Below are 56825 nucleotides of genomic sequence, written 5' to 3'. Positions count from 1 at the left end.
TCGGCGTGTCGTCGAGATTGATCCGCGCGTCGAACAGTTCGCGCATCCGGGTCTCGATCGAGTCCGGAAGCTTGCGCGTCACCACGACGAGGGGCTTTTTCTTCACCGACATGTCCTGCCCTCATGAGGCGTTGCAAGCTGCCTCTGTCGCCAAAGGCCGGCCGTTGAGGCCCCATTAACCCGGTTGTTCGACACTGCCTTTGCCGCGTCGTCCCCGGCGTTTCCTTCAAGCTCTCCCCGATATTTCCGGCCGGAAAATCGGGACAAACTGGTTGTTCAAGTGTCCGTCCTCTCTAGCAGAAGGCCGGGCCAAGACAAGAACCACGGGCAAAGGGCTCGGGAACACCCGCGTGGGGCGGGTCAGGGGCGACCGCGGCACGGTTTTGGAATTTGGGGTGAGGGCCCGGCTCGGTCGGACCTTCGACAGGAGACGGGTTGATGGCGTTGGGGCGTTTTTGTTCGGTGATGGCGCTCGTTTGCACCTGGTTGAGCGCTTCGGTCAGCCCCGGGCATTCGGCAAAGGACAGCACACCCCAGACCGCCTCCGGCCTCCCGGTGCCGCGCTACGTCAGCCTCAAATCGGATCACGTCAACGTCCGCGCCGGCCCGACCAAGGACAACGACGTCGCCTGGGTCTATACCCGCTCCGGCCTGCCGGTCGAAATCACCGCGGAGTTCGAGAACTGGCGCCGGGTGCGCGATTCCGAGGGCGCCGAGGGCTGGGTCTATCACTCGCTGCTGTCGGGCCGCCGCACCGCTGTCGTCACCATGAAGCACAAGGACGACCTCGCGCCGATCTACGATCGCGCCGATCCCGACAGCGCGGTTGCAGCCAAGCTCCAGGCCGGCGTCGTCACGCAGGTGAAGAAGTGCACCGCAAACTGGTGCCACGTCCTCGGCAACGGCTTTGACGGCTGGATCCAGCAGGAGCGCCTCTGGGGCGTCTATTCGGACGAGCAGGTAAACTGACGCTTAGGGGCAATCCCGCGCCCCGTCGTCGGGCCCGGGCTCGTCCCGGGCATCCACGGACCTTGCACCCAGCCCAAAAACGCGGATGGCCGGGACAAGCCCGGCCATGACGACCAAATCAGCAGTTTAGGATGGATCTCAGCGCTTCTTGCGCAGCCGCACGACCATGTCGATGCGGGCGATCTCGTAACCCTCGGGCACCTCCGGCATCTTGGACAGCGCCAGATGCGGATCCTCGATATCGACCAGCTCATGGCTGTTCTCGAGGTAGTAGTGATGGTGGGTCGTGACGTTGGTGTCGAAATAGGTCTTGGTGCCGTCGACGCTGACCTGACGGAGCAGACCGGCATCGGTGAGCTGGTTCAGCGTGTTGTAGACGGTCGCCAGCGAGACCGGCACCTTGGCCAGCGTCGCTTCCTCGTAGAGCATTTCAGCCGTGAGGTGGCGTGCCCCCTTGCCGAACAGGAGCCAGCCGAGCGCCATGCGCTGGCGCGTCGGACGAAGCCCCGCGGACTGGAGCATTTCGTTGACGTCGTGCCACGGGCAGCCGGTCAAAGCCGGCTGGCGGCCGGACATGAGGGCCGCCGCATGGGCCTCTTCGTCGTGATGGGGCGCGTTATTTTCGCTCATTTCCAGCTTCGGGCACGCGTGAACACTATCCTCCTACATATATGGAGAGATAGATGCAGATGCAAGTTCCTCGCAACTAAGAGTGGTTCTAATCAGGCAAGGAACCGGGCCGGGCCCTCGTCATTTACCTTCATGAGAGCACTTTGCCACCCGAAATCGCCTGTGTTAGAGAGCGCGCGGTTCCGCTTAGCCGATTTTGGCGCAGCCAGGCATTGAGGCCGCCCGCGATCCATCCGGGTCTTTCGGTATTCTCGTCTGACTATTCTCGTCTGACGAGGGCAACAGGCGTTGCTTTCCGAACCAGACGGGGCCCATTTTTGCCAGAAACGCCGCTCAATCGGGGTTAGAACACAGAGGCTTCCGCATGCTGAACAGGCGCAACGGTTACGAATATGAAGATCTGCTGGCATGTGCCCGCGGCGAGATGTTCGGCCCCGGCAATGCCCAATTGCCGCTGCCGCCGATGCTCATGTTCGACCGTATTACGGACATCAGCGAGACCGGCGGGGAATTCGGCAAGGGGGTGGTGCGTGCCGAGCTCGACGTGAAGCCCGATCTCTGGTTTTTCGGCTGCCACTTCAAGAACGATCCGGTGATGCCCGGCTGCCTCGGCCTCGACGCGCTGTGGCAAATGGTCGGCTTTTATCTGGGCTGGAGTGGCGGTGAAGGTCGCGGCCGCGCGCTCGGCCTGAACGAGCTGAAGTTCAGCGGCCAGGTGCTGCCGGAGGCCCGCAAGGTTGTGTACAACATCGATATCAAGCGCGTGATGCGTTCAAAGCTGGTGCTGGGTATCGCCGACGGATGGCTTTCGGTCGATGACCAGATTATCTATCGCGCGAAGGATCTGAAGGTCGGCCTGTTCAAGCAGGGCACGAGCCTGGGCTGAGCGCATCACCACGAAGACAACGATTGAGGCGAGGCTGTCATGAGGCGGGTTGTGGTCACCGGGATGGGCATCGTCTCGTCCATCGGAAACAACACCCAGGAAGTGCTTGCGAGCCTTCACGAGGCGAAGTCGGGCATTTCGCGGGCTGAGAAATATGCCGAGCTCGGCTTCCGTTCGCAGGTGCAAGGTGCGCCGACGCTCGATCCTTCGACGGTGGTCGACCGCCGCGCCATGCGTTTCCTCGGTCAGGGCGCGGCGTGGAATCACGTCGCGATGGAGCAGGCGATCCAGGATTCCGGTCTGTCGCCTGACGAAGTGTCCAACATCCGCACCGGCATCATCATGGGCTCCGGCGGCCCGTCCGCTCGCACCATCGTCGAGGCCGCCGACATCACCCGCACCAAGGGGCCGAAGCGCGTCGGACCGTTTGCCGTGCCGAAGGCGATGTCCTCCACGGCCTCCGCGACGCTTGCGACCTGGTTCAAGATCAAGGGCGTGAACTATTCGATCTCGTCGGCCTGCGCCACGTCGAACCATTGTGTCGGCAACGCCTATGAGACGATCCAGATCGGCAAGCAGGACGTCGTCTTCGCCGGCGGCTGCGAGGAGCTGGACTGGTCGCTGTCGGTGCTGTTCGACGCCATGGGCGCGATGTCCTCGAAGTACAACGACACGCCCGCCACGGCCTCGCGTCCCTACGACCTCAACCGCGACGGCTTCGTGATTGCCGGCGGCGCCGGCGTGCTGGTGCTGGAAGAGCTCGAGCATGCCAAGGCGCGCGGCGCGCGCATCTACGGCGAGATCGTCGGCTACGGCGCGACGTCCGACGGCTACGACATGGTCGCGCCATCAGGTGAAGGCGCCGAGCGCTGCATGCGCATGGCGATGTCGACCGTGAAGACCAAGGTCGACTACATCAATCCGCACGCGACATCGACGCCGGCCGGCGATCCCCCGGAGATCGATGCGCTCCGCAGGGTGTTCGGAAATGGCGAGAAGTGCCCGCCGATCTCGGCGACCAAGGCGCTGACCGGCCACTCACTCGGTGCGACCGGCGTGCAGGAGGCGATCTATTCGCTGCTGATGATGAACAACGGCTTCATTTGCGAGAGCGCGCACATTCAGGAGCTCGATCCCGCATTCGCCGACATGCCGATCGTGCGCAAGCGCATCGACAACGTCAAGATCGGCACCGTGCTGTCGAACTCCTTCGGCTTCGGCGGCACCAACGCCACGCTGGTGTTCAGCCGGCTGGATGCGTAATTTTGGCGCGCTGTCTTGCCCCGCCAATGCGGGGCATCCAGTACGCCGCGGCTTCTCGACTTACAACAACTGTCTCGGATTACCGGATCGCCCGCATGCGCGGGCGATGACCTTGGAATAGTGGAGCTACCGGCCGATGGAAGGTTTGATGAAAGGCAAGCGCGGTCTGATCATGGGCATCGCCAATGATCATTCGATCGCCTGGGGCATGGCGAAGACGCTGCATGCCCACGGCGCCGAGCTTGCCTTCACCTTCCAGGGCGAGGCCCTGGGCAAGCGCGTCAAGCCGCTGGCGGAGCAGCTCGGCGTCGACGTGGTGCTGCCCTGCGACGTCGAGGACATCGCCAGCGTCGATGCCACCTTCGCAGCGCTGCGCGAGAAATGGGGCCGGCTGGATTTCGTGATCCACGCGATCGGCTTCGCCGACAAGAACGAGCTCAAGGGCCGCTACGCCGACACCAGCCGCGAGAATTTTTCGCGCACCATGGTGATCTCCTGCTTCTCATTCACGGAGATCGCAAAACGCGCCGCCGAGCTGATGACTGAGGGTGGCAGCATGATCACGCTGACCTTCGGCGCTTCGATGCGCGCGATGCCGAACTACAACGTGATGGGCGTGGCCAAGGCGGCGCTGGAAGCCTCGGTGCGCTATCTCGCCTCCGATTTCGGGCCGCGCGGCATCCGCGTCAACGCGATCTCCGCAGGTCCCATCCGCACGCTCGCCGGCTCCGGCATCGGCGAGGCGCGCGCGATGTTCGCCTTCATGCAAAAGCATTCGCCGCTCCGCCGCGGCGTCACGCTCGACGAGCTCGGCGGCTCGGCGCTGTATTTGTTGTCGGATCTCTCCGGCGGCGTGACCGGCGAGATCCACTATGTCGATTCCGGCTACAACATCGTCCTGATGCCGAAGCCGGACGATTTGAAGACGGAAGGCTAACCGGCCGCGATCTTCTCCGCGCGCTGGAACGCCGGCTGCGCCATGCAACGCGCGAGATAGGCGTCGAAGGCCGGGCGCGACGGCACCATCTTGAACAGGCGCACCGCAAAGTTCAGGCCCGATCCGATCGTGATATCGGCGGCCGAAAATTCCTCGCCGAGAATCCACGGTCCCTTCGCGAGCGCGGCTTCCAGCACGTCGAAGACCTGCGTCGCGCTGCCCCAGGCGGCCGTCGAGGTCGGGATCTCGATCTTGGTGAAGATCTGGATGATGGCGGGCTCGATGCAGCCCGGTGAGAAGAACAGCCATTGTAGATAGCGAGCGCGGCGGGAATCGGTCACGTCTGGCGCAAGCTTGGTCTCGGGTAGCGGTCGGCGATGTAGGCGCAGATCGCCGCGGCCTCGCCGAGCGCAGCATCGCCGTCGCTGAGTGCCGGCACTTTGCCCATCGGATTGACCTTGAGGAAATCCGGCGCCTTCTGCGCGCCGGTCGAGATGTCGGTCAGCACGCGCTCATAGGGCAGGCCGCTCTCTTCCATCAGCCAGAGCGTCGTGAACGAGCGCGAACGGGGCGACCAATAGAGCTTGATCATGGCAAGCGGACCTTTCATCGGTGGGAGCCGAACGGCGCGCAATTCATGGCGCGTTTGCCGCGCATTCGCAACGCACTACGCCTGGGTACAGAATGCTCCGGCTCAGTCTTCCTTGAGATAGCCGGGGAGGCCCCGGTCGAGCCTGTCTACGACGAGTGTTCGTGTCCTCTCGCGCAGCGCCGCGTTGGCCGAAGCTGCCGCGGGCGGGTCGGGGAACATCGAGTTGTCGAGCTTGGTGAGCGGGTCTTCGGTCAATCGCATACTTGCGGCGAAGTTCGCGCCGAAATTCACAAAGGGGCGCTTGATCTCCTCGTAGCTTCGGCCGTCGATCAGCGTGATCGCAATGTTGGCGAAAAGGTGCGAGTGCCGAAGGAGGCCGCCGAGACCCTGATTGTAGGTGCCGATGCCGTTCAGCGTCATGTGCGAGTTCGGCAACTCCGCCTTGAACGTAGTTGCGACGAGATAGCGATCGCAATTCGCATTCGCGGTAAAGCTCCGCACGATCACCGGCAGACGCTCTCCGGGATCCCGGATGAGGATCGTTTTCGGATTGTAGAAGGGCTCGAAGACGCCCTTGGGAGAGGCGATCCTGCGCACCGCGGGATCGTTGCTCGTTGCCGCGCGCACCCGCGCAAACACGAGATCATCGAGGCCCCAGTCGATTGGGACCTCGCTCACCTCATTCTCGAAGATCGTGAGGCCAAATTTCTGTATGGAGTAGTGGTCTCCGATCACCGAGATCACACCAAGCCGGCAGGGGCCGCTCTCCACCACGACTGGCTGCTTCGCAACAGGTTTGGCCTTCGCCGCCTTCTTAGCTGCTGGTTTTGCCGGCGTTGCGGCCTGAGCGGGAGATGCAGTGGTTGCGGGAGGAGTTTGCGCAGCTGCCGGAGCCAAAAGGGACAGCAGGGCAACGGCAAAGACAGCAATTCGAAACATGGCTTTCGGGAGATCAGAGGCAGGAGGACGGCGGATACGCCACACTAGGGTGGGATCGTGACAACCGCAAGCTGCAGCCGGAGACCGCTGTTTATTCGGTGGGCGGTTATCGCTTCCACCGATAATATTTCATCGCGAACCCGTTCGACGGCTCGATCTCTTGCTTCTCGAACACAAAGCCCTCGCGCTCGTACCAGCGCCAGGCTTTTTCGTTCTCGCGGATGCAGCGCAGGTACATCTCGTCAGGCAGTTGCGTGCGCGTGAAGACGAGCAATTGGCGGCCGAGCGATTGCCCCTGATAGGCCGGCGCAACGAACAGCATGTCGAGATAGAGTTTTGGCAGATGCAGCGCCAGCATCGCGGCGATCGTGCCGTTGTCGTCGGCGACGAACAGGCTCCAGCCGTCCTCGATCTCGCGCCGGATGCGTGCACGCAGGTTTGCCAGCAGGAAGTCGCTCGTCTCGCCGAGCCCGGTCGAGACCCAGCTCTCCATCCAGACACGGCCGATCTCGTCGTATTCGTCGGCGCGGGCCGGGCGGATGATGGGATGGGACATCGAGGCCTCAGGTCCGCTGGCTGCGCACGGATGGCCGTGCGCGCACCTTGCCTGCCGACAGGCACACCACCTCGGAAATCTGCAGGAGCTGCCGCGCCAGCGGGCTGGTCTTGCGCCAGACCATGCCGATGGTGCGCGAGGGCTCCGGGTCGCGGAAGCGCGCGAGCGAGACCGAGGCCGATCGCGTCTCCACCGGCACGGCCATCTCCGGGATCAAGGTGACGCCGATGCCGGCGCTGACCATCTGGACCAGCGTCGACAGCGAATTGGCATCCAGCATCTCGCGCGGCGGCGCCGATTGCATGTTGCAGAACGACAGCGCCTGATCGCGGAAGCAGTGCCCCTCTTCGAGCAGCAACAGCCGCATCTCGCGCATCATCTCCCGCGATGGTGCCGGTGTCCCCTCATCCGCGGCCGGCCGCACCAGCAGGAATTTTTCCTCGAACAGGGCGACTTCGGTGAGCGAAGGCTCGGACACCGGCAACGCAACGATGGCGGTATCAAGCCTGCCTTCCACCAGTTCCTGGATCAGCCGCGGCGTCATCGTCTCGCGCACGCGGATGTCGAGTTCCGGATGCATGCGCGTGAGATTCTTGGTGATCGTGGGCAGAAGATAAGGCGCGATCGTCGGGATCATGCCGATGCGCAGCCGTCCGGAGAACCGGTCCTGCGAGGCGCGGGCGAAATCGCCGAGCTCGTCGACCGAGCGTAAAATGTCGCGGACGCGCTGCGCGAGCTCCTCGCCAAATCGGGTCAGCGCCACCTGCCGGGCGCTGCGCTCCAGCAGCAGACCGCCGAGCGCCTCCTCCAACTCCTTGATCTGCATCGACAAGGCCGGTTGCGAGATGGAACAGGACTCAGCCGCGCGGCCGAAATGACTGTGGCGCGCCAGGGCGTCGAAATACCGGAGCTGGCGCAGCGTCAGGTTTATCATCAGAAAATCTTATCGCAGCGATCATTAAAGTCAACTTCCCCTGATCGAACGCGAAGCTTAGAGTACTTCTACCTGGTCAAAGGCGCGAGTTCGACGCCACCAGAGGAGGTATTCATGGACGACACTTCGAAGTGCCCGTTTTCGGGTGGAAAACGCGTGCCGGCGAACCGCGATTGGTGGCCAACTCAGCTCAGCATCGAGATGCTGCACAAGAATTCCGGCCTGTCCGACCCGATGGGCAAGGAGTTCGACTACGCCAAGGAATTCAAGACACTCGACCTGAACGCGGTCATCAAGGATCTGACCGCTTTGATGACGGAATCGCAGGAATGGTGGCCTGCCGACTTCGGTCACTATGGCGGCCTCATGATCCGCATGGCCTGGCACAGCGCGGGCACCTACCGCATCGCCGACGGCCGCGGTGGCGCCGGCGCCGGTCAACAACGTTTCGCGCCGCTCAACAGCTGGCCCGATAACGCCAATCTCGACAAGGCGCGCCGTCTGCTCTGGCCGATCAAGCAGAAATACGGCCGCAAGCTTTCCTGGGCCGATTTGATGGTGCTCGCCGGCAACGTCGCGCTGGAGTCGATGGGCTTCAAGACCTTCGGTTTCGCCGGTGGCCGCGCCGACGTGTGGGAGCCGGAAGAGCTGTATTGGGGTCCCGAAGGCACCTGGCTGGGCGATGAGCGCTACAGCGGCGAACGCCAGCTCGCCGAGCCGCTCGGCGCGGTGCAGATGGGCCTCATCTACGTCAATCCGGAAGGCCCGAACGGCAAGCCGGATCCGATCGCCGCGGCCAAGGACATCCGCGAGACCTTCTTCCGCATGGCGATGAACGACGAGGAAACCGTCGCGCTGATCGCCGGCGGCCACACCTTCGGCAAGACCCATGGTGCTGGCGATCCGTCGCTGGTCGGACCGGAGCCGGAAGCGGGTGCGCTCGAGGACCAGGGCCTCGGCTGGAAGAGCAAGCACGCTTCGGGCCTGGCGGGCGATTCCATCACCAGCGGTCTCGAGGTGACATGGACGACGACGCCGACCAAGTGGAGCAACAACTTCTTCGAGAACCTGTTCAAGTACGAATGGGAGCTGACGAAGAGCCCAGGCGGTGCGAACCAATGGACGGCCAAGGGCGCCGAGGCGATCATTCCTGATGCCTTCGACAAGTCGAAGAAGCATCGGCCGACCATGCTGACGACCGACCTCTCGCTGCGCCTCGATCCGGCCTACGAGAAGATCTCGCGTCGCTTCCTCGAGAACCCGGATCAGTTCGCGGACGCCTTCGCCCGCGCCTGGTTCAAGCTCACCCATCGCGACATGGGCCCGATCCAGCGCTATCTCGGCCCGCTGGTGCCGAAGGAGACGCTGATCTGGCAGGATCCGATTCCGGCCGTGAATCACGAATTGGCCAGCGATCAGGACATCGCTGCGCTGAAGACCAAGATCCTGGCCTCGGGTCTGTCGGTGTCGGAGCTGGTCTCGACCGCCTGGGCGTCGGCCTCGACGTTCCGCGGCTCGGACAAGCGCGGCGGCGCCAACGGCGCGCGCATCCGCCTCGCCCCGCAGAAGGACTGGGAGGTGAACGAGCCGGCTCAGCTCTCGAAGGTCCTGGGCAAGCTCGAAGCGATCCAGAAGGACTTCAACGCGTCATCCGGTGCGAAGAAGGTCTCGCTGGCGGACCTCATCGTGCTCGGCGGCACTGCCGCGGTCGAGAAGGCCGCGAAGGATGCCGGCGTCGACGTCAAGGTCGCCTTCACGCCGGGCCGGATGGACGCCTCGCAGGAGCAGACCGACGCTGCCTCCTTCGCTCCGCTGGAGCCGCGGGTCGACGGCTTCCGCAATTACACCGGCAAGCGGCAACAGTTCATGATGCCCGAAGAGGCGCTCGTCGATCGCGCGCAGCTGTTGAAGCTCTCCGGTCCCGAGCTGACCGTGCTCGTCGGCGGCCTGCGTGTGCTCGGTGCCAATGCGAACGGTTCGAAGAACGGTGTCCTCACCGCGAAGGTGGGAACGCTGAGCAATGACTTCTTCGTCAACCTGCTCGACATGAGCACGCAGTGGACGCCGGCCGGCACTGACGGCACCTATGAGGCCCGCGATCGCAAGACCAATGCGGTCAGGTGGACCGGCACGCGCGTCGACCTGATCTTCGGCGCGCACTCGCAGCTTCGCGCCTACGCCGAGGTCTATGCCACGTCGGATTCCAAGGAGCAGTTCGTAAAGGACTTCGCCAAGGCCTGGACCAAGGTGATGAACCTCGACCGGTTCGACCTCGCGGCTTGATCCCAAAGCTCAGCAAGCGACAAACAAAAAGGGCGGCCGCGAGGCCGCCCTTCGTGTTTCTGATGTAGAGCGTTTTCGAGCGAAGTGGATACCGGTTCGCGTGAAGAAAACGCGTCAAAACAAGAATCTAGAGCTTCGGTTCTGATTCAATCAGAACCGATAATGCTCTAGCGGAGCGATTTACTCGCCGGCTGCTTCGCGCGGGGCCTTCTCGCCCTCGCCGCCCTTGCCTTCGAGGTCTTCGCCGGTGGTCTGGTCGACCACCTTCATCGACAGGCGGGTCTTGCCGCGGTCGTCGAAGCCGAGCAGCTTGACCTTGACCTTGTCGCCTTCCTTGACGACGTCGGAGGTCTTCTGCACGCGCGCCGAGGCGAGCTGGCTGATGTGGACGAGGCCGTCCTTGGAGCCGAAGAAGTTCACGAAGGCGCCGAACTCCATCACCTTGACGACGGTGCCGTCATAGATCTGGCCGACTTCCGGATCGGAGGCGATCGACTTGATCCACTTGATGGCGGCCTTCATCGCCTCGCCGTCGCTGGAGGCGACCTTCACGGTGCCGTCGTCCTCGATGTTGACCTTGGCGCCGGTCTTCTCGACGATCTCGCGGATCACCTTGCCTCCGGTGCCGATCACTTCGCGGATCTTGTCGGTGGCAATCTTGAAGGTCTCGATGCGCGGCGCATATTCGCCGAGCTCGGCACGGGCGTTGGTGAGCGCCTTGGACATCTCGCCGAGGATGTGGATACGCCCATCCTTGGCCTGACCGAGTGCGACCTTCATGATCTCTTCGGTGATGCCTTCGATCTTGATGTCCATCTGGAGCGAGGTGATGCCCTGCTCGGTGCCGGCGACCTTGAAGTCCATGTCGCCGAGATGGTCCTCATCACCGAGGATGTCCGAGAGAACCGCGAAGCGCTTGTCTTCGAGGATCAGGCCCATCGCGATGCCCGCGGTCGGCCGCTTCAACGGCACGCCGGCGTCCATCAGCGCGAGCGAAGCGCCGCAGACCGATGCCATCGACGAGGAGCCGTTGGATTCGGTGATCTCCGACACCACGCGGGTGGTGTAGGGGAACTCATGGTGCGGCGGCAGCACCGGGTGGATCGCGCGCCAGGCAAGCTTGCCGTGGCCGATCTCGCGGCGCTTGGTGCCGCCGAGGCGACCGGTTTCACCGACCGAGTAGGGAGGGAAGTTGTAGTGCAGCAGGAACGTCTCTTTGTACGTTCCCGACAGCGCGTCGATGTACTGCTCGTCCTCGCCGGTGCCGAGCGTGGTCACGACCAGCGCCTGGGTCTCGCCGCGGGTGAACAGCGCCGAGCCGTGGGCACGGGGCAGCACGCCGACTTCGGCGATGATCTTGCGCACGGTCTTGCTGTCGCGACCGTCGATGCGCTTGCCGGTGTCGAGGATGTTCCAGCGAACGATCTTGGCTTCGAGCTCCTTGAACACGCCGCCGATGCGCAGCTTGTCGTATTTCGGCTCCTGCCCTTCAGGGAAATAGTGGGCGATCACCTTTTCCTTGACCTTGCCGACCGCGGCGTAGCGGTCCTGCTTGACCGGAATGGCGTAGGCGGCGCGCAGTTCCTGCTCGACCATGCCGAGCATTTCCTTTTCGAGCGCCGAATTGTCGATCGTGGTGACCTCGCGCGGCTCCTTCGCGGCCTTCTCGGCGAGCTCGATGATCGCGTTGATCACCGGCTGGAAGTGGCGGTGACCGAACATCACCGCACCGAGCATGATGTCTTCGTTCAGCTCCTTGGCTTCCGATTCCACCATCAGCACGGCGTCGGCAGTGCCGGCGACGACGAGGTCGAGCTGGGTGTCGACCATCTCGTCGAGCGTCGGGTTGAGGATGAACTCGTCGTTGGCGAAGCCGACGCGCGCGGCGCCGATCGGGCCCTTGAACGGAGCGCCCGACAGGGTCAGCGCCGCCGATGAGGCCACCAGCGCCACGATGTCGGGATCGTTCTCCATGTCGTGCGAGAGCACGGTGACGATCACCTGGGTCTCGTTGCGCCAGCCATCGACGAACAGCGGACGGATCGGGCGGTCGATCAGGCGGGAGACCAGCGTCTCCTTCTCGGTCGGACGGCCCTCGCGCTTGAAGTAGCCGCCGGGAATGCGGCCGGCTGCGTAGGTCTTCTCCTGGTAGTCGACGGTCAGCGGCAGGAAGTCGACGCCTTCGCGCGGCGTCTTTGCCGCGACGACGGTGGCGAGCACCACGGTCTCACCATAGGTCGCGACGACGGCGCCGTCGGCCTGGCGGGCGATCTTGCCGGTTTCAAGCTTGAGAGGGCGTCCGCCCCAGTCGATCTCGACCGAATGCTTATTGAACATAGATGTCTTCTTTCATGGGTTCTCGAAAGAAGGACGGGTCGAAAAACAAAAACCATGCGCAAGATTGCGGGACGTTGATCGAAGCGGGCGATCAGCGTCCTGCGATCCTGCCATGGTTTTTGGATTTCGGATGGCGTCCATCCTTTCGGGTCATACGGGCGCCTTGCCCGTTGTGCCCAGCCGCCGGATTGCTGCTGGACTGTCAGTCGGCACGAACGCGAACACCGAACCTTCGGTCTTCGCCCATCATGCCCCGGATGCTCGCCGTCAACGGCCCGCACCCGACGCGCACGCAGCCTCGATCAAAAACCTTTAAACAAACGCTTTCGTTCGAAACCACGCGCGAAAACGCGCGCCGTTGGGCGCGCGCAAGAACTCTTAACGACGAATGTTGTGCTTCTCGAGCAGCGCCTTGTAGCGCGCCTCGTCCTTCTTCTTCACATAGTCGAGGAGCGAGCGGCGGGTCGAGACCAGCTTCAAGAGGCCGCGACGCGAATGGTTGTCCTTCACGTGGGTCTTGAAATGGCTCGTGAGGTTGGCGATGCGTTCCGACAGGATCGCGACCTGAACCTCCGGCGAACCGGTGTCGCCGGCTTTGTTGGCATTCGTCTTGATGACTTCCGCTTTGCGTTCTGCGGCAATCGACATCGTCAATTTCTCTCGTTGCGAACGGCGCTGGCAGTCAGGCCGGTCAGGTTGAACACACGCTTGGGGATGATTTCGCCATTGCCGACTTCGGCAAGCGCGAGAAGCCGGCCTGCCACCGTGACATAGACTGTGCCGCTAGAAGTGGGCGCATCCCGTCCGCGCAACAAAACGGCCTGGCCCCGATGGAGCCTTGCCGCATCAGCCCGAGTGACGGCCAGTGCCGGGATGTCGTCCAGCGCGGTCTCAACGGGCATCAGCGCGTCGGCGAGGCTCCCCTCGCCGGACGCGGCTCTATCGCACAAAGCCTCCAACTGATCCAGCGGAATCATGTCGTTCTCGCCAAATGGGCCGACCAGGGTCCGCCGCAGCGCGCAGATGTGGCCGTAAGTGCCGAGAATCCGGCCCATATCGCGGGCCAGCGCGCGGACATAGGTGCCCTTGCCGCACTCGGCCTCGAACACGGCCCGGTCGCTATCTGGTTGATCTACAAGGTTTAAACGGTGAATCTCGACCGGCCGCGGAGCCAACTCCACGATCTCGCCGTCGCGGGCGAGGTCGTAGGCGCGCTCGCCCTGCACCTTGATCGCGGAATAGCGCGGCGGGATCTGCTCGATCACCCCCGTGAAACGGGGCAGCAGGGCCTCGATGGCCTCCCGGGTCGGGCGCTGGTCGGAGGTTGCGGTCGCCCGGCCCTCGATGTCGTCGGTGTCGCGCTCCTCGCCCCAGCACACCGTGAACTGGTAGCGTTTGCGGCCGTCCATGACGAAGGGGACGGTCTTGGTGGCCTCGCCGAGCGCGATCGGCAGGCCGCCGGAGGCGAGCGGATCGAGCGTGCCGGCATGACCGGCGCGTTTGGCGTTGAACAGGCGCTTGAGCACGGCAACGGCCTGCGTCGAGGTCATGCCGATCGGCTTGTCGAGCACGACCCAGCCATGGACGTCGCGGCGGTCGCGGCGCGGCTGGTTGCCCTTCTGCTTGCTGGCGCGCGGATCGTTGTTGACGCGGCGCGGCTCGTGATGCGGCTGAGAATTGCCGCTGATGTCCGCAAAATTATTTTTCTGCACGTCGCGCTGATCGGCCTCTTTGCCGCCGATCGTGCCGTGAGCCGGGTCCATCGTCATTGTTCTTCTTCCCGATCCGAGTCCGGATTCTGTTCCAGGTCCTTCTGCACCGCCGGTGTTCGCAAAAGCTTCTCGATCCGTTCCGCTTCGTCGAATCGTTCGTCGACGCGGAAGCGAAGGTCAGGTGCAAATTTCAGGTTAACGCGCCGCGCGACTTCGCCGCGCAGGAATTTCTTGTTGCGTTCGAGCGCAGCGATGATGATCGCGGTGTCGCGGCCACCGAGCGGCATCACATAAACTGTCGCGAGCTTCAGGTCGGGCGACATCCGTACCTCCGGCACGGTGATGATGTGACCTTCGAGGTCCGCATCATGCACATTGCCTTGCGCCAGAATCTCGGCCATCGCATGGCGAACCTGCTCGCCGACGCGCAACTGGCGTTGCGAGCCGCCGGGTGCGGAACTCTTTTTCTGATGATGGCTGGGCATGGTCTGAAAATCACCTCGTCATGCCCGTGTTTGGGGCACGAGCATTGTCATTTGTCCTGTTGAAACGAAGAGGGGTGGATGGCCGGAAAAAATCCGGCCATCGCACTCCCGCAATTCAGTTCAAAAAGATCCAGGCGCTTCGGTAAGATTTGGACTTACAGGGAGCGCTGGATCGTCTCCACGCGGTAACACTCGATCACGTCACCGGCGCGCATGTCGTGGTAGTTCTCGAAGGCCATGCCGCATTCCTGACCGGACTGGACTTCCTTCACTTCGTCCTTGAAGCGCTTCAGCGTCGACAGCTTGCCTTCGTGCACGACGACGTTGTCGCGGATCAGGCGCACGTTGGCGCCGCGTTCCACGGTGCCGTCGGTGACGCGGCAGCCGGCGACCTTGCCGACCTTGGAGATGTTGAAGATCTCCAGGATCGCGGCGTTGCCGAGCATGGTTTCGCGCAAGGTCGGCGCGAGCAGGCCGCTCATGGCCTTCTTCACGTCGTCCACGAGGTCGTAGATGATGTTGTAATAGCGGATCTCGATGCCGTTGCGCTTGGCGGCCGCGGCGGCCTCCTTGTTCGCACGAACCGAGAAGCCGATGATCGCGGCGCTGAAGCCTTCCGCGAGCGTCACGTCCGATTCCGAGATGCCGCCGACACCGGCATGCAGGATGCGCGCGGCGACTTCGTCGGTGCCGAGCTTCTCCAGCGAGCCGAGGATCGCTTCCAGCGAGCCCTGCACGTCGGCCTTGATGATCAGCGGGAATTCCTTGCGGCCCGCCGTCTTCAACTGCGACATCATCTGCTCGAGCGAGCCGCGCATGCCGGAGATCGAGGCTGCCGCGTTCTCGCGCTTCTGGTGCGCGCGGTAGCTGGTGACCTGGCGGGCGCGGGCTTCGTTCTCGACCACGGCGAGACGATCGCCTGCTTCCGGCGGACCGTTGAAGCCGAGCACCTCGACCGGCACCGAAGGACCTGCCTCCGGCACCGTCTCGCCCTGATCCGAGATCAGCGCGCGGACGCGGCCCATTTCGGCACCGGCGACGATGATGTCACCGACACGAAGCGTGCCGCGCTGGACCAGCACGGTCGCGACCGGACCACGGCCGCGATCGAGCTTGGCTTCGATCACGGTGCCTTCGGCCGGGCGATCCGAATTGGTCTTGAGGTCGAGGATGTCGGCCTGGAGCGCGATCATCTCGAGCAGCTTGTCGAGATTGGTCTTGTTCTTCGCGGACACTTCGACGTCGACGACTTCGCCGCCGAAGGATTCCACCTGCACCTCATGCTGGAGCAGCTCGGTGCGCACGCGTTCGGGCTTGGCGTCGGGCTTGTCGATCTTGTTGATGGCAACAATGATCGGCACGCGGGCCGCCTTGGCGTGGTTGATGGCTTCGATCGTCTGCGGCATCACGCCGTCATCGGCAGCAACCACCAGCACGACGATGTCGGTTACCTTGGCGCCGCGGGCGCGCATCGCGGTGAACGCGGCGTGGCCGGGCGTGTCGATGAAGGTGATCTTCTTGCCGCTTTCGGGCGACAGCACCTGATAGGCGCCGATATGCTGGGTGATGCCGCCGGCCTCGCCGGAGACAACGTTGGCATGACGGAGCGCGTCGAGCAGCGAGGTCTTGCCGTGGTCGACGTGACCCATCACGGTCACCACCGGCGAGCGCGGCTCGGTGTCGGTGGAATCGTCGATGGCGTCGAACAGGCCTTCTTCAACGTCGGACGCGGCAACGCGCTTGACGGTGTGACCCAGCTCTTCGGCGATCAGCTGCGCGGTGTCGGCGTCGATCACGTCGGTGATCTTGTGCATCGCGCCCTGCTTCATCAGCATGCGGATGACGTCGACCGCGCGCTCGGCCATGCGGTTGGCGAGTTCCTGGATCGTGATCGCTTCCGGAATGATCACCTCGCGGATGAGCTTTTCCTTCGGCTCGTTCGCGGCATGGCCCTTCAGGCGCTGGGTGCGGCGGCGGAACGAGGCGATCGAGCGCTCGCGCACGTCGTCGGCATTGAAGGCGGTGACGACGGTCAGGCGGCCGCGCTCCTTCTGCGGGCCGGGCTTGTGGGTGGGCTTGGGGGCTATCACGGGCCGCGCAGCGCCGCCGGGACCGCGACGGATCTGGCGCGGACCCTCGTCCTCGTCCGGTCCGGCTGCGACAGCGGGGCCGCGACCCACCGGGCCTCCCGGCCGCGTGGTCGTTCCGGGCCGCGCCGTCGTTGTTCCCGGGCGTGCCGTGGTGGTGGTCGTCCCGGGCCGCGCCGCGGGCGCTCCGGGCCGCGGTGCAGGAGCGGCCGAGGTCGCCGTTGCGGGGCGCGCCGCAGATTGCGGCTGCTCACCCTCGCCAAAACGCTTCTTGGCCTCGGTTTCGGCCTTCCGCTTGGCTTCCTCTTCGTGGCGGTGACGTTCATCCTCGGCCTTGCGGCGGGCTTCGGCGGCCTCGCGATCAGCGCGCTCGGCGTTTTCGCGGACAGCGCGGCGCTGGGCCTCTTCCTCGGCGTGGCGGCGCTCTTCGACTTCGCGCACCTTGGCATCGGCCAGCGCGCTGGCGCGGGCGGAACGCTCGTCCTCGGTCAGCGTGCGCAGCACCACGCCGGAGCCGGCGTTGCGCGGCGGCGCCGGGCGTGCCGGAGCAGGCTTGGGCGCGGCGGCCGGCGCGGGCTTCGCCACCTCGGCAGCCTGTGGCTCGGGGCTGCCGTCGGTGCGGCGCTTGCCACGCTTCTCGACCACGACCTGCTTGCTACGGCCATGGCTGAAGCTCTGGCGCACGGTGCCCGTTTCGACGCGCGGCTTGAGCGATAGCGTCTTGCTCGGAACGCTCAGCTTCTTGTCGCCAGGGGTCTTGGTATCAACCATTCAGCAGTCCTAATCCTGATCTGTTAGCATTGTGCGTTGCCGCACCGTCCTGTTGGGTCGTCGTTGTCTCTCAGAAATCCTGGCCGGGCTTTTCGGCAGTCTTGTCATCGTCCGCCATCCGGTATCGGACCAGCATCTGGCTACGTGACAGGAATGACTTGCTCGCCGGGCCCGCGAGCAGGGCAGCATGTATCACATTTGACCGGGTAAGTGCCAAATCCAATTCTATTGATTTCAGTGCGATAACGACGGGAATCTGCGGCTTGGCGCCGCGATTTCCGTCATTTTGACGCGCCAGCATGTCCAATTTGCGGATTCCGTCCGGGGCCCCGTCGCTGGCGTGGATCAGGACCTCGACCGTACCTCCCCGAAGCGCGCTTTCGACCTTGCCGAAGCCGGCCACGATCTGGCCCGCCTTGGCGGCAATCCCAAGGGCTTCCGTCACGCCCCGAACCAGGAGCGCCTCGATGTCGGCGGGAAGCGTCTGAGGGATGCGCAGCTCGCGCTTGAAGGCTTTGGTAAAATGGTGACGCCGCACGGCTTCCGCAACCGCCTCTCGCGAGGCTGATATCCACATTCCGCGTCCGGGCAGCTTGCGCTTGAGATCGGGAACTATGTGCCCTTGCGGCGAGACGACGAAGCGGATCAGTTCGTCGATCGGCCGGACCTCGCGGCTGACCGCGCACATCCGCATAGTCGCGGACCTTTCGGTCCGCGGTCCATGGTCGAGTTCGGGGTCAGTATCGGCGAGCATCCGGGTGACATCCTCCTTCGCCCTAAGCCGGCTGATCTTCGGTCGCCTCGGCCTCTTCCGCCGGCTTGGCGAGATCGGCCTCGGTGATCCAGCCGGCCTTGACGCGGGCCTGCATGATCATCGCTTCAGCATCGTCACGGGAGATATCGAGGCCGTCGAGCGCGCCCGGATATTTGGTCTGCTCGCCGCCTTCCTTGCGCTCGGTCCAGCCGACCAGATCGTCAGTGGCGCAGCCGGCGAGGTCGTCGACCGTCTTGATGTCGTTCTCGCCGAATTTCACCAGCATCTTCGATGTGACGCCGGGCACGTCCTTGACGGCGTCCTCGACCCCGAGTTCCTTGCGCTTGGCCTCAAGCTCGGCTTCCAGCTGTTCGAGATATTCACGAGCGCGGTTCTGGAGCTCCTGCGCGGTCTCTTCGTCGAAACCCTCGATGCCGGCGAGTTCCTTGACGTCCACCATCGCGAGTTCCTCGACCGAGGTGAAGCCTTCGGACGCCAGCAATTGGCCCACCACCTCGTCGACATTGAGCGATTCCATGAAGACGCGGGTGGAGTTCTCGAAGTCAGCCTGGCGGCGCTCCGATTCCTCCTGCTCGGTCAGGATGTCGATATCCCAGCCGGTGAGCTGCGAGGCCAGACGCACGTTCTGGCCGCGGCGGCCGATCGCCAGCGAGAGCTGGTTGTTGGTGTCGGGCACGACGACCTCGATGCGCTCGCGGTCTTCGTCGATGACGACCTTGGAGACTTCGGCCGGCGCCAGCGCGTTGACCACGAAGGTCGCGATGTCGGGCGACCAGGGGATGATGTCGATCTTCTCGCCCTGCAATTCGTTCACCACCGCCTGCACGCGCGAACCGCGCATACCGACGCAGGCGCCGACCGGATCGACCGAGGAATCGCGGGAAATCACGCCGATTTTCGCGCGCGAGCCGGGATCGCGGGCGACCGCCTTGATCTCGACGATGCCGTCATAGATCTCAGGCACTTCCTGCGCGAACAGTTTTGCCATGAACTGCGGATGGGTGCGGGAGAGGAAGATCTGCGGGCCGCGGGTCTCGCGGCGGACGTCGAAGATATAGGCGCGGACGCGGTCGCCGTTGCGGAACACTTCGCGCGGCAGCATCTCGTCGCGGCGGATGATGGCCTCGCCGCGGCCGAGATCGACGATCACGCTGCCATATTCGACGCGCTTGACAACGCCGTTGACGATGTCGCCGATGCGGTCCTTGAATTCCTGATATTGCCGGTCGCGCTCGGCTTCGCGCACTTTCTGCACGATCACCTGCTTGGCAGACTGCGCGGCGATGCGGCCATATTCCAGCGGCGGCAGGGTGTCGGCGATGGTGTCGCCGACCTGGGCACCGGGATTGGCGCGCTGTGCATCCACCAGCGAGATCTGGTTGGAATGGTTTTCGACCGTCTCGACGACCAGCATGTGGCGCGACAGCCGCAGCTCGCCCTTCTTCGGGTCGATCTCGGCGTGAACGTCAGTCTCGCTGCCGTAACGAGCCCGTGCCGCCTTGGCGATGGCGTCCTCCATCGCCGCGATGACGATGCCGCGGTCGATCGATTTCTCGCGCGCAACGGCGTCGGCGATCTGGAGCAATTCAAGTCGATTGGCGCTGACTGCCATGGCTAGTCTCCTTCGTCAGGCTCGATCTCGCCCCGTCGCGCGCGTTCGGCGGCCAGGCGATGTTTCTTGGTATTGGTCGGGGCCGGCTTCTTCGTAGTGGTCGGCGCCGGCTTCTTTGTCGGCTTGGTATTCTTGGTCGTTTTTTCGCTGATGCCGGCGTGCGGTGCGGCCGGCGGCTCAAGGCCGAGATTGCGCCGCATCTCGCGTGCCTGGGCCTTGCCGCGGCGCATGGATTCCGCGATCAGCTCGTCGGTCAGCACCAGCCGTGCCTCGGCGATATCCTCCATCGTCAGGAGAACGTCGGAAGCCTCGCCCGCCTTGACGTCGTCGCGATGCAGATGCACGCGATCGCCTTCGACAGGACCAATCGTGCCGCGGAACCGCTTCCGCCCCTCATGGGCGACCGCCATTTCGACCTTCACCAGATGCCCGGCATAACGCTCGAAATCGGAGCGGCGCACCAGCGGGCGGTCGATTCCCGGCGAGGAGACTTCCAGCCGATAGGCGCGATCGACGGGGTCGGCGACGTCGAGCACGGGCGACAGCGCCCGCGAGATTGCCTCGCAATCCTCGATCTGCATCGAGCCGTCCGGCCGCTCCGCCATGACCTGCACGGTACAGCCAGATTCTCCGGAAATTCGGATCCGCACCAGGCGGTAGCCCATGCCTTCGAGCACCGGTCCTGCGACCGCGGACACCCGTGCCGCCACGCCCGGCTCAACCACGAGCCTCGGCTCGGCCAGCAACTCGGCATCCGTGGAACCAGGGTTCGGTTCGGTCATATCAGGGGTCAAGGCGCTCGATATGGTTAAGGCTTGGTTACAATTTCAAAGCCCGCTTCGGAACTCTCCCGACAGATCGCCGGGCCGCTAATCTTCCACCAAGCCGCGTTCAGGTAATAAAAAAGAGCGGGTCCTTTCGGGCCCACTCTCACTACGCGGATCGTATGAGAAGATGAATTGGCGGTGATATAGCCCTTTCCGCACTCTCGGACAAGGCCCATCGCAAGGCAGACGAGGCTTTTTGCGCCCGGCTTGCGGCCCCGCGCAACGCTTCATTCACCTCCGAGGCCTAAATTCCCTGATTGGGGGGCGGCTTGGACCAAGGGCGCACCCGCGGCGTGCCCTGTACGAGTTTGCGTTTTCATGACCGTTGCCACGTCGCTCATTCCCGGACTGGACGATATCGTCAAACGCGGCGACCCGCGGCGTCGCGGCGAGATCGCGCGCGCCATCTCCCAATTGTTCTTCCAGGATGCCGAGAAGCTCAGTCCCGATCTCGTCGATCTCTTCGACAATCTGCTGATCGATCTCGTCCCGCATGCCGAACTCGCCTCGCGCGTTGATCTCGCCGAACGCTTCTCGCGGCTGAACAACGCGCCGCGGCATCTGGTGAGCCAGCTCGCGCGCGAAAACGAGATCATGGTGGCGGGCCCCGTGCTGCGCCATTCCCCCGTGCTCGACGACGCCGCTCTCGTCGAGATCGCGCGACTGAAGGGCCAGGGCCATCTGCTGGCGATGACCGAGCGCCCCACGCTGTCGGCTGTCATCACCGACGTGCTGGTCGAGCGCGGCGATCGCGACGTGGTGCGTCGCGCCGCGGGCAACGCCGGCGCGGTGTTCTCGCCTGGCAGCTATTCCGAGCTGATCAAGCGTGCCGCCCGGGACGGCGTGCTGACGCTCAAGATCGGCCAGCGCAACGATCTTTCGGGTGAGCACCTCAAACAGCTTCTCGACGGCACGCTCGACGTCATTCGCCGCCGCCTCTCGATCGTGGTCAATCCCGTGCGCCAGGTCGAGATCAAGCGCGCCATGGCAGCGATCGAGGAAGCCACGCTGCCGCCGGGTCCGCGTCGCGATTTCTCGGGGGCACAGCGCACAGTGCTCACCTTGCATCGCGAGGGCCATCTTGGCGAGAGCGCGCTGCTTGGCTTCGCCAAGGCGCACAAATACGAGGAGGCGATCGCTTCGCTCTCGGCGATGTCCGGCGTCCGCCTCTCGATCCTCGACCGCCTGATCGCGGCTGACCGCTACGATCCAATTCTGGTTCTGGGGCGCGTGCTGAATCTCGGCTGGCCGACTGTGCGCGCGCTCATCCTGCTCTGGTACGGGCCGCATCGCACGCCGGCCGATGCCGACCTCGAGGCGGCGCGCACGAATTTCACGCGCCTGATGCCGACGACTGCCGAGCGCGTCGTGAATTTCTGGCGCAACCGGCAGACGATCTAGAGCCGTCGAAACCGCAGATACGCCGCCTTGCGGCCCTCGCGCGTGGCCTTCCGGCCGTAGCGCGTCATGGTATAGCCGTCCCACGGCAGGCGAAAATCATCGGCGCGCTCCGCGAGCCAGACGAAATCCGCCGAGCGCGCCAGATGCGACAGCGTCCAGGCGCAGTAATCGTCGATGTCGCAGATGAAACGGAATTCACCGCCGGCTTTCAGCACGCGCGCCATCGCGGCGATGGTTCGGTCCTGGACGAAGCGCCGCTTCCAGTGCCGCCGTTTCGGCCAGGGATCGGGATGGATCAGGTCGATCCGCGACAGCGAAGCCTTCGGCAGCCAGGCCAGGAGCTCGGCGGCATCGCCCGCGAACAGACGGATGTTGCCGATGTTGGCGACCTCGATCTGCGCGAGGATCTTGGCCATGCCGTTGACGTAGGGCTCGCAGCCGATGAAGCCGGTCGTGGAGAAGTTCTGTGCCTCCGCCGCAAGATGCTCGCCGCCGCCAAAGCCGATCTCGAGTCGCGCATCGTCGGCTGCGGGGTCGAAGATCTCGCGGGCATCCGCCGGCGCTTCGCCCGCGATGTCGAGCGCAAGACGCGGCAGCAGATGATCGATCAGCTCGGCCTGGTGCTGCCGCAGCTTGTGGCCCTTGCGGCGTCCGAAGAAGGCGCGCTCGCTGTCATCGCGATCGGGGTCTGATTTGCGCTCGCTCATCGTAGCGTCTGGTACAGGCGATGGAGCAGCCGCGCGCGCGGTTCGAGCGAGGAGACATAGAGCTGCTCATAATGGGTATGCGCGCCCTTGCCGTCGACGCCGAGCCCATCGAGCGTCGCGGCGTGGGCGGCGGTGAAATTACCGTCCGAGCCGCCGCCGGTGTGAGTGTCGACCAGCTCGAAGCCGATCTCCGTGGCAAGCGTCTTCGCATGTTCGTACAGCGAGGCGCCTGCATCGCTCTTCTCGTAAGGCGGACGATTGAGCCCGCCCGTGACCTTGACGGTGACGCCATCCGTCTTCGATGTCAGGGCGAGGATCTTGCCGACCAACTCGTCCGCGTCCTTGAGGCTCAGCACGCGCAGATCGATTTCGCCATGGGCTTCTTCCGGCGTCACGTTGGGCCGCGTGCCGCCGCGCACCACGCCGACATTGACGGTGACGCCGCGCGCCAGATCGTTCATCGCTTCCAGCGCCAGGATGACGTTGGCAAGCTCGCGGATCGCGCTGCGGCCATCCTGGGGTCGCGTGCCGGCATGTGCGGGCACGCCCTTGATGAATACTTCGAATCGCCCGACGCCCTTGCGGCCGGTGACGATCTTGCCGCCGTCGCGCGCCGGCTCCGTCACCAGCACGTATTTGGCCTTGCGCCCTTCCATCTCGATGAGTGCGCGAGAGGTGGGGCTGCCGATCTCCTCGTCAGAGGTGAACAGGTGGGTGATGCCGAGCGGCGAGCGATCGGCCGTGGCGCAAAGCGCGCGAAAGGCGTGATGGGCGATGTAGGCGCCGCCCTTCATGTCGTAGATGCCGGGACCGAACGCGCTGTCGCCTTCGATCTTGAACGGCAGGCGGGCGATGAATCCCATGGGATGAACGGTATCAAGGTGGCTCAGCACCAGGATGCCTGGCCGGTCCTGGCCCCAGGTCGAGCGCGCCACGAGATGATCGCCGCAGCCATCGACGCCGGCGACGCGCTCGAGCGTCACAGGCAGGTCGCGGAATTGCGCCGCGACCACGGAGATCAGCTTGTTGACCTGTTCAGGTGCTTCCGTTGGCGTCTCGACCTCCACCCAGCGGCGGATGCCATCGAGAATAGTTTGGGAATCGAACCAATTGGAGCTGGCCATGGGCGCATCTGTGCCTTTGAATCGCATCATCCGGAAGGACGCGCATCAAAGCGCGGCCGCAAATGACGACATAGGCCAGATTTGGCGCAGTCTCAAATCGGATTGAGATCGCGCGTCAGCGCTTGTCGGGGCCTTCGCGGGCCGCGATCTGCTCGACGAGATCGACGATCGAGCGGCGCATCTTCGAATCGGTGATTCGGGTGAACGCCTTGGTCAAAGCGAGTCCTTCGGAGGTCGCGAGGAAGTCCGAGACGTAAGACGGCGATGCGCCTTCGCTGAAGCCATCCGGACCCGGCACGCCGCTTGGACCGCCCTCGAACAGGAACGACACCGGCACCTGGAGAATTTCGGAAATTTGCTGGATGCGGCTCGCGCCGACCCGGTTGGTGCCCTTCTCGTATTTCTGAACCTGCTGGAAAGTCAGGCCCAAAGCTTCACCGAGCTTTTCCTGGCTCATGCCCAACATGATGCGGCGCATCCGCACGCGACTGCCGACATATTTGTCAACAGGGTTGGGCGCTTTCGACATTTCCTCAGCCCTCCAAACATCACCTTCGGCGCAATCAGGAATGCCTCAGGTGTAAGCAACGTTCAAAATCAGACCCTGTTATTGGGAAACATTGCGGAGAAATTTAGCAATGCCCACTGTCTTTTGCAGCCGATGCAGAATGAGGAGGCCGCATGCAGTCTGTCAACCGTGGGACTACGGTTGTCAAAAGTTTCCGGCCGCATCGGCAGCGACGGCGTGATCAGGGGTGCCGTTTGGCAACACGTCGGCGGACCGCCAGAAACACTGCCAGCGCGACGAGCATGGCCGCTGGCACATCGCCCACCCGCGCATAGATGGTCGGCGGGATCGCGGCGGGCAGGTTTGCGTCCAAAATGCCTTCGATCCCGAGACCGAGGCTGGCGACGGTGCGTCCCACCGGATCGATCACTGCGGAGATGCCGGTATTGGCGGAGCGGACCAGCGGCAATCCGAGCTCGATCGCGCGCATCCGCGCCTGCTCCAGATGCTGATAGGGGCCGGTCGAGATACCGAACCAGCCGTCATTGGTGAGATTCACGATCCAGCCCGGACGTTCATTGCGTCCAGCCACTTCGCCGGGAAAGATTGCTTCGTAGCAGATCAGCGGCAGCGCGGACGGCGCGCCGGGGACCGGCAGCGCATGCCGCACGTTGCCGGGAATGAAGCCGCCGCGCACTCGCGTGAGTTGCTCGAAACCGAGCTTCTCCATCAGATCCTGGTAGGGAAGAAATTCGCCGAACGGCACCAAATGCAGCTTGTCGTACACCGCGAGCACGCTGGCGTCGTGGTCGATCACGTAGATCGAATTATAGGCGCGCGTGATCGGCGTGCCCCGCGGCAGGTCGGGCGCGCGGACCGAGCCCGTGATCAGCACCGTGCCCTTGGGCAGAAGCTCGGCGATTTGCGCCATCGCATCGGCTTCGCGGGTCAGGAAGAACGGAAAGGCGGATTCCGGCCAGATCAGGATGGTGGCATCGCGCACGCCGGTCGATTGCGGTCCGGAGGCGCGGTCCGACAAGGCCAGATATTTCTTCATCACCTCCGCCTTGGCGGCGTAGTTGAATTTCGCGTCTTGCTGGAGATCCGGCTGCATCAGGCGCAACTTGGTGCCCGCAACCATCGTGGTCGGATGCAGCGACAGGCGGATCGCGCCGAAGATGCTCATGACCAGCAGGAGCGCCGCGGCTGCGGCCGGCACGCGCCACGCCAGGCGGCGATCGGGCGTGCGGTCGATCAGCGTCGCAGGGCTCGCGAAGATCGCAACCGTCAGGAACGTCATGCCCCACAGGCCGATCAGCGACGCCGTTTGTGCCAGCGGCAGCGGCTCGGACAACGCATAACCGAACGCGTTCCAGGGAAAGCCGGTCAGCGCATGACCGCGCAGCCATTCGGTGATGGTGAGGCTTGCCGCGAGCGCAAGCACGCGCGTGGCGTTCTTGGTCCAGAGCAGGCGGGCTAGCGCAAAGCCGATCGCCGTGAAGATGGAAAGATAGGCCGGCAGGCCCAGCACGGCGAACGGCGTCAGCCAGGCGAACACATCGGCGTCGACGAAGAAGGCGTAGCCGATCCAGTAGAGGCCGGGGACGAAATAGCCGAGCCCGAACCAGTAGCCGGTCAGCGCCGCGGCGGGGACGCCGCCGTATCGTCCGGCGCCGGCGCCGTCGATCAGCCAGACCAGCACCGGGAAAGTGATGAACAGCACCGGGAAGGCGTTGAATGGTGCCAGCGCCAGCACTGAGAACGCCCCGGCGGCCATCGCGACGAGCGCGCGCTTCCATCCCCAGGTGAGGATGATGGCAAGCGCGATCTGGCGAAGTCGCTGGAACGGACTCACCGCGGGCCGGTCCCGTCGCTTGGCGGCGGGGTGGGCGTGTCGCTGGCCGCCGGTTGACTGCCATCCGGCGCAGCCTCGCGGCGTCGGCTCTCGCGCTGGGTGCGTGGCGCGGGACGCTCCTTCCGCGTCGCGATCCGCAGCCGCTTGACGCGGCGCGGATCGGCGTCGAGCACCTCGACCTCGTAATTGCCGGGGCCCGAGATCACTTCGCCGCGCACCGGCAGGCGCCCGACGAAGCTGACGAGATAGCCGCCCAGCGTCTCCACTTCCTCGCCGGCCTCGCCGGTGACGAAATCCTCGCCGATCACGGTGCGGACGTCGTCGAGGCTGGCGCGGGCGTCGGCGATGAAGGCGTTGTCGGGCAGCCGCACGATCGAGGGCGGTTCGTCGCTGTCATGCTCGTCGTCGATCTCGCCGACGATCTGCTCGACGATGTCCTCGAGCGAGACCAGCCCGTCGCTGCCGCCATATTCGTCGACCACCAGCGCCAGATGAATGCGCGTGGCCTGCATCTGCGCGAGCAGGTCGATCGCCCGCATCGACGGCGGCACGTAGAGCAGCTTGCGGATGATGCGCGCTTCCCCGAGCGGCAGCGCGAGATCGACCGTACGCAGATCGAGCCCGGCCGGCAGCGGTTTCCTGCGCTTGGTTTTCGTCACCCCCGACACGCGCGCACGCGCGGTCATGAAGGCGAGCAAATCGCGGATGTGGACGATGCCGACGGGATCGTCGAGCGTCTCGTTGTAGACCACGAGGCGCGAATGGCCGGCGCTCTCGAAGCGGTCCATCAACTCGCCGAGCGGGATGTCGCGCTTCACCGCGATGATGTCGGCGCGATGCACCATGACGTCGGCGATGCGACGCTCGTGCAGGCCGAGGATGTTGCGCAGCATGGTGCGCTCGACGGTCGAGAAGCCGGTGTCGTCGGGCGTCGTGGCGTCGAGCACGACCTGGAGGTCGTCGCGCACCGAACCCGCCTTCCAGCCGAACAACGTCCGGATGGCGCGCAGCAGCCAGCCGTCGGCGGTCGGACGCAGCACCTCGCCTGATGTCACCACGGCCGGCAAATTGGCCGTGTTGCGCGGATTGTCGTGTATCGGGTCGGAATCCGGCATCTCAATGCGTCCCTGGGCGGTCGGCATAGGGGTCGGGAATGCCGAGATGAGCCAGGATCTCTCGTTCGAGCGCTTCCATTTCCTCCGCGTCGTCTTCGTTTTCGTGGTCGTAGCCGACCAGATGCAGGAAACCGTGCACGGCGAGATGGCTCAAATGATGATCGAACGGTTTCTGTTCCTCATCCGCCTCACGCCGCATGGTCTCGTAGGCGATCGCGATGTCGCCGAGCATGCGCGGCGCATCGCCTGGCTTCCAGCCGCCTTCCGGCTGGAGTGCGGGAAACGATAGCACGTTGGTCGGCTTGTCGATGCCGCGCCAGTTGCTGTTCAGCGTGCGGATGCCGACATCATCGGTCAGCATCACCGCCACTTCCGCCTCGGCAACGTCTTCGTCGACATTCTCGGCGGCGGCCGCCACGGCGCGCTGGATCACGGCTTCGGAATCGGGCTCCCGCTGCCAGCAATCGGCGACGACGAGGACCTCGGTAATGGGAAGGTTGGGGTGTGACATTGTCCTTGTTCGGAACGAAGGGGCGCCGTGTCCGCGCCCATATGGTCCGGTTGCTGTCTCGTCAGGATCTACCGGCGGCCGGCCGCTGCGGCGCCCCTTCGTAGGCGGAGACGATCCGCGCCACGAGCTCGTGGCGGATCACGTCCTCGGCCTTGAAATGAACTTGCGCAATGCCTTCGACGCCGGTCAGCAGGCGCGTCGCCTCGGCGAGGCCCGAGGTCTGGCCGTTCGGCAAGTCGATCTGCGAGGGATCGCCGGTTACGATCATGCGGCTGTTCTCGCCGAGGCGGGTCAAAAACATCTTCATCTGCATCGACGTGGTGTTCTGCGCCTCGTCCAGGATGATGGCGGCGTTGGTCAGCGTGCGGCCGCGCATGAAGGCGAGCGGCGCGATCTCGATCTCGCCGGTCTGCAGCGCGCGCTCGACGATGCGCGCATCCATGAGATCGTAGAGCGCATCGTAGATCGGGCGCAGATAAGGATCGACCTTCTCGCGCAGATCGCCCGGCAAGAAGCCGAGCCGCTCCCCGGCTTCCACTGCCGGACGCGACAGGATGATCTTGTCGACTTCCTTGCGCTCGAACAGTTGCGCGGCATGCGCGACCGCGAGCCAGGTCTTGCCGGTGCCGGCGGGGCCGATGCCGAACACCAGCTCGTGGCGCTTCAGCGCGCGGATGTAGGAATCCTGCGCCGCCGTGCGCGCGCGCACCGGGCGCTTGCGCAAATTGATGCTGTCGAAGGTGGATTTGGCCGACTTGGCGTCGAACTCGAACAGCGAGCCCTGCGCGATGACGGCGCGGATCGCCCCCTCGACCTCGCCCTGGTCGAGATCCTGTCCCTTCACGGCCTGCGCGTAGAGCGTCTCCAGCACGCGGCGCGCGGCATCGCAGCCGTCGCGCGAGCCGCCGATGGTGATGTGGTTGCCCTTGGAATCGACGACGACGCCGAGCCGCCGCTCGATCTGCGCGAGATGCTGGCCGTAAGGGCCGACCAGCGCGGACGCGGCGCGGTTGTCGTCGAAGTCGATGACGACCTGAGTCTCGGGCGGAACCTGCATGTCGCGGTCAAATTTGCGGCTGGAAGCGATAGTAGACGAATCCGATGCGCTTTTTGGCAAGGGTTCAGGCTCCAGTGGCGATGAGCGATAAAGCGGGCTCGCGCGTCGTGGCGAGCTCGCCGAGGAAGCTGTAGCGTTCGAGACTGTCGATCCGGACCGGCAGGATTTGTCCGATGATGTCGGGCGAGGCCATCACATGTGCAGGCTGGAGGAATGCGGTGCGGCCGACGATCTGGCCGTCCTTGCGAGCCGGACGCTCGAACAGCACGTCGACCGTTGAGCCAATCGCAGCCTTGTTGAAGGCCGATTGCTGGCTGTCGATCAGTTCCTGGAGCCGCTCCAATCGCTGGTCCATCTCGGAGGGGGACACCGTCTCCTGCATGTCCGCGGCCGGCGTTCCCGGCCGGGCGGAGTATTTGAACGAATATGCCGCACCGTAGCCGATTTGCGTGACAAGCGCGAGTGTGGCGAGAAAATCTTGCTCGCTCTCGCCGGGGAAGCCGACGATAAAATCTGATGAAAAAGCAATGTCTTGGCGCGCGGACCGGAAACGATCGACGACACGCCGATAATCATCGGCGGTATGTTTCCGGTTCATGGCGGCCAGAATCCGGTCCGAACCCGACTGTACCGGCAGGTGCACGAACGGCATCAAGGCATCGAGATCGCGATGGGCTGCAATCAAACTGTCGTCGACGTCGCGGGGATGGCTGGTCGAATAGCGCAGCCGCGCGATGCCCGGGAGCGCCGCGAGGTGCTCCAGCAATCGGCCGAGCGGCCAGCTTTTCCCGTCCGGCCCCTCGCCGTGATAGGCGTTGACGTTCTGGCCGATCAGCGTGAGCTCGCGCACGCCGTTATCGGCCAGCCGCTTCACGTCGTCTACGATCCTTGCCACCGGCCGCGAGACTTCCGAACCACGGGTGTAAGGCACGACGCAGAAGGTGCAGAACTTGTCGCAGCCTTCCTGGACCGTGACGAAAGCGGAAATGCCGCGGGCGCGGATCGCCTCGGGCCTGGGCTGGGCAAGGAAGCCGAACTTGTCCGCGGCCGGAAATTCGGTCTCGATCGCACGGCCTTCATGGCCGGCGCGCTTCAATAGCTGCGGCAAATGATGATAGCTCTGCGGTCCCACCACGACGTCGACGGCGGGTGCACGGCGCACGATCTCCTCGCCCTCGGCCTGGGCCACGCAGCCGGCGACCGCGATCTGCATGGTGCGGCCCCCGCGCGCAGCCTCGTCCTTGGCGACGCGCAGCCGGCCGAGCTCGGAATAGACCTTTTCCGAGGCCTTCTCGCGGATATGGCAGGTGTTGAGGATGACGAGGTCGGCGTCCTCGGCACTGGCCGTCTCCACGAATCCTTCCGGGGCCAGCGTGTCCACCATGCGCTGGGCATCGTAGACGTTCATCTGGCAGCCATATGATTTGATGTGCAGCTTGCGCGGCGGCGTCATGGAACTCGAAAATTGAGGTGGAGAACCGCCCTCAGATATAGGCTGGGGCGGCGAAAATCCAGCGATTGGAACCCATTGGGCTGTCATTCCGGGGCGAGCGCCAGCGGAAAGTGCGGAAATCCGGTCAAAACCTCTGGATTCCGGGTTCATGCGCGCCCCCGATGCCGCCAAGTGCCCTGAACAGGTGCCCTGGATCAGCCCGCCAGAGTGTCCGCCGCGACCCGCCGGACCAGTTCCGGCAATTGCCGCAGATCGTCGAACGTCAATCCGGCCCCCGCGGCCCGCAGCCTTTCAGCGTGGCCTGGCGGGCAATGGCTGCCACCGTGAAAGCCCAGCACGGTCATCCCGGCGGCATGCGCGCCGGTCACCCCTGGGACGCTGTCCTCGATCACGAGGCACCGCTCGGGGGCGACTTTCATCTGTGCGGCGGCGAACAGAAAAAGATCGGGCGCGGGCTTGCCGCGTGCGACCTGGCTCGCGGAAAAGATGTTCGGAGCGAGCAGATCGTAGAGACCGGCGCAAGTCAGGCCGTGGTGGATCTTCTCCGGCGTGCCGCTCGACGCAACGCATTTGGGCAAATCGATTGCGCCAATCGCTGCGGCCACATGGGTGATCGGCTGTAGATCGCTGGCATAAAATTGCAGCGTCGCTGCATTCACCTGGCTCTCGAGATCGCCGGGAAGATTGCAGCCGATCTCCTGTTCGACCATTCGCCGTGCATCTTTCTCGGACACGCCGAGGAAGCGGACCAGCACCTGCTCCGATGTGATCGGATAGCCGTGCCTGGACAGCACATCCGCGTGCGCGCGACAGGAGATCACCTCGCTGTCCACGAGCACGCCGTCGCAATCGAAGATGACGAGATCGATGGGCACTTAGCTTGTGGGCTTGTCGTCGTCGAGCGGGACGCAATAGAGTTCGAGGCGGTGATCGACCAGCTTGTAGCCGAGCTTGCGGGCGATCTCCGCCTGGAGCTTCTCGATCTCCTCGGAGGTGAATTCGATCACCTTGCCGTCGCGCAGGTTGATGAGGTGGTCGTGATGGCTGTCGCGCATCTGCTCGTAGCGCGCGCGGCCTTCGCGGAAATCATGGCGCTCGATGATGCCTGCATCCTCGAACAGTTTGACAGTACGATACACGGTCGAGATCGAGATCTTGTCGTCGACCGCGACACAGCGGCGGTATAGTTCCTCGACATCGGGATGATCGACCGCCTCTGCGAGCACGCGGGCGATGACACGGCGCTGCTCGGTCATGCGCATGCCGGTGGCGGCACAGCGCGCCTCGATGCCGGATGCCTTGGATGCGGGGGAAGGTTTAAGTCCAGTCATATGATGTCTGCCTGACGGGGCCGCTTTCTGCCATCAATGTTACGACAAGTCACGTCGCATCAGAAGTGCGTTCAATTGTTCCCCGTTCGGCTGCTTATAATAGCGTTCGCGCCGTCCGACCACCATGAATCCGGTTCGGTCGTAGAGCCGCCGCGCCGGTTGGTTATTTTCCTCGACCTCGAGAAATATTGTGCGCACGCCGCGTCCTGCCAGGTGGCCGAGATGGGTCATCAGCAGCGTGCGGGAGAGGCCGCGGCCGCGATGGGCCTGGTCGACTGCGATCGAGAGGATTTCCGCCTCGTCTGCGCCGATCCGCGACACCGCAAAGCCGATCGTGTCGCGGCCGAGGCGCAACCGGTGCACCAGCGTGTTGCGCTCACTGAGCATGCTCTCGAACTCGGCTTCGCCCCAGCCGCGCGCGAAGCAGGCGCCGTGAAGCTGCGCCAGCCGCGCGACGTCGCGCGCGACAGCCGGCTCGACCGCGACCGTGCCGCCGCGCCACCATTGCGACACCCATCTCATCATGAGCTTGCGGCTTGCGCTGCGAGCGGCGGTTGTGCGGCCGGCTTTGCATCGGGCGCGCGTAGATAGAACGGCCGCGCAGGATTTGTCTCGGGATCGGCCGCGGCGCCAAGCCATGCGACCCAGCCGATGTCGGGCGCGGGCTGCGCGTCGACCGCGACCGGCTGCGGGATATCTTTCGGCCAGCGCTCGGCGAGGATCCTTGCGGCATTGCCGACCAGATGCGGCGCGCCGAATTGCGAAGCCGCGATCGCCTCGTCGACGGGAGCGACGCCCGGCCGTACCAGCTGGCTGCCGTCGCCGGCCACGATCTGGAAGTAGACGTGATCGTGCCGGGCATCGATGGCCGAGATCACCGGCGCCGCTCCGCTCTGGCCGACGACGGCGGCGGCATAGGCCGACAAGGTGGTCAGACCGACTGCGGGCCGCTTCGCGGCAAGCGCAAGGCCGCGGGCCGCCGAGATGCCGACGCGCAGGCCGGTGAAACTTCCGGGCCCCATGGTGACCGCGATGCGATCGAGCGAGGTGAAGGCGAGATTGGCTGATAGCATCACGCGCGCGATCATCGGCATCAGCGCTTCGGCGTGGCCGCGCTTCATCAGAAGCTGCTCCTGCGCAAGGAGCTGGCCGGCGTCGGTGTCGAGCACGGCAGCCGCGCACGCTTCCAGCGCGGTATCGATGGCGAGGATCAGCATGGAACGATCGTAGCACCATCCGTCATGGAATGCTCGTCATCATGGCCGGGCTTGTCCCGGCCATCCACGCCTTTGCGGCCCCCCAGCCTACATCGGCCGGACTTCGACCACGTCCGGCACGAAATGCTTGAGCAGGTTCTGGATGCCGTGCTGGAGCGTCGCGGTCGATGACGGGCAGCCGGAGCAGGAGCCCTTCATGTTGAGATAGACGACACCGTCCTTGAAGCCGCGGAAGGTAATGTCGCCGCCGTCATTGGCGACCGCCGGGCGCACGCGGGTCTCGATCAGATCCTTGATCATGTCGACCGTCTCGGCGTCGGCCTCGTCGAAGAACTCGTCCTCGTCGTCGAGATCGGCATCGCTCGCGGCCGCGCCGTCGGCGAGCAGCGGCGCGCCGGACATGTAGTGCTCCATGATGGCGCCGAGGATCGCGGGCTTGAGCTGTTGCCATTCACCGTTCGCCTTGGTCACGGTGATGAAGTCCGATCCGTAGAACACGCCGGTGATGCCGGGCACGTCGAACAGCTTTTCGGCGAGCGGCGAGCGCGTGGCCGCTTCGCGGCTCGCAAATTCCATCGGGCCGCCGTCGATCACGACGCGGCCGGGAATGAACTTCAGCGTGGCGGGATTGGGGGTGGCTTCGGTTTGAATGAACATGGTTTTCTCCAGACGTCGCCGGTTCAAGGCCGGCGCGTGCTCTATCCACTAGCAGATGGCGACGGCGAACGCACGGTCAAGGGGGGAGCTGACCGTTCACCTGTTATATCAGCGGGTTAAGGTGCCCGTTTCTCCCTCTCCCGGCAAGCGAGGCGAGGTGAAGCGCAGCAGCCTACGACAGCGAATCCACGCTTTGGTCGCTCAGCGCGCCCGAAATGACCGTCACCGGCACCGGGAACGTGCCCAGCGCGTGCGCGAGCAGCGAGACCAATGGCCCCGGGCCCTCCGCGCCCGGATTCGCGGCGAGCACCAGCATGGCGATGTCGGGGTCCTCGTCGATCACCGCCAGCAGCTGTTCCATCGCCGCACCTTCACGGATGACCCGCTCCGGCGTGATCGCGGCGATGCCGTTGGCGCGGCCGGCGGCGCGGTCGAGCGCGGCTTCTGCCGCCTCATGCGCTTCGGCGCGCATGATGTCGGCGACCCCGAGCCATTCCTGGGTCTGCTGTTCGGGCTCGATGATGCGGAGCATCACCACGCCGCCGCCGGCGCGGATCGCCCAGCGGCTGGCATAATAGACCGCACGATCCCATTCGGCGGTGTCGTCGACGATGACGAGGCATTTGGGCTTGTGACCCGGCTCGAAGCAAAGTCGCTTGCTGGTCATGCATGTCCCGGCGTGTGCACGGCAGACATGCTGCCACACTCCGTCCCGCTTGGGGAGAGGAGAAGCGGCCGGCGCCGTGGGCGTCGGCCGCGTTTCGCGAACTTATTATCAGCGCCGGCGGATGAAGCCGACGATGTCCTTCGAGAGCTTCATGGTCTCGTCGGCGATCGCGCGGGCCCGGTCGGCGCCGCCGTTCAGGATGGTGTCGATATGACCGGGGTCGGCGACGAGGCGCTTCATCTCGCCGGCGATCGGCGCGAGCTTCGTGACGCACAGGTCCACCAGCGCGTTCTTGAAGCTGGAGAACTGGCCGCCGCCGAAATCCCTGAGCACGTCGGCCTTGGAGCGGCCGGAGAGCGCGGCAAAGATACCGACGAGATTGTCGGCCTCGGGGCGCGCTTCCAGGCCCTTCTCTTCGGTCGGCAGCGGCTCGGGATCGGTCTTGGCCTTGCGCACCTTCTGCGCGATGGTGTCGGCATCGTCGGTCAGATTGATGCGCGAATTATCGGACGCGTCGGACTTCGACATCTTCTTGGTGCCGTCACGCAAGCTCATCACGCGCGTCGCCGGGCCCGTGATCAAGGGTTCCGGCAGCGGGAAGAACAGGCCGTCATTGGCGCCCTGGCTGCGGATCGAGTCAGCGAAGTCGTTGTTGAATTTTTGCGCGATGTCGCGCGATAGCTCGAGATGCTGCTTCTGGTCCTCGCCGACCGGCACGTGGGTAGCGCGGTAGAGCAGAATGTCGGCCGCCATCAGCACGGGATAGTCGAACAGCCCGACGGACGCATTCTCGCGGTCCTTGCCGGCCTTCTCCTTGAACTGGGTCATACGGCCGAGCCAACCCATGCGGGCGACGCAGTTGAAGATCCAGGCGAGCTCGGCGTGGCCCGAGACCTGGCTCTGGTTGAACACGATGTGCTTGTTCGGATCGATGCCGCTGGCGATGAACGCGGCGGTCACCTCGCGGGTGTTGCGCGCGAGCTCGACCGGGCCGCCCCAGACGTCCACGCCCTGCGTGATCGCGTGCATGTCGACGACGCAATAGATGCAGTTGTGGGTTTCCTGCATCTTCACGAAGTTGACGATCGCGCCGAGATAATTGCCGAGGTGCAGATTGCCCGTCGGCTGGACGCCCGAAAAAACCCGTTCAACGAATGCCATGGCAGCTTTCCTGCAAGAGACGGGGCGTCGTTTCCAACAGCGGCGCTGCCCCGTCAAGGGTATTTCGCTAACCCCAGGCGCCGGGATCGGGCCGGGCGGGGCGCTTCAGGGCACCGGCCGCCTCGCGCCAGGACGCGACGCGGAGGATTTGCAGGAGCAAGCCGTAGACGGCGATTCCGGCGGTGATCTGTGAGCCTAGCGCAATGAAGCGGATGAGCCCATGGGCCTCCGAAGGCATGAGGCCTGCGGTCAGCCACAGCAGGCCGCCCATGGCGAGTGCGGCGAGCACGATCCGCGGCAGTCGCTTGCGGGCGGCGGCATCGACCGAGAACCCGAATTCACTGCTGCCTTTCCGGAGCAGCGAGATCGCACTGCTCCAGGCACCGGCCGCGATGCCGGCGGCGATCCCGCTTGCGCCAAAAAAATGACCGAGCAGCACCGCGAGCGCGATCGCGACCACAAACCCTTTGGCAGTTGCCAGCAGCGGCGCCATCGTGTCGCTGCGGGCATAGAAGGCCGGGGACAACGCCTTGATCAGCACGTGCGCCGGCAGGCCCAGCGCCAGCCACATCAGTGCGCGCGCCGTTGCCGCGCTGTCCTCCGCGCCAAAGGCGCCATGTTCGAACAGCAGCCGTACGATCGGCTCGGCCAGCACGATCAGGCCGAGCGTGGCCGGCAGTGCCAGCCCTGTCGCAAGTTCCAGCGCGCGCGATTCCGCATGCGCGACCGCATCACGGTCGCCGCTCACCACCGCGCGCGTCAGCTCAGGCATCAGCACCGTGCCCATGGCGACGCCGACAATGCCGAGCGGCAGCTCAATCAGGCGGTTGGCGAAATAGAGCCAGGACACGGCGGAGGGTGTGCCGGATGCGATGATCGCGCCCGCAACGATCAGCCATTGCGGACCAGAGCTTGCGATCATGCCGGGAATGGCCTTGGCGAAGAAGCCACGCATCTCCGTGTCGAAGTCTGCACGCAGCGGCGTGGCGAGGCGTGCGCTTCGCTGCGACAGCAGCATCAGGAGTTGCAGCAGGCCGGCGATGCCGACGGTGGCCGCCAGTATCCACGCGGCGAAGATTGCATCGGCGTGCCACAGCAGGAGTGCCGCGATCGCGGCGATCAGGGCGATGTTGAACAGCAGCGGCGAGAACGCCGTGAGCGCAAACCGCCCCTGCGCGTTGAGCAGCCCCATCAGCACCGTGACGGGTCCTGCGAAGGCGAGATAGGGCAGCATCAGCCGCGCGTTCCGGACGGCGAGATCGAGCGTTTCGCTGCCGAGGAAGCCCGGCGCGATGATCGTGACGATCAGCGGCATCGACAGCGCAATGACGATCGAGATCGCGATCAGACCCGCGCTGACCGTTCCGAGCACGCGTCCCGCGAACGCCGCTGCGGCCTCCTCGCCGTCGCGGTCACGAACGCGCAGCCATGCCGGGATCAGCGCCGCATTCAGTGCCCCCTCGCTGAGCAGGCGCCGCACCACATTGACGAGCTGAAACGCCGCCAGAAACGCGTCCGCCACGGCGCCGGTGCCGAGCAGTGCCGCGATCAGGGAATCGCGGGCGAAGCCCAGCAGTCGTGAGGCCAGTGTTCCCGTCGAGACGGTCAGGAAGGAGCGGATCATTGCGCGTTCATACCATAGCGTTTTCGAGCGAAGTGGTCCCGGTTCGCGTGAAGAAAACGCGTCAAATACGCCTCGTTGCTTGCTCGCGCAGGCCCGGTCGTGATACGCCGCGAGCCAGATTTCAGACCGGACAGGAAGCGGATTTCTCCGGTAATCGCAATCCGCCAAACAGGATCAAGGTGAATGGCTGACGTGAAATATGACGTTCTCGGCATCGGCAACGCGCTGTTCGACGTGCTGGTCAAGACCGATGAAGCCTTTTTGGGCAAGCACGGCATGACCAAGGGCAGCATGTCCCTGATCGACGAGGCGCGGGCCGCCGCCATCTACAAGGACATGGGCCCGGCGACGGAAGTTTCGGGCGGCTCGGCTGCCAACACCATCGTCGGCATCGGCAGCCTCGGGGCGCGCGCCGCCTATGTCGGCAAGGTCAAGGACGACCAGATCGGCAAGCTCTACGTCCACGACATCCGCGCTGCCGGCGTCGCCTTCAACACGCCCGCGGCGAAGGATGGCCCTGCGACCGGCTGCTCCTACATCCTGGTGACCGGTGATGGCGAGCGCACCATGAATACCTATCTCGGCGCCGCGCGGGATCTGTCGCCCGCCGACATCGACCCGGCCGAGATCGCTTCGGCCGGCATCGTCTATCTCGAGGGTTATCTCTGGGACCCCAAGAACGCCAAGGACGCCTTCGTCAAGGCGGCCAAGATCGCCCATGATGCCAAGCGCAAGGTGGCGCTGACGCTGTCGGATTCGTTCTGCGTCGACCGCTACCGCGACGAGTTTCTCGCGTTGATGCGCAACGGCACCGTCGACATCGTCTTCGCCAACGAGTCCGAGCTGCACTCGCTCTACACGACCTCGGATTTCGACACCGCGCTGAAGCAGCTGCGCAACGACGTCAATCTCGGCGTGGTTACCCGCAGCGAAAAGGGCTGCATGGTGGTCTCGCCGGAAGATGCCGTCGCCGCGCCTGCATTCCCCATTGCCAAGCTGGTCGACACCACCGGCGCCGGCGACCTCTTCGCTGCCGGCTTCCTGTATGGCCTGGCGCGCAACCTGCCGTACAAGCAGTGCGGCGAACTCGGCGCGCTCGCGGCTGCCGAAGTGATCCAGCACATCGGTGCGCGGCCGCAAGTGTCGCTCAAGGAGCTCGCCGGGCAGCGCGGCCTGACGGGGTAGCCTCGTCTCTCACCTCGTCATTGCGAGCGTAGCGAAGCAATCCAGTCGGTCTCCGCGGAGGGACTCCGGATTGCTTCGCTACGCTCGCAATGACAAGCTCTTTCCACATGCTCCGCTGTCATCGCCCGGCTTGACCGGGCGATCCAGTACTCCGAGACGTCCGCGGTTTATTGAGAAGCCGCGGCGTACTGGATCCCCCGCCTGCGCGGGGGATGACAGTCGTCGGATGGTGGGGGCAGCTCCCTTATGCCGCCTTCTGCCCACTGCTGGCATCCAGCCCGGCATAGACGGCGCGCTCGAAGCCAGCAAAAGTCTCGAGGCACTTTGCATCCGCGAATGGCAGCAGCTGCATCAGGATCACGCCGGTGACGTCGCGCACCGGGTCGATCCAGTAGTAGGTGTTGGCGAGGCCGGCCCAGGCGAGGCTGCCCGCGCTGCGCCCCTCAGCTGTCTTGGCGGTGTTGATCATGAAGCTGAGGCCCCACTTCTTCACCTGCTCCGGATAGAGATCGACGTCGTTGGTGTACATCGGCGCCGCCGTGGTCAGCTTGCCCATGGCGAGGTCGCCGATGTGATTCTGCCCCATCGTCGCGATGGTCTCGGCCTTCAACACCTGATTGCCGTTGCCGCGGCCCTTGTTCAAAATCATCTGGGTGAACTTGATATAGTCGGCCGCGGTCGAATAGAGGCCGCCGCCACCCATGTGGAATTCCGGGTCCTGCTCGAGCTCGAACGGGATCGCTGCAAGCTGGCCGTCCTCGCCGCGCGCATGCATGCCGACCAGGCGCTTGCGCATGTCGTCGGTGATCTTGAAGGCGGTATCGCTCATGCCGAGCGGTGCGAACAGATTGTCGCGCAGATAGGCATCGAGGCGCTTGCCGCTGACGGCTTCCACCGCCTTGCCGACGAAATCGATATTGGTGCCGTATTCCCAGCGCGTGCCGGGATCGGTCATGATCGGCGTCTTCAACGCCGCGTTCTGGCAGGTGGTGATGGCGGGGATGCCGGTCTTGTCCAGATAGACCGCGAGATCGCCGTTCCACATGTTGTAGCAGAAGCCTGCCGTGTGGGTCATGAGCTGACGCAGCGTGATCGACCCCTTGGCCGGACGCAGCTTGGCTTCGCCCTTGGCATCGAAACCTTCCAGCACCTGCGGCTTGGCGAGATCGGGCAGCACCTCGCCGATCGGCGCGTCCAGCGACAGCTTGCCCTGCTCGACCAGTTGCATCGCGCCCGCTGATGTCACCGCCTTCGTCATCGATGCGATCCAGAATACGCTGTCGGCGGTCATCGCATCCGGCTTGGACAGATCGCGTTTGCCGAACGCGCCCTGATACAGCACGTCGGTACCGCTGGCGGCGATGGCGACGACACCGGGAATCTCCTTGGCCTCGCTCTTCTGGCGCAGAATCTCATCGATCTGGGCTTTGCCTTGCATACGCGTTTCCTCCGGTTTGATTATTGTTGGAAGTGATCGATTGTCCTCCCGCGTGCTCCGCGCGGCAAGCACATCCACGTACCTGCTGCGGTCGCGATGTCGTGACTTGACGGTCCGCGCCCAGCGCAGGACGACAAGGCGGCTGAACTGCAACACTCCGTCACAATCTGCGGTGGATCGCCGCAACCAGCCGTGGCCGTGGATGGGTGCTGGCGATATGTTTCGACTGTTTGAAGCACTTGAAACATTTTGTGAGTTGCGGCGTTCAGCTCTCGGCCGATCGACGGCCAACGTTAAGACTTGATGCAAATTTGGCGGCCGCCCACCGGCCGCGAGGGGGACCTCAGATGATTTCGACCTGGAGCGAATGGAAGCGCTATCCCCGTCCCGGACGGGGCGACAATCTCGAAGCGCCGATCGCGCCCGGCATCTACGAGGTCCGCATCGCCGGCACCGGCGCGCTCTATTCGTTCGGCGCGGTCGACAATCTGGCGCAGTCGCTGGCACTGCTGCCGGTCGGCTCGAAATCCTGGTTCGGCCGCCGCGACACCTCCGATGCCCCCGCCCTCGAATACCGGACCTGCGCAACCTCCTCGAAGGCCGACGCCAAGGCCGCCGCCGAGCGCATGATCGGCCGGCGCGAGACCTATATGAGCGGCGCGGCGTAAATCCGCCGCTCCGAGCTTGGCTCCCAGCAGATGTGCGTTGCGGGACGGTGCATTGCGCGCCGCTTGTCCCTATATTCCGGGCAACCTGAAAAGCCTCCAGGAGCAACGCCATGACCCCGACCGCCGCCGCACGCGCTCAGCACGCCACGTCCAATCTGCGCGACCGATTGAAGGACCCGTCGCTTCTGAAGGAGGCCTGCTACATCGACGGCGCCTGGGTCGGCTCGCCGGTCTTCGCCGTCAACAACCCCGCGACCGGCGTCGAGCTTGCAAAGGTTCCGCAGCTTTCGGCCGATGACGCCACCAAGGCGGTCGAAGCCGCCGAGCGCGCGTTTCCGGCCTGGGCCAAGCACACCGCCAAGCAGCGCTCCAATATTTTGCGCAAATGGTTCGAGCTGATTGTCGCCAATCGCGAGGACCTCGCGCTGATCCTCACCTCCGAGCAGGGCAAGCCGCTCAGTGAAGCCCTCGGCGAGGTCGACATCGGCGGCGCCTATGTCGAGTTCTTCGCCGAGGAGGCCCGCCGCGTCTATGGCGAGACCATTCCGACGCAGCGGCCGGATGCGCGCTTGCTCGCGATCAAGCAGCCGATCGGCGTCTGCGGCGCGATCACCCCGTGGAATTTTCCGAACTCGATGATCACGCGGAAGGTTTCGCCGGCGCTTGCGGCCGGCTGCACCGTGGTGCTGAAGCCCGCCAATGAAACGCCGCTGTCGGCGCTGGCGCTTGCCGCGCTCGCAGAGAAAGCCGGCGTGCCCAAGGGCGTCTTCAACATCATCACCGGCGATGCAGCGCCGATCGGCAAGGTGCTGTGCGAGCATCCGGCCGTGCGTTTCGTCGGCTTCACCGGCTCGACCGCGGTCGGCAAGATTCTCTACCGGCAGGCCGCCGTCGGCGTGAAGCGGCTCGGCCTCGAGCTCGGCGGCAACGCGCCGTTCGTGGTGTTCGACGACGCCGATATCGATGCGGCGGTCGAAGGCGCGATCGTCTCGAAATACCGCAACATGGGCCAGACCTGCGTCTGCGCCAACCGCCTCTACGCCCAGGACAAGATCTACGACGAGTTCGTGCAGAAGCTGTCGAAGAAGGTCGCGGCGATGAAGATCGGCGACGGCACGGAAACCGGCGTCACGCAGGGCCCGCTGATCAATTTGAAAGCGGTCGACAAGGTCGAGCGTCACATCGCCGATGCCGTCAAGCGCGGCGCCAAGATCGTCACCGGCGGCAAGCGCAGCGAGCTCGGGCGCTCGTTCTTCGAGCCGACCGTCCTTGCCAACGTCAAGCCGGATTCGCTGGTGGCGCAGGAGGAAACCTTCGGCCCGCTCGCGCCCGTCATCCGCTTCAAGGACGAGGCCGACGTGATCGCGATGTGCAACGCCTCGCCGTTCGGTCTCGCCTCCTACTTCTACTCCCGCGATCTCGGCCGCGTCTGGCGCGTCGCCGAAGCTTTGGAATCCGGCATGGTCGGCGTCAACACCGGCCTGATCACCACCGAAGTCGCGCCTTTTGGCGGCGTCAAGGAAAGCGGCCTGGGTCGCGAAGGCTCGCATCACGGCATGGAAGAATATGTCGAGATCAAATACGTGATGATGGCGGGGGTGTGAGGCCGCCGCTCCTCCGTGGCCGGAAACATGGCATCTACGGCGTTCGCCGGCACCGTCTGACCGCGTAAATGTTGCTGCGACGCGGGCCGAATCCAACGGCCCGCAAGCAGGAGCACGTCATGACGAAGTTGAGTGAACTGGCGATCGAAGCGCACGGCGGTCTTGGGCGCTGGAAGCAGTTCGAACAGGTCTCGGCCGATCTTAGGCAGGGCGGGGTGCTTTGGTCCCTGAAGGGACAGGCGCAAACCCTTCAACAGACGACGGTGACCGTCGGCTTGCGCAAAGAGTGGGCCTCTCACGCGCCCTTTGGTCCCGAGCATCGGCGGTCGAGATTCGAACCGGGACGGGTCGCGCTCGAAACTGCAGATGGCGCAGTGCTCGAGCAGTTGCTGAATCCGCGGAGCAGTTTTTCTGATCACACCCTGCAGACGCCGTGGACGGAGCTTCAGCTGGCATATTTTGCCGGCTGCGCGATGTGGACCTATCTCAACACCCCATTCCTGCTCGCGTGGCCGGGTGTCGAGACCGAGGAGATGGAGCCGTTGCGAACGAATGATGGGCTCTGGCGCCGCCTGGCCGTCCGGTTTCCGAAAGACATCGCGACCCACAGTACCGTGCAGACGCTTTATTTCGATTCAGAGGGGCTGCTGAAGCGCCATGACTATGACGTCGAAATCGCCGGCAATACTCCGGGCGCACATCTGATCGACGACTATATCGAAGTCTCGGGCATCCGTTTTCCGACCGAGCGGCGCATCTTCGCGCGGCAGCCCGACGGCAGCTTCAGCACCGAGCCTCTGGTCGTCTCGATCGATCTGTCGAATATCAGGCTGAGCTAAGTCCGGGACGCTACAGCGTGGCGAGGGGCCCTGCCTCCTTGCGGATGGCGCGAGGCGCCTCGCCATGGACGCGAACAAAGGCTTGGCGCATGCGCTCCCGGTTGGCGAAACCGGTCTCGCGTGCGACGGCCTCGATCGGCAACCGGGTCTGCTCTAGCATCAATTTCGCAGATTAGAGGCGCAATGATTCGATCGCCTTTGCCGGCGTCGTCCCGGTCGCCGAACGGAACAGACGCGTGAATTGTCGCGGGCTGAGACAGGCGGCGCGCGCCAGATCGTCGATGGTGAGACTCTCGCGCAGGTTTTGCCGGGCGTAGCTCAGCGCCTTCTGGACCCTGTCCTCGCTTGTTTCGAGATCCAGCAGGGCAGAATGCTGCGATTGCCCACCTGGGCGGCGGTGATACATCACCATGCCTTTCGCGACGGAGCGCGCTCTTTCCGGGCCGAGGTCTCGCTCGATCATGCCGACGACCATGTCGGTCCCGGCACTCATGCCGGCAGACGTCCAGATCTGCCCATCTGCAATGAAGATCTTGTCGGCGTCCACCTCGCAGCTCGGAAATCTGGTCTGTAATTCCTGCGCGTAGCGCCAGTGGGTGGTCGCCCGCCGGCCGTTCAACAGCCCGGCGTCTCCGAGCACGAATGAGCCAAGGCAAATCGACGCGACACGCCGCGCTCCCGGGCCGCCGCCCGAAGAAGCCGGATCAGGCCCGGTGACGAGGTCGGAACTTCGAGGCCGGCCGCAACGATGAGGGTGTCGACCGAGGCCCGGTCGAACGGCTCCGTCATGACCTGCATCCCCGCGGACGAGGTGACCAGCCCGCCGTCCTCCGAGAACGCACGAACGTCGTAAATCTTCTCTCCTGCTTGCTTGTTGGCCACGTCGAAGGCAGCGACAGCGCCAAAACAAACAGCCTGGAAGCTTGGAGACAGAACCAAGCCGATTCTCATGGTGACTCCTGGATGCGACGCCCCCGGAAAACCTGACTGTACGCCTCCTCCCCCGCCAATTGCATGGCCGACATGCCGGCATCTACGTCCTGTCGATGCCGTCAGTCGGCTGATACGTCTCCGCCATCAAGCGTGTGGAGACGGCATGTATATGGCGCCCGTCATATAATGCCGCGCCGGCCGTGCTGCCAGCCTCCGCCTCTCGCGCTCACAGAAAAAAGGAGAAGGCATGTCACTTGAAACGGCCAAAACGAATTTCATCGAAGCTGGCGGCATCCGCTTTGCGTTCAGGCGTCTCGGCGCGGCAACGGCGACGCCGCTCGTCCTGCTTCAGCATTTCACCGGCAACATGGACTCGTGGGACCCGGCCGTGGTGAACGGGCTCGCGGAAACCAGGCCGGTCATCGTCTTCGACAATGCGGGCGTGGGCTCGAGCTCCGGCGTGACGCCGGACCGCGTCGAACAGATGGCGGCGGATGCCGAGATATTCCTCAGGGCGCTCGATATCGCCAGCGTGGATCTTCTCGGCTTTTCGCTGGGCGGCATGGTCGCTCAGATCCTCGCTTCAAACGGCTCTGGCCTCGTCCGTAGAATGATCGTCGCGGGAGCGGCGCCGCGGGGCGGCGAGGAGCATCTGCTGAGCGTCGTGAGGGATGCCTTTGCCCGCAGGGCCGCAGACGTCAGGTTGCCGCTGTTCTTCACACCGTCAGACGCCAGTCAGCGCGCCGGGAGAGAATTCATCGCACGGGCAACCGTACGCTCGAAGGACCGCGACCCGGAAAGCGGCGAGAGCGTGAGCGGACCCCAGGCAAAGGCGATCATCGCCTGGTGCGCCCAAAAGAACGAAAGCGCCCGCATGCTTCGGGCGATCAACCAGCCCACTCTCATCGTCCACGGCAGCGACGACACCATGTTCCCCAGCATCAACGCCTACAACAAGTTCAAGGCCATGAAGGATGCGCAGCTCATCCTGTATCCCGACTCCGGGCACGGCGCACTTTTCCAGTACCCGGATTTGTTCGTCGCACATTGCAGAACTTTCCTGGACGGCTGACCGCTTAATTTGCGTCGCGAGCTCGTTGCTCAGCTTTTGCTTCGACGCAGTTCGCCGGGACTGTGCCCGAGCTCGCGGCGCATCCATTTGGCCAGATGGGATTGATGGGAAAAGCCTGCTTCCAGGGCGATATCGCTTAGCTTGCGACCGCCCTGGAGGAGAAGCTGGCGCGCGTGCTCCACCCTCCTTCTCAGGATGTAGCGATGGACCGTGACGTCCATGGCCGCCTTGAACCAGGTCCGCAGATGTGAGCTGCTGACGCCGGCCTCGCGACAGAGAATGTCGATGGTGAGCGGCTGGTCGAGGTTTGCCTCGATATAGGCCAGGACTCTCTGGAGCTGCGTGTCCGAGAGGCGAATGGTCTCGTCCGGCGCATCATTCGCAAGGCTGAGCAACTCGACTGCCAGCGCCATTCCAACGTTTTCGGCAAACAAGGGGCCGCTTGGCGAGCCGGCTTTCACATCGCTTTCGAGAGCCTGTCCTAGCAAAATGATGCGATCATTCCGCTGCATATGATGATGCGTGAGTCGGGCGGACGCCGGTTGCCGGCTCCTGGAAGCCGCATGGTCCAACATGCTCGGCGCGAGCCGGATCTGAAGCGACTGGTAGGGCGTTTCCGCCACGAAACCGCCGATGGCTCCGGACGGGACTACATCGATATCGCCGGCCCGACGCAGATATTTGTGTCCGGTCTCGAGACAAAACGAGCGCGTCGCAGGGCTGAGATGGATGACGATCCGGTGATCTCCGATCGGCTCCAGCGCAACGGAATCCGGCTCAATCCGCATGGCCGCGGCGGTGCGGCCGGTCGATGTCGGCGCCGAACTCGATCTCGTACGCATGGGCCGGGCTCTCCGGGGCTTGGCGGAACGTGATCGATATTTGGCGCATCGTGCGCGATTTTCAACGGCTCAGGCGTCAAGAACTCATCTGTCGTTTCGTGACAAATGAGGATGCAAAGTGAGTCATTACGTGATTGTCGGAGCCGGTCCCGTCGGACGTGAAACGGCTCGTCTTCTGGCAGAGGAAGGACACAGCGTCATCCTCACCAGCAGGAATGCCGGGTCGCTGGACGTCGGAGATGTGCGTACCGTTTCGTCGGATGCTACCGATGCCGCTCAGCTCGCCGCGCTCGGCAAGGGCGCGGATGCGATCTTCATGTGCGCCATGGCGGCCTATCATCGATGGCCGACCGACTTCTTTCCGATCATGGATGGAACGGTGAAGGCGGCCGAGCAGGTTGGTGCCAGGCTGGTCGTGCTCGGGAATGTCTATGGTTACGGCGAGCGGGCTGCGAGCCCCCTCACTCCGGACCTGGAGCCGGACCCGACCACCAGAAAAGGCACGGCCAGGCACATCATGTGGCAGCGGGTGGTTCGATCGAACGTTCCCGCTCTCGAGGTCCGCGCAAGCGACTATCTGGGCCAAGGTGCGGTGGCGTATTTCTCGCTGCTGGCACTCCCATCGTTGCTCAAGGGCGAGCCGATATCTTTCCTCGGCGATCCTGACGTGGCGCATGCCTGGTCCTTCACCAAGGACACCGCGAAGACGCTGGTCGCAGCGTCACGCTTCACCGGAGAATGGGGTCGCGCCTTTCATGTGCCGTCGCAGTCCGCGTCCGTACGCGAGCTGGTGCGAAGATTCGCGGTCGCGCTGAAGATCGACGCCCCCAATTTACTTCCGCTCACCGCGGCCGATCTGGAAAGCATCGGCTTCAGCGAAGGGATCGAGATGTCCTATCTGTTCGAAAAGCCGCTCCTACTCGACACCGGTGAAACGGAGAAACTTCTGGGGGTCATCGCGAGCAGCCTGGACGTGATGATCCGCGATACCCTGTCGCGAGAACAAGCGAAGTGATCGGCACTGGCGGTCTTTCGTTCGGCGCGTAGCCCGGACAGGACGCCGCGAAATCCGGGACGTCAGGCTCATGCGGGCTACAGGCGGATCACCGCCGCAGCACCGCGATCGTCCGGTTCGCGAACGTCAGCCGCTCGGCCATGACTGACACAAAATAGGTCAGCAGCTTATGGCTGAGCGCGGGGTCTTCGTCCTTGATCGCGTCGAACTGGTGCGTGTTGAGTACATAGAGCACGCTGTCGACCTCGGCCTGGATTGTCGCGCTGCGCGGTGTGTTCGACACCAGGCCCATTTCCCCGATCGTGGTGTAGCGGCCGAGGCTGCGTACGCGCGTGGTGCGGTCGTCCTCGGCGGGGACCATGATGCCGACGCGGCCGTCGAGGATGAAGTGCATGGAATCGGCGGGGTCGCCGGCCCGCACGATGATTTCGCCGGCTTCGACCTCGAGGCGCTGGCAGCGGTGGATCAGCGCGTCGGCGTCGTCCTCGCTGTCGAGAATCCCTGTAAACCAGTCGCGCAGGCTGGCTTCTTCCTGCGCCAGCTCCTGATGCAGCGAGATGAGCTCGTTCTCGCACCATTCCAGCGCGCGATCGAGCTCTGGGATGATGGTGACGCCCTCGCCGACGAAGTCGCTGGAGCGCAGCACCTTCTCGGCGGCGGCCGACAGATGCACCAGGATCAGCTCGACGCCGAGATCGCCTGCGCTGCGCTTGATCTGGGCAAAGCTGTAGGCGGCTGACGAATCGACGCCGGTGACGAGCTTGAAGTCGAATAGCAGATAGCGGCACTCCGGGCGTTCCTGGAGCAGCTGCTTGACGTGCTGGTAGAGCCGGTTGGCGGAGCCGAAAAACAGATAGCTCTGGAGATTGAGGCCCCGGATCTTGCCGCCATGGGCCAGCAGCACCTCCTGGTCGTCGCGCGAGCGGTCGAGCGAGGAGCGGTATTCCGAGCCGTCGAAACTGTACTTGATCGACTCCACCCGTGCGGCGCTGAATGCAAACGTCGCGCAGCCGATGATCACGCCGATCAGGATGCCCGGCACGAAACCCCAGGCGACGATGATCGCGATGATGGCGATCAGCGAGAGATATTCGAGCTTCGACAGCCGCTTGCGCGACTCGATGATCCATTTGTGCAACTGGTCGGCGCCGAGATAGAGCAACAGGCCGCCGAGCACGAACTTGGGGATGAAGCCGAGCAGTTCGGGCGCGACAGCGAGCATCAGCAGCGACAGCCCCGCGACGGTGAGGCCGGACAGGCGCCCGCGGCCGCCGCTGCTGAAATTAAGCATCGAGCGGCTGGTCGAGCTGCAGCCGGGGTATCCGCCCAACATGCCGGTCAGGATATTGGCGGCGCCGGTGACGTTCAGCTCACACTCCAGATTGGCTTCGCGATGCGTGGCAACCTCGATGCCGGTGGTGTTGAACAGCGTACTGGAGGCCGTGACGAAGATGACGGCGACGACATTGCCAAGCAGGTCCGGTATGGCAAACCAGGGATAGCGGGCGAGATCGGCGGTATGCCAGGGCAGCGTGAAGACCGCTTGCGGCGGGGGCTGAAAGGTCCAGCCCAGCGCGCGCGCGTCATCGAAGGAAACGCCGGAGATCCAGAACGCCAGATGCGCGGTGAGCACGCCGCCGACCAGGATGATCGGCAACCCGAACGGGCTGCGCGAGCGGTGCCAGGTCAGATACAGCACCAGCGCCATCGCGCAGGCGGCCCCGAGCTCCAGCAAGATGGTGCGGTTGGCGAAGTGCGACAGCGTCGCGAATTGCAGCGGCTGGTTGGTGATCACCCGGACCGCACCCATGGCGATGAGAAGTCCGGTGGCGCCGAGGAAGCCGCCGACCACCGGATAAGGCACGTAGCGGATGGCGCGGCCCAGCCGCGTCAGGCCCAATCCGCACAGCACCAATCCTGTCAGCATCGTCGACAGGCCGAGCGTGATCAGGATCGGCGACAGCAACGGCGCCGACAGGTTCGCCGTCTCGATGCGCTCGACCACCGAGGCCGCCAGAATTCCCGTCACCGCGGCGGTCGAGCTGTCGGGGGCTGCAATCGCGAAGGGCAGGGAGCTGCCCAACCCGACGACGACCGCAAGCACTGCGGAGCTGACGAAAGTCGCCGTGATGCCGTAGGACAGATAGGGCGACAGCGGCCCCGCGAAGATCAGCAACGAATAGGACAGCCCGAACGTAACGGTCAGGACGCTGGCGGCGCTTCCGCCCAGTATATCATTCAGCGCACGCTTGAGGGCCGGATTGAGCCCCGTCGACGGAGTGAAGCCAATTGCTGGATCGGTCACGCCGTGACACTCGCTCATGAAAATTCCCGTCCGAGACGTAGACGACTGCGAGCCTAGCGCAACAGGATTCTTGCAAGTATGAAGTATCCGATAGTTTCGGTGCGATGCCTGCGCTAAATCTTCAGCTCCGTTCCCGTCACCCGGCGATATGCCTCCAGATACCGCTTGCTGGTCGCGTCCACCACGCTTGCGGGCAAAGGCGGCGGCGGGGCGTCGCCGTTCCAGCGGCCGGCGCGGCGCTCGACGTCGAGATAGTCGCGCAGCGGCTGCTTATCAAAACTCGCCTGCGGCTGGCCGGGCTTGTAGGCGTCGACTGCCCAGAAGCGCGAACTATCCGGCGTCATGACTTCGTCGATCAGGATGATGCGGCCGTCCTTGTCGCGGCCGAACTCGAACTTGGTGTCCGCGATGATGATGCCCTGCTCGCGGGCGAGCTCCTCGCCGAGCGTGTAGACCGCGCGCGTCATGCTCTCGAGCGTGTAGGCGACCTCGTCGCCGACGACCGCGCGCATCTGCGCGATGGTGATGTTCTCGTCATGGCCGGTCTCGGCCTTGGTTGCCGGGCTGAAGATCGAAGGCTCCAGCTTCTCGCTCTCGACGAGACCTGCTTTCAGCTTCTCGCCGGCCAGCGTGCCGCTTGCTGCATACTCCTTCCAGGCCGAGCCCGAGAGATAGCCGCGGATCACGCATTCGATCGGGAATACGGTGGTGCGGCGAGAGAGCATGGCGCGGCCGAGGATCTCGGCGCGATGCGGCTTCAGCGCCGGCACGGCCGCGATGATCTCGTCGGTGTCGGCGCTGATCATGTGATGCGGCACTACGCCTTCGAGCTTGTTGAACCAGAACGCGCTCACTTGCGTCAGCACCGCGCCCTTCATCGGGATGGTCTCGCCCATCACGACGTCGAAGGCGCTGATGCGGTCGGTGGTGACCAGCAGGAGGCGGTCGTCGTCAACGGCGTAGATATCGCGCACCTTGCCGCGCCCGATCTTGGGGAGGGGCAAGTCGCTGGAGAGCATGGTGGTCATCGGCAGAACTTTCGGAGCAAGGCCTTGCGACAGGAAATCCGGCCGCACCTGATAGCGCGACCGGAAACCGGATTAGCCTATTCCGGCAGCGGAATGAACTCATGTTCCTGCGGAACCGCCGCGAAGCGACCGGTTTTCCAGTCCTGCTTGGCCTGCTCGATCCGCTCCTTGCTGGAGGAGACGAAATTCCACCAGATGTGGCGCGGCCCCTCCAGCGCATCGCCGCCGAGAAACATCATCCGCGTGGCTTTGAGCGCCTTCACCGTGATGCGGTCGCCCGGGCGGAAGATCAGCAGTCGCGGACCCTCGTAGCGCTCGTTCGCGATCTCGACCTCGCCGTCGACCACGTAGATGGCGCGTTCCTCGTGATCGGGATCGAGCGGCACGCTCGCGCCCGCCGCCGCCGTAACCTCGGTGTAGAACCAGGGCGACACCATCGTAACCGGCGAGGCGATGCCGAAAGCCGAGCCCGCGATCACCCGCGCCGTGAAGTCGCGCTCGGAGATCATCGGCAAGTCACCCGCGCCGTAATGCTGGAACGACGGCGCGATTTCTTCCGATCCGGCCGGCAGCGCGATCCAGCTTTGCAGGCCGAGCATCTGCTGGCCCGAGGCGCGCTGCGCATCCGGCGTGCGCTCGGAATGCGCGATGCCGCGTCCGGCTGTCATCAAATTCATTGCGCCGGGCGCGATCTCCTGGACGTTGCCCTCGCTGTCGCGATGCATGATCGCGCCGTCGAACAGATAGGTGACGGTGGCAAGCCCGATATGCGGATGCGGCCGCACGTCCATGCCCTTGCCGGAGACGAATTGCACCGGCCCGAAATGGTCGAAGAAGATGAAGGGCCCGACCATCTGCCGCTTGCCATGCGGCAGCGCCCGGCGCACCGCGAATCCGTCGCCGAGGTCGCGCGTGCGCGGCACGATGACGAGATCGAGCGCATCGCAGGACATGGGATCGCCGAGCACGGGATCGTTGGAGGGCTGCCAGCTCATGATGGGCTCCTTTTGGCTTTCTTGGTGCCGATGCTAGCAGAAATTTGCACCGCCGTCGCGGCAAAGCCGGGTTCAGACGTTGTGAGGCCAGCAGTGCCGCATGCACGACTGTCATCGTCCGCGAAGGCGGGCGATCCAGTACGCCGCGTCCACTCGGTTCGATCACTGCCGTCTCGGAGTACTGGATCGTCCGGTCAAGCCGGACGATGACAGCTGTGGTGCGGATGGTCCTTGAAAAAATCAGCCCGCCGGACGATGTTCGGCTCGCTCATACCGATCGGCCACAGCATCTGATGACATCAGCCGCCCTTGAACTCGCATTCCGTTCGGCCGCCGTCGCGCTATTGCTGGTGCTGGCGGCGGCATTGCTCTCGGATTTCCGCAATGTGCTGGCAGCCCGCCTCGGCGCGGCCTTTGCGCTGGGCTCGGCCGCGCATGCCGCGAGCTATTCGGTCGGCGTATCGTCGCTGGTCCCGGCATGGCATGCGCCGCTGATCGCGCTGTCGACTGGAAATATAGTGGTGTTCTGGCTGTTCACGCGCGCGCTGTTCGACGACGACTTTTGCTTGCGCTGGTGGCACGGATTGATCTGGTTGCTGGTGACGGCCTTCAGCTTTGTCGGGTGCGTCTGGATCGCGCCGGGCGGTAACGTGCGGTTCTCCCTCACGGTGGTCAATCTGATCGTGCTCGGCTTCATCGCGCTCGCGGTGGGGCAGACGATCGCCTCGTGGCCGGCCGATCTGGTCGAGCGCCGCCGCCGCGTTCGCGTCTTCATCGTCTGCGCCGCCGCGCTCTATGGCGGGTTGAACGCGCTGCTCCAGATCCTCGTCGTCGGCAGCGACGTCGGCGATATCGCCAACACCATCAATACCGGCGTGCTCGCCAGCATCGTCGCGGCGATCGTCTATGCCATGATGCGCGTTGACGGGGCGGATCTGTTTCCGGCCGCGGCGGAGCCCGCACCGCCGATTGTTTTCAGTCAGCCTGCGGGCGAGGACATCGCCGACCAAAAGCTCATCGATGCCCTGATGCGGCTGATCGCGGACGAGCGGATCTATCGCCAGGAGAACATCACCATCGGCGTGTTGGCGGGCCGGCTGAAAATTCCCGAATACCGGCTGCGCCGGCTGATCAACCAGGGGCTCGGCTACCGCAACTTCAATGTGTTCCTGAACAACCACCGGATCGAGGAGGCCAAGGCCGCGCTCGCCGATCCCGCCCAGGCCGAGGTCCCCGTCATCACCATCGCGATGGATTCCGGCTTCCAGTCGCTCGGCCCCTTCAACCGCGCCTTCAAGGCGGTGACGGGTGTGACGCCGACGGAATATCGGCGGTTGAAGGTGAGTGCTGTCTAATCTTTAGTGTACTGAAATATCTAGGTTATTTCAGAATCGGCGAGCTACTTGCGGGTTTCAGCTACGCCATCTTCCAAATCCGGCGAGCGGCCTTGCACAAATGCCGCTTCGTCTTCGGGACACGCCCCAAGCCGGAGAAAGCCTGTGCCCCGCCGCCGCAAGATCATCCTCCTCACCATCACCATCGCCTGTGCCGGCCTCGCCCTCGGCGCCGCGCGAGCCCGCGACGTGCCCAAGGTCGCGACCGGCTTCATCGCCGATGTGCTCTGCTCGGAGACGTTCGTCTCGGGCCTCGATATCAGGCGCAACCTCGCCGAGACCATTGATGCGATGCCGGGCGCCGGCCTGCTCTCCTGGGCGATGGACTACCAGGTCGACCGCGCGCGCAAGGACGTCACGGTGACGCTGTTCGGCATCGGCCGCAGCCACGCCGTCTATCGCGAGGGCCTCGGCTGCACGCTCGAGCAGGGCGCTGGAATGGTCGACGTCGCGCTGCCGCCGGATGACAAGCAGCCGGCGTTGCTGCCCGAGATCGCCGGACCGGGACTCGTACCGCCGCAGAGTCTGGAGCTTTCAGCCGCGCTCGACCGCGCTTTCACCGAGCCCGCGCAACCGCCTTATCGCCGCACCCGTGCAATCGTCGTCATGAAGGCCGGCCGCATCATCGCCGAGCGCTATGCCGACGGCATCGGACCCGAGACGCCGCTGCTCGGCTTCTCCATGACGAAATCGGTGATCTCGGCCCTATCAGGCGTGCTCGTGCGTCAGGGCAGACTGAAGCTCGACGGGCCTGCGCCGGTCGCCGCCTGGAAGAATCCGGACGATCCGCGCCACGCCATCACCGTCGATCAGCTGCTGCGACACACCGCGGGTCTTGCGCTCGGCAGCTCATTGCAGGCTTCGCTCGGCTCCGCCTTCGAGCCGGTCAATCGCATGAAATTCGCCGAAGCCGACATGGCTTCCTATGCGGAGAGCATGCCGCTGGAGACCGCACCTGGAGCCGTGTGGAACTATCACGACGGCAACATCCTCATCCTCTCGCATCTGATCCGCGAAGCCGCCGGCGGCAATCCCGCAGACGCACTTCGCTTCGCGCGCCGCGAATTGTTCGCGCCGCTCGGCATGCGTCATGTCACGCTCCAGCTCGACGGCGCCGGCACGATCGAAGGTTCGAGCGAGATGCTCGCATCCGCACGCGACTGGGCGCGCCTGGGTCAACTCTATCTCAACGACGGCGTCGCCGGTGGCAGGCGCATCCTGCCCGAGGGATGGGTGACCTACTCGGCGTCGGCGACGCCGAATGCCTGGGTCGGCATCGGCGCCGGCTTCTGGACCAATCAAGGCGACAGTTTTGGTGCGACCTTCCGCGTCGATCACGGCTGGCCGCGCGATGCCTTCTTCGCCAAGGGCACGATCGGGCAATACACTATCGTGATCCCGTCGGAGCGCTTGGTCATCGTGCGGTTGGGCCGTTCGCCGAACTGGCCGCCGGAAGCGGACGGTGTGTTCGATCTTGTGCGCGATGTGGTGGCCGCGACGCGTGAGAAGGGAAAGTTGGCTGGGGCGGATTGAGGTGCTCTTTCTTCCCTTCTCCCACAAGGGGCCCACAAGGGGCGAGGGTGCACTGCCTGCGCCGCACCAGCTCGAAGCTGCTACCTCCCCAGCTGCGTCGCCTTCGCCACGCGGTCGAACCGCTCCAGCGTCATGATCGCGTCCGCGAATTTCTCCGCGCGTGCATTCAGCACGGGCCGCGCCAGTGTCAGAAATTTCTGCTGCATCGCCTGCGCATCGGGGAAAGAATTCGGCTCGCCCGAGGGATCGGCGTAGAGCCGCTCATGCACGCCGTCCTCGGTGGTGATGCTGACGCGGGCGCCGAACGGATGGGTGCGGCCGACCTCCAGCCGGTCGTCCTGTACCACGTCGAACTTGTCGGCGAGCGCGTCGATGGCGGCGTCGCCAAGACGGTTGTAGTCGTCCCAGCCAAACGAGCCCTGGTCGAGCGCGAGCGCACCGGTGAAGAACATCGAGAACTGGCCGCCGACGATCGAGGTCGGATGCCGCTTGGTCGCGGCATCGCCGGTCAGCGTGATGCCATTGCGATGCAGGCCGATCTCGACGCGCTTGACCTGATCGGGCGTCAGATTGTGCTCGCGCCGCATCGCGATCAGCGCGTCGATTGCGGCGTGGGTATAGCGGCAGCTCGGATACGGTTTGACGCCGATCTTCATGGTCTCGTAGGTCTTGCCGAGCTCGGCGACCGCCTTGTCCGGATGCGCATCGTCGGTGTAGCCGGCGAGCAGGCCGTGCTTTCCCTCGACCGATTCCGTCGCGCCGACGAAATCGTTGCGCGCCAGCGTCGCGGCGATCACGCCGTTCATCGCAGCGGCGCCGACCTGGTAGCGCTTGTTCCAGCCGCCATTGACCAGAAACTGCAGCGAGCCCGCGGCCTGGCTGCCGGCGACGCCGAAGGCGGCGATGAGCTGCTGCTCCGAGAGGCCGAACAGTTTGCCGGCGGCCGCCGCTGCGCCATAGGTGCCCGCGGTGGCGGTCGGATGGAAGCCGCGCGCATAATGCGAGGTCGGATCGAGCGCGTTGCCGAGCCGGCAGCAGACCTCATAGCCCGCAACGATCGCGGTCAGCACGTCGCGCCCGGAGGCGCCGACCATCTCGCCGACGGCGAAGGCGGCCGGAACCACCGGCGCGCTCGGATGCAGCGATGAATCGGCGTGGGTGTCGTCGAAATCGAGGGAATGGCCGAGTGCGCCGTTGAGCAGCGCCGCGACCGCCGGCGTCCAGGTCTTGCTGTCGCCGAACACGGTGGATTCGCCCCTGGTGTCGAGCGCCAGCGCCTCCAGCATTTTCAGGATCGAGGGCGTCGATTCCGCTTCGCTGCGGGCCCGGATGGCGCTGCCGAGGAAGTCCAGCGTCAGCACTTTGGCGCGATCCAGCACCTCCGCCGGAATATTCCCGTATTTCAGGCTGGCGACATAGGCAGCGAGCGTTGCGGTTTCGTGGGCCATCGTGTTTCCTCGTTTTGGCGCGCAAGTTAGGCGGGCTGATTTGGCCTTTCAAGCGGCCTCGGGGCCGCGGGCATCAGCTATGCTTTTGCCTGGCTCAAGAGCATCGGACCGGGACGTTTGACCATGGCATTCGCAGGCAAGCTGTTTGAACTGGTCCGATCGCGGCGGACGCAGCTGGGGCTGGCGATCCGGGTCACGGTGGCGGCGACCGCGGCCTATGCGATCGCCACCGCGCTGCATCTGCTATTGCCGCTCTGGGCAGTCCTGACCTCGCTGATCGTGACCCAGATGAGCGTCGGGCGCTCGCTGAAGGCGACGCGAGACTACATGCTCGGCACCATCGGCGGCGCCGTCTATGGCGGCGCCATCGCGATCCTGATCCCGTACTCCAGCGAGGCGGGTCTCCTCGGCCTGCTGGTGCTTTCGGTCGCCCCGCTCGCCTTCATCGCCGCGATCAATCCGAGCCTCAGCGCCGCCACGGTGACGGCCGTGATCGTGCTGCTGGTTCCGACCATGCATCACTCCGATCCCATGACCTCGGCGATCGATCGCGTCAGCGAGGTCGGCGTCGGCGCCATCACGGGATTGCTGGTCTCCTTCCTGGTGCTGCCTTCGCGCGCGGTACGGCAGATCCGCGCCAGCGCGGCAAAACTGCTGGAATTGATCGCGGAGGCTTTCACCGAATTGCTCGCAGGCCTGACCCGCGGCCGCGACAACGACGCGCTGCACCGGATCCAGGACGGCATCGGCACGGCGATGGTCGGCCTCAATGCGATCGGCACTGAAGCCGAGCGCGAGCGCGCGGCGCGGCTGTCGAGCGGGCCCGACACCGGTCCGCTGCTGCGAACGGTTCTGCGCCTGCGCCATGACGTCGTGATGATCGGCCGCTCGACCGTGGTGCCGCTGCCGGCCGAGGTGCAAACGCGGCTTGCCGCGCCGCTGACGGAAGTCTCGACCGTGATCGCACGCTTCCTGCGTTCGGCCGCCGCGGCCTTGCGCGAAGGCGCCGGCGCCCCGCCGATCCATCCCGTGCACGTTGCGCTCCAGCATTATGCCGAGGCGGTCGCCGCCGTGCGCCAGGACGGCCTGATCCGGGGGCAGCCGAGCGACACCGCGGAGCGCTTCTTCGCGCTCGGCTTTTCGCTGGAGCAGATGCACCAGAATCTCTGCGATCTCGACCGCGTCGTTGGCGAATGGTCGGAGGCCGCGGCCGACAAGCCCGCGCGCGTGGCGGAGTGAGCTTGGGCGTGCACTCAGAAGCGTCGGCTGCCGACGGCAAAGCGCCGTAGAACAGGTAAACGAGCTTTAGCAGTCTGCTGAAAAACTATGAAGTCGAGAGTTTTCTTGTCTTTGTTCGGTCGCTGTCGGGGCGGAGCGCTGGAGGTTGGATGTCGTGTTCGGCTTGGCGCCGGGTTGCCCCGGCGCGGGGTGGCTATGTGGCAAGTAGTTTGGGAATGCGGATCAGGTTGTAGGCGATCAGATTGAGCAGGAAGTCGGCGGCGACCCGAGCGATGCCGCGATGTTTGGTCTTGCGCATTGTCCC

At 64.6% G+C, this 56825-nt stretch carries 50 protein-coding genes and 2 pseudogenes (1 of these 52 running past the window's edge); 15 read left to right on the top strand and 37 right to left on the bottom strand.

Annotation, left to right across the window (positions count from 1 at the left end; translation table 11 throughout):
* Window positions 1-112, bottom strand: the 5' end (the start) of a protein-coding gene (locus QCM77_RS21900; RefSeq protein ID WP_279660064.1) for a 2-hydroxyacid dehydrogenase. Its footprint begins 890 nt before the window's first position; only the first 112 of its 1002 coding nucleotides appear in the window; the start codon lies at window positions 110-112; the stop codon falls past the left edge of the window.
* A gap of 326 nt (window positions 113-438) precedes the next feature.
* On the opposite strand from QCM77_RS21900, the gene QCM77_RS21895 reads away from it, so the two are divergent.
* Window positions 439-969: an SH3 domain-containing protein gene (locus tag QCM77_RS21895; protein ID WP_279660063.1), complete on the top strand. Its 531-nt coding sequence runs from the start codon at window positions 439-441 to the stop codon at window positions 967-969.
* 138 nt (window positions 970-1107) lie between these two features.
* Here QCM77_RS21895 and irrA read toward each other — a convergent pair whose 3' ends face one another.
* On the bottom strand, window positions 1108-1599 hold the full coding sequence (gene irrA / locus QCM77_RS21890) for an iron response transcriptional regulator IrrA (RefSeq protein ID WP_279660062.1): 492 nt from the start codon (window positions 1597-1599) through the stop codon (window positions 1108-1110).
* A 364-nt stretch (window positions 1600-1963) separates the two neighbouring features.
* Here irrA and fabA point away from each other — a divergent pair, with 364 nt between their 5' ends.
* The 3 genes from fabA (at window position 1964) to fabI (ending at window position 4685) form a co-directional block, all read left to right on the top strand.
* Window positions 1964-2485, top strand: a complete 522-nt coding sequence (gene fabA / locus QCM77_RS21885) for a bifunctional 3-hydroxydecanoyl-ACP dehydratase/trans-2-decenoyl-ACP isomerase (RefSeq protein ID WP_007603915.1) — start codon at window positions 1964-1966, stop codon at window positions 2483-2485.
* A gap of 39 nt (window positions 2486-2524) precedes the next feature.
* Complete coding sequence (gene fabB, locus QCM77_RS21880) at window positions 2525-3748, top strand: beta-ketoacyl-ACP synthase I (RefSeq protein WP_279684857.1); 1224 nt, start codon at window positions 2525-2527, stop codon at window positions 3746-3748.
* Between the two features lie 136 nt (window positions 3749-3884).
* Complete coding sequence (gene fabI, locus QCM77_RS21875; RefSeq protein ID WP_279684855.1) at window positions 3885-4685, top strand: enoyl-ACP reductase FabI; 801 nt, start codon at window positions 3885-3887, stop codon at window positions 4683-4685.
* Here fabI and QCM77_RS21870 read toward each other — a convergent pair.
* The 4 genes and pseudogenes from QCM77_RS21870 to QCM77_RS21855 form a co-directional block, all read right to left on the bottom strand.
* Window positions 4682-5277 (bottom strand): annotated as a pseudogene (locus QCM77_RS21870) (glutathione S-transferase family protein). The gene fabI and the pseudogene QCM77_RS21870 overlap by 4 nt on opposite strands.
* Before the next feature lie 102 nt (window positions 5278-5379).
* Entirely contained in the window at window positions 5380-5955 is a 576-nt protein-coding gene (locus tag QCM77_RS21865) for a hypothetical protein (protein WP_279684852.1), read from the bottom strand.
* 367 nt (window positions 5956-6322) lie between these two features.
* On the bottom strand, window positions 6323-6772 hold the full coding sequence (locus QCM77_RS21860; RefSeq protein ID WP_279684851.1) for a GNAT family N-acetyltransferase: 450 nt from the start codon (window positions 6770-6772) through the stop codon (window positions 6323-6325).
* A 7-nt stretch (window positions 6773-6779) separates the two neighbouring features.
* Window positions 6780-7706, bottom strand: coding sequence for a hydrogen peroxide-inducible genes activator (locus tag QCM77_RS21855; RefSeq protein ID WP_279660057.1), 927 nt, complete (start codon window positions 7704-7706; stop codon window positions 6780-6782).
* 114 nt (window positions 7707-7820) lie between these two features.
* Here QCM77_RS21855 and katG point away from each other — a divergent pair, with 114 nt between their 5' ends.
* On the top strand, window positions 7821-9989 hold the full coding sequence (katG, locus tag QCM77_RS21850) for a catalase/peroxidase HPI (protein WP_279684849.1): 2169 nt from the start codon (window positions 7821-7823) through the stop codon (window positions 9987-9989).
* 180 nt (window positions 9990-10169) lie between these two features.
* Here the strand turns inward: katG and pnp are convergent, their stop codons facing one another.
* From pnp to rimP, 8 genes are all read right to left on the bottom strand, one after another.
* Window positions 10170-12326, bottom strand: a complete 2157-nt coding sequence (gene pnp, locus QCM77_RS21845; protein ID WP_279660055.1) for a polyribonucleotide nucleotidyltransferase — start codon at window positions 12324-12326, stop codon at window positions 10170-10172.
* A gap of 378 nt (window positions 12327-12704) precedes the next feature.
* Window positions 12705-12974, bottom strand: coding sequence for a 30S ribosomal protein S15 (rpsO, locus tag QCM77_RS21840; protein ID WP_092027405.1), 270 nt, complete (start codon window positions 12972-12974; stop codon window positions 12705-12707).
* Window positions 12975-12976: 2 nt separating this feature from the next.
* Entirely contained in the window at window positions 12977-14095 is a 1119-nt protein-coding gene (gene truB / locus QCM77_RS21835) for a tRNA pseudouridine(55) synthase TruB (protein WP_279684847.1), read from the bottom strand.
* Window positions 14092-14523, bottom strand: coding sequence for a 30S ribosome-binding factor RbfA (gene rbfA / locus QCM77_RS21830; protein ID WP_279660053.1), 432 nt, complete (start codon window positions 14521-14523; stop codon window positions 14092-14094). The genes truB and rbfA overlap by 4 nt, the downstream gene beginning before the upstream one ends.
* A gap of 155 nt (window positions 14524-14678) precedes the next feature.
* Window positions 14679-17381, bottom strand: a complete 2703-nt coding sequence (infB, locus tag QCM77_RS21825) for a translation initiation factor IF-2 (RefSeq protein ID WP_279684845.1) — start codon at window positions 17379-17381, stop codon at window positions 14679-14681.
* A 70-nt stretch (window positions 17382-17451) separates the two neighbouring features.
* The gene (locus QCM77_RS21820) at window positions 17452-18135 is read right to left on the bottom strand and encodes an RNA-binding protein (protein ID WP_279684843.1); all 684 of its coding nucleotides are present in this window, start codon (window positions 18133-18135) and stop codon (window positions 17452-17454) included.
* A 22-nt stretch (window positions 18136-18157) separates the two neighbouring features.
* Window positions 18158-19768 (bottom strand): transcription termination factor NusA, encoded by a 1611-nt coding sequence (nusA, locus tag QCM77_RS21815; protein ID WP_279660050.1) that lies wholly within the window; start codon window positions 19766-19768, stop codon window positions 18158-18160.
* 2 nt (window positions 19769-19770) lie between these two features.
* Window positions 19771-20550, bottom strand: a complete 780-nt coding sequence (gene rimP, locus QCM77_RS21810) for a ribosome maturation factor RimP (protein WP_279660049.1) — start codon at window positions 20548-20550, stop codon at window positions 19771-19773.
* A 363-nt stretch (window positions 20551-20913) separates the two neighbouring features.
* On the opposite strand from rimP, the gene QCM77_RS21805 reads away from it, so the two are divergent.
* On the top strand, window positions 20914-21996 hold the full coding sequence (locus tag QCM77_RS21805) for a DUF2336 domain-containing protein (RefSeq protein ID WP_279684841.1): 1083 nt from the start codon (window positions 20914-20916) through the stop codon (window positions 21994-21996).
* Here the strand turns inward: QCM77_RS21805 and QCM77_RS21800 are convergent.
* The 16 genes from QCM77_RS21800 to murJ all read right to left on the bottom strand — a co-directional run bounded on the left by QCM77_RS21800 (window position 21993) and on the right by murJ (window position 36983).
* The gene (locus QCM77_RS21800; protein WP_279684839.1) at window positions 21993-22703 is read right to left on the bottom strand and encodes a tRNA (guanine(46)-N(7))-methyltransferase TrmB; all 711 of its coding nucleotides are present in this window, start codon (window positions 22701-22703) and stop codon (window positions 21993-21995) included. The two genes, QCM77_RS21805 and QCM77_RS21800, sit on opposite strands and share 4 nt — an antisense overlap.
* Entirely contained in the window at window positions 22700-23857 is a 1158-nt protein-coding gene (locus QCM77_RS21795) for a M20 family metallopeptidase (protein WP_279684837.1), read from the bottom strand. Before QCM77_RS21795 ends, QCM77_RS21800 begins: the two co-directional genes overlap by 4 nt.
* Window positions 23858-23942: 85 nt before the next feature.
* Window positions 23943-24356 carry a helix-turn-helix domain-containing protein gene (locus tag QCM77_RS21790; protein WP_247331588.1) on the bottom strand — a complete coding sequence of 138 codons (414 nt, stop codon included), beginning with the start codon at window positions 24354-24356 and terminating at the stop codon, window positions 23943-23945.
* A gap of 220 nt (window positions 24357-24576) precedes the next feature.
* Complete coding sequence (lnt, locus tag QCM77_RS21785; protein ID WP_279660044.1) at window positions 24577-26190, bottom strand: apolipoprotein N-acyltransferase; 1614 nt, start codon at window positions 26188-26190, stop codon at window positions 24577-24579.
* A complete protein-coding gene (locus QCM77_RS21780) occupies window positions 26187-27305 on the bottom strand; it encodes a hemolysin family protein (protein ID WP_279660043.1) in 1119 nt (372 codons plus the stop codon). The genes lnt and QCM77_RS21780 overlap by 4 nt, the downstream gene beginning before the upstream one ends.
* Window position 27306: 1 nt before the next feature.
* Entirely contained in the window at window positions 27307-27816 is a 510-nt protein-coding gene (gene ybeY, locus QCM77_RS21775; RefSeq protein ID WP_279660042.1) for an rRNA maturation RNase YbeY, read from the bottom strand.
* 61 nt (window positions 27817-27877) lie between these two features.
* Window positions 27878-28873, bottom strand: a complete 996-nt coding sequence (locus QCM77_RS21770; RefSeq protein WP_279660041.1) for a PhoH family protein — start codon at window positions 28871-28873, stop codon at window positions 27878-27880.
* A 64-nt stretch (window positions 28874-28937) separates the two neighbouring features.
* On the bottom strand, window positions 28938-30326 hold the full coding sequence (gene miaB / locus QCM77_RS21765) for a tRNA (N6-isopentenyl adenosine(37)-C2)-methylthiotransferase MiaB (RefSeq protein WP_279684835.1): 1389 nt from the start codon (window positions 30324-30326) through the stop codon (window positions 28938-28940).
* A gap of 194 nt (window positions 30327-30520) precedes the next feature.
* Complete coding sequence (locus tag QCM77_RS21760; RefSeq protein ID WP_279684834.1) at window positions 30521-31201, bottom strand: HAD family hydrolase; 681 nt, start codon at window positions 31199-31201, stop codon at window positions 30521-30523.
* Window positions 31202-31657 (bottom strand): Fur family transcriptional regulator, encoded by a 456-nt coding sequence (locus QCM77_RS21755; RefSeq protein WP_007598312.1) that lies wholly within the window; start codon window positions 31655-31657, stop codon window positions 31202-31204. It lies immediately after the preceding gene.
* Between the two features lie 39 nt (window positions 31658-31696).
* Complete coding sequence (rimI, locus tag QCM77_RS21750; protein WP_279684833.1) at window positions 31697-32182, bottom strand: ribosomal protein S18-alanine N-acetyltransferase; 486 nt, start codon at window positions 32180-32182, stop codon at window positions 31697-31699.
* Entirely contained in the window at window positions 32179-32874 is a 696-nt protein-coding gene (tsaB, locus tag QCM77_RS21745; RefSeq protein ID WP_279684832.1) for a tRNA (adenosine(37)-N6)-threonylcarbamoyltransferase complex dimerization subunit type 1 TsaB, read from the bottom strand. The genes rimI and tsaB overlap by 4 nt, the downstream gene beginning before the upstream one ends.
* 87 nt (window positions 32875-32961) lie before the next feature.
* Window positions 32962-33531: a NifU family protein gene (locus tag QCM77_RS21740; RefSeq protein ID WP_279684831.1), complete on the bottom strand. Its 570-nt coding sequence runs from the start codon at window positions 33529-33531 to the stop codon at window positions 32962-32964.
* 172 nt (window positions 33532-33703) lie between these two features.
* A complete protein-coding gene (locus QCM77_RS21735; protein ID WP_279660036.1) occupies window positions 33704-34198 on the bottom strand; it encodes a universal stress protein in 495 nt (164 codons plus the stop codon).
* A 108-nt stretch (window positions 34199-34306) separates the two neighbouring features.
* Window positions 34307-35359, bottom strand: coding sequence for a tryptophan--tRNA ligase (trpS, locus tag QCM77_RS21730; protein ID WP_279660035.1), 1053 nt, complete (start codon window positions 35357-35359; stop codon window positions 34307-34309).
* A 67-nt stretch (window positions 35360-35426) separates the two neighbouring features.
* Window positions 35427-36983 carry a murein biosynthesis integral membrane protein MurJ gene (gene murJ / locus QCM77_RS21725; RefSeq protein ID WP_279684830.1) on the bottom strand — a complete coding sequence of 519 codons (1557 nt, stop codon included), beginning with the start codon at window positions 36981-36983 and terminating at the stop codon, window positions 35427-35429.
* Between the two features lie 183 nt (window positions 36984-37166).
* On the opposite strand from murJ, the gene QCM77_RS21720 reads away from it, so the two are divergent.
* Window positions 37167-38168 (top strand): adenosine kinase, encoded by a 1002-nt coding sequence (locus QCM77_RS21720; RefSeq protein ID WP_279684829.1) that lies wholly within the window; start codon window positions 37167-37169, stop codon window positions 38166-38168.
* A gap of 244 nt (window positions 38169-38412) precedes the next feature.
* Here the strand turns inward: QCM77_RS21720 and QCM77_RS21715 are convergent, their stop codons facing one another.
* The gene (locus QCM77_RS21715; RefSeq protein WP_279684828.1) at window positions 38413-39606 is read right to left on the bottom strand and encodes a serine hydrolase domain-containing protein; all 1194 of its coding nucleotides are present in this window, start codon (window positions 39604-39606) and stop codon (window positions 38413-38415) included.
* Between the two features lie 347 nt (window positions 39607-39953).
* On the opposite strand from QCM77_RS21715, the gene QCM77_RS21710 reads away from it, so the two are divergent.
* The 3 genes from QCM77_RS21710 to QCM77_RS21700 all read left to right on the top strand — a co-directional run bounded on the left by QCM77_RS21710 (window position 39954) and on the right by QCM77_RS21700 (window position 42717).
* Window positions 39954-40274, top strand: a complete 321-nt coding sequence (locus QCM77_RS21710; protein ID WP_195801307.1) for a hypothetical protein — start codon at window positions 39954-39956, stop codon at window positions 40272-40274.
* Window positions 40275-40384: 110 nt separating this feature from the next.
* The gene (locus QCM77_RS21705) at window positions 40385-41878 is read left to right on the top strand and encodes an NAD-dependent succinate-semialdehyde dehydrogenase (RefSeq protein ID WP_279684827.1); all 1494 of its coding nucleotides are present in this window, start codon (window positions 40385-40387) and stop codon (window positions 41876-41878) included.
* Window positions 41879-41997: 119 nt separating this feature from the next.
* Window positions 41998-42717, top strand: a complete 720-nt coding sequence (locus QCM77_RS21700; protein WP_279684826.1) for a hypothetical protein — start codon at window positions 41998-42000, stop codon at window positions 42715-42717.
* Window positions 42718-42727: 10 nt separating this feature from the next.
* On the opposite strand, the pseudogene QCM77_RS21695 reads toward QCM77_RS21700, so the two are convergent.
* Window positions 42728-43668, bottom strand: a pseudogene (locus tag QCM77_RS21695) (GlxA family transcriptional regulator).
* A 229-nt stretch (window positions 43669-43897) separates the two neighbouring features.
* Between QCM77_RS21695 and QCM77_RS21690 the strand changes: the two are divergent.
* The gene (locus QCM77_RS21690) at window positions 43898-44722 is read left to right on the top strand and encodes an alpha/beta fold hydrolase (protein WP_279684825.1); all 825 of its coding nucleotides are present in this window, start codon (window positions 43898-43900) and stop codon (window positions 44720-44722) included.
* 29 nt (window positions 44723-44751) lie between these two features.
* Here QCM77_RS21690 and QCM77_RS21685 read toward each other — a convergent pair whose 3' ends face one another.
* On the bottom strand, window positions 44752-45345 hold the full coding sequence (locus QCM77_RS21685; protein ID WP_279684824.1) for a helix-turn-helix domain-containing protein: 594 nt from the start codon (window positions 45343-45345) through the stop codon (window positions 44752-44754).
* A gap of 337 nt (window positions 45346-45682) precedes the next feature.
* Between QCM77_RS21685 and QCM77_RS21680 the strand changes: the two genes are divergently transcribed.
* The gene (locus QCM77_RS21680; protein ID WP_279684823.1) at window positions 45683-46579 is read left to right on the top strand and encodes an NAD(P)H-binding protein; all 897 of its coding nucleotides are present in this window, start codon (window positions 45683-45685) and stop codon (window positions 46577-46579) included.
* A gap of 88 nt (window positions 46580-46667) precedes the next feature.
* On the opposite strand, the gene QCM77_RS21675 is transcribed toward QCM77_RS21680, so the two are convergent.
* The 3 genes from QCM77_RS21675 to QCM77_RS21665 form a co-directional block, all read right to left on the bottom strand.
* Window positions 46668-48884 (bottom strand): SLC26A/SulP transporter family protein, encoded by a 2217-nt coding sequence (locus tag QCM77_RS21675; protein WP_279684893.1) that lies wholly within the window; start codon window positions 48882-48884, stop codon window positions 46668-46670.
* A 113-nt stretch (window positions 48885-48997) separates the two neighbouring features.
* Window positions 48998-49912, bottom strand: a complete 915-nt coding sequence (locus tag QCM77_RS21670) for a phosphoribosylaminoimidazolesuccinocarboxamide synthase (protein WP_279684822.1) — start codon at window positions 49910-49912, stop codon at window positions 48998-49000.
* 77 nt (window positions 49913-49989) lie between these two features.
* A complete protein-coding gene (locus QCM77_RS21665; protein ID WP_279684821.1) occupies window positions 49990-50907 on the bottom strand; it encodes a pirin family protein in 918 nt (305 codons plus the stop codon).
* A gap of 293 nt (window positions 50908-51200) precedes the next feature.
* Here QCM77_RS21665 and QCM77_RS21660 point away from each other — a divergent pair, with 293 nt between their 5' ends.
* On the top strand, window positions 51201-52262 hold the full coding sequence (locus QCM77_RS21660) for an AraC family transcriptional regulator (protein ID WP_279684820.1): 1062 nt from the start codon (window positions 51201-51203) through the stop codon (window positions 52260-52262).
* Window positions 52263-52406: 144 nt separating this feature from the next.
* On the top strand, window positions 52407-53834 hold the full coding sequence (locus QCM77_RS21655) for a serine hydrolase domain-containing protein (protein WP_279684819.1): 1428 nt from the start codon (window positions 52407-52409) through the stop codon (window positions 53832-53834).
* A gap of 80 nt (window positions 53835-53914) precedes the next feature.
* On the opposite strand, the gene QCM77_RS21650 is transcribed toward QCM77_RS21655, so the two are convergent.
* On the bottom strand, window positions 53915-55282 hold the full coding sequence (locus tag QCM77_RS21650) for an MmgE/PrpD family protein (RefSeq protein ID WP_279684818.1): 1368 nt from the start codon (window positions 55280-55282) through the stop codon (window positions 53915-53917).
* 123 nt (window positions 55283-55405) lie between these two features.
* On the opposite strand from QCM77_RS21650, the gene QCM77_RS21645 reads away from it, so the two are divergent.
* The gene (locus QCM77_RS21645) at window positions 55406-56521 is read left to right on the top strand and encodes an FUSC family protein (protein WP_279684817.1); all 1116 of its coding nucleotides are present in this window, start codon (window positions 55406-55408) and stop codon (window positions 56519-56521) included.
* Window positions 56522-56825 lie beyond the last annotated feature (304 nt).

It is taken from the genome of Bradyrhizobium nivariense (genome assembly GCF_029846695.2).
Taxonomy (GTDB): domain Bacteria; phylum Pseudomonadota; class Alphaproteobacteria; order Rhizobiales; family Xanthobacteraceae; genus Bradyrhizobium.
Note: the sequence above shows the minus strand (reverse complement) of the source record. Positions and strands in the feature narration are given on the sequence as shown.

Excerpts from the sequence above, each read along its gene's own strand:
- QCM77_RS21780 (WP_279660043.1), bottom strand. The coding sequence starts at position 27,305 with ATGCCGGATTCCGACCCGATACACGACAATCCGCGCAACACGGCCAAT.
- rimP (WP_279660049.1), bottom strand. The coding sequence starts at position 20,550 with ATGACCGAACCGAACCCTGGTTCCACGGATGCCGAGTTGCTGGCCGAG.
- QCM77_RS21740 (WP_279684831.1), bottom strand. The coding sequence starts at position 33,531 with ATGTTCATTCAAACCGAAGCCACCCCCAATCCCGCCACGCTGAAGTTC.
- rbfA (WP_279660053.1), bottom strand. The coding sequence starts at position 14,523 with ATGCCCAGCCATCATCAGAAAAAGAGTTCCGCACCCGGCGGCTCGCAA.
- nusA (WP_279660050.1), bottom strand. The coding sequence starts at position 19,768 with ATGGCAGTCAGCGCCAATCGACTTGAATTGCTCCAGATCGCCGACGCC.
- QCM77_RS21860 (WP_279684851.1), bottom strand. The coding sequence starts at position 6,772 with ATGTCCCATCCCATCATCCGCCCGGCCCGCGCCGACGAATACGACGAG.
- murJ (WP_279684830.1), bottom strand. The coding sequence starts at position 36,983 with ATGATCCGCTCCTTCCTGACCGTCTCGACGGGAACACTGGCCTCACGA.
- rpsO (WP_092027405.1), bottom strand. The coding sequence starts at position 12,974 with ATGTCGATTGCCGCAGAACGCAAAGCGGAAGTCATCAAGACGAATGCC.
- QCM77_RS21720 (WP_279684829.1), top strand. The coding sequence starts at position 37,167 with ATGGCTGACGTGAAATATGACGTTCTCGGCATCGGCAACGCGCTGTTC.
- infB (WP_279684845.1), bottom strand. The coding sequence starts at position 17,381 with ATGGTTGATACCAAGACCCCTGGCGACAAGAAGCTGAGCGTTCCGAGC.
- QCM77_RS21800 (WP_279684839.1), bottom strand. The coding sequence starts at position 22,703 with ATGAGCGAGCGCAAATCAGACCCCGATCGCGATGACAGCGAGCGCGCC.
- QCM77_RS21770 (WP_279660041.1), bottom strand. The coding sequence starts at position 28,873 with ATGCAGGTTCCGCCCGAGACTCAGGTCGTCATCGACTTCGACGACAAC.
- pnp (WP_279660055.1), bottom strand. The coding sequence starts at position 12,326 with ATGTTCAATAAGCATTCGGTCGAGATCGACTGGGGCGGACGCCCTCTC.
- irrA (WP_279660062.1), bottom strand. The coding sequence starts at position 1,599 with ATGAGCGAAAATAACGCGCCCCATCACGACGAAGAGGCCCATGCGGCG.
- fabB (WP_279684857.1), top strand. The coding sequence starts at position 2,525 with ATGAGGCGGGTTGTGGTCACCGGGATGGGCATCGTCTCGTCCATCGGA.
- rimI (WP_279684833.1), bottom strand. The coding sequence starts at position 32,182 with ATGATGAGATGGGTGTCGCAATGGTGGCGCGGCGGCACGGTCGCGGTC.
- QCM77_RS21690 (WP_279684825.1), top strand. The coding sequence starts at position 43,898 with ATGTCACTTGAAACGGCCAAAACGAATTTCATCGAAGCTGGCGGCATC.
- QCM77_RS21855 (WP_279660057.1), bottom strand. The coding sequence starts at position 7,706 with ATGATAAACCTGACGCTGCGCCAGCTCCGGTATTTCGACGCCCTGGCG.
- QCM77_RS21805 (WP_279684841.1), top strand. The coding sequence starts at position 20,914 with ATGACCGTTGCCACGTCGCTCATTCCCGGACTGGACGATATCGTCAAA.
- QCM77_RS21790 (WP_247331588.1), bottom strand. The coding sequence starts at position 24,356 with ATGTCGAAAGCGCCCAACCCTGTTGACAAATATGTCGGCAGTCGCGTG.
- QCM77_RS21895 (WP_279660063.1), top strand. The coding sequence starts at position 439 with ATGGCGTTGGGGCGTTTTTGTTCGGTGATGGCGCTCGTTTGCACCTGG.
- QCM77_RS21665 (WP_279684821.1), bottom strand. The coding sequence starts at position 50,907 with ATGAGCTGGCAGCCCTCCAACGATCCCGTGCTCGGCGATCCCATGTCC.
- QCM77_RS21715 (WP_279684828.1), bottom strand. The coding sequence starts at position 39,606 with ATGCAAGGCAAAGCCCAGATCGATGAGATTCTGCGCCAGAAGAGCGAG.
- QCM77_RS21660 (WP_279684820.1), top strand. The coding sequence starts at position 51,201 with ATGACATCAGCCGCCCTTGAACTCGCATTCCGTTCGGCCGCCGTCGCG.
- fabI (WP_279684855.1), top strand. The coding sequence starts at position 3,885 with ATGGAAGGTTTGATGAAAGGCAAGCGCGGTCTGATCATGGGCATCGCC.
- truB (WP_279684847.1), bottom strand. The coding sequence starts at position 14,095 with ATGACGATGGACCCGGCTCACGGCACGATCGGCGGCAAAGAGGCCGAT.
- ybeY (WP_279660042.1), bottom strand. The coding sequence starts at position 27,816 with ATGTCACACCCCAACCTTCCCATTACCGAGGTCCTCGTCGTCGCCGAT.
- trpS (WP_279660035.1), bottom strand. The coding sequence starts at position 35,359 with ATGGCATTCGTTGAACGGGTTTTTTCGGGCGTCCAGCCGACGGGCAAT.
- QCM77_RS21735 (WP_279660036.1), bottom strand. The coding sequence starts at position 34,198 with ATGACCAGCAAGCGACTTTGCTTCGAGCCGGGTCACAAGCCCAAATGC.
- QCM77_RS21755 (WP_007598312.1), bottom strand. The coding sequence starts at position 31,657 with ATGACTGGACTTAAACCTTCCCCCGCATCCAAGGCATCCGGCATCGAG.
- QCM77_RS21700 (WP_279684826.1), top strand. The coding sequence starts at position 41,998 with ATGACGAAGTTGAGTGAACTGGCGATCGAAGCGCACGGCGGTCTTGGG.
- fabA (WP_007603915.1), top strand. The coding sequence starts at position 1,964 with ATGCTGAACAGGCGCAACGGTTACGAATATGAAGATCTGCTGGCATGT.
- QCM77_RS21795 (WP_279684837.1), bottom strand. The coding sequence starts at position 23,857 with ATGATGCGATTCAAAGGCACAGATGCGCCCATGGCCAGCTCCAATTGG.
- QCM77_RS21710 (WP_195801307.1), top strand. The coding sequence starts at position 39,954 with ATGATTTCGACCTGGAGCGAATGGAAGCGCTATCCCCGTCCCGGACGG.
- tsaB (WP_279684832.1), bottom strand. The coding sequence starts at position 32,874 with ATGCTGATCCTCGCCATCGATACCGCGCTGGAAGCGTGCGCGGCTGCC.
- QCM77_RS21670 (WP_279684822.1), bottom strand. The coding sequence starts at position 49,912 with ATGACCACCATGCTCTCCAGCGACTTGCCCCTCCCCAAGATCGGGCGC.
- miaB (WP_279684835.1), bottom strand. The coding sequence starts at position 30,326 with ATGACGCCGCCGCGCAAGCTGCACATCAAATCATATGGCTGCCAGATG.
- QCM77_RS21650 (WP_279684818.1), bottom strand. The coding sequence starts at position 55,282 with ATGGCCCACGAAACCGCAACGCTCGCTGCCTATGTCGCCAGCCTGAAA.
- QCM77_RS21705 (WP_279684827.1), top strand. The coding sequence starts at position 40,385 with ATGACCCCGACCGCCGCCGCACGCGCTCAGCACGCCACGTCCAATCTG.
- QCM77_RS21820 (WP_279684843.1), bottom strand. The coding sequence starts at position 18,135 with ATGCTCGCCGATACTGACCCCGAACTCGACCATGGACCGCGGACCGAA.
- katG (WP_279684849.1), top strand. The coding sequence starts at position 7,821 with ATGGACGACACTTCGAAGTGCCCGTTTTCGGGTGGAAAACGCGTGCCG.
- QCM77_RS21645 (WP_279684817.1), top strand. The coding sequence starts at position 55,406 with ATGGCATTCGCAGGCAAGCTGTTTGAACTGGTCCGATCGCGGCGGACG.